Source organism: Paenibacillus helianthi, from assembly GCF_001909055.1.
Classification (GTDB): domain Bacteria; phylum Bacillota; class Bacilli; order Paenibacillales; family Paenibacillaceae; genus Paenibacillus_AQ; species Paenibacillus_AQ helianthi.
Genome location: NZ_LVWI01000103.1, coordinates 115,343 through 160,282, shown reverse-complemented (window position 1 = coordinate 160,282; position 44,940 = coordinate 115,343). Strand labels below are relative to the sequence as shown.

The 44,940-nt window shown below is 43.3% G+C and carries 50 protein-coding genes (1 of these 50 running past the window's edge); 12 read left to right on the top strand and 38 right to left on the bottom strand.

The window, feature by feature from the left end; genetic code table 11:
* Positions 1-314 precede the first annotated feature (314 nt).
* The 9 genes from A3844_RS32565 to A3844_RS30685 all read right to left on the bottom strand — a co-directional run bounded on the left by A3844_RS32565 (position 315) and on the right by A3844_RS30685 (position 6,458).
* The gene (locus tag A3844_RS32565) at positions 315-674 is read right to left on the bottom strand and encodes a polysaccharide deacetylase family protein (RefSeq protein ID WP_143192211.1); all 360 of its coding nucleotides are present in this window, start codon (positions 672-674) and stop codon (positions 315-317) included.
* A complete protein-coding gene (locus A3844_RS34090; RefSeq protein WP_371916077.1) occupies positions 611-748 on the bottom strand; it encodes a ChbG/HpnK family deacetylase in 138 nt (45 codons plus the stop codon). Before A3844_RS34090 ends, A3844_RS32565 begins: the two co-directional genes overlap by 64 nt.
* A gap of 179 nt (positions 749-927) precedes the next feature.
* Positions 928-1,299 (bottom strand): GNAT family N-acetyltransferase, encoded by a 372-nt coding sequence (locus A3844_RS30715; protein ID WP_083607106.1) that lies wholly within the window; start codon positions 1,297-1,299, stop codon positions 928-930.
* Positions 1,300-1,375: 76 nt separating this feature from the next.
* The gene (locus A3844_RS30710; protein WP_074083373.1) at positions 1,376-2,632 is read right to left on the bottom strand and encodes a nucleoside permease; all 1,257 of its coding nucleotides are present in this window, start codon (positions 2,630-2,632) and stop codon (positions 1,376-1,378) included.
* A gap of 133 nt (positions 2,633-2,765) precedes the next feature.
* Positions 2,766-2,861 carry a hypothetical protein gene (locus tag A3844_RS30705; RefSeq protein WP_083607104.1) on the bottom strand — a complete coding sequence of 32 codons (96 nt, stop codon included), beginning with the start codon at positions 2,859-2,861 and terminating at the stop codon, positions 2,766-2,768.
* Between the two features lie 35 nt (positions 2,862-2,896).
* Complete coding sequence (gene deoB, locus A3844_RS30700) at positions 2,897-4,078, bottom strand: phosphopentomutase (RefSeq protein WP_074083372.1); 1,182 nt, start codon at positions 4,076-4,078, stop codon at positions 2,897-2,899.
* A 104-nt stretch (positions 4,079-4,182) separates the two neighbouring features.
* On the bottom strand, positions 4,183-4,644 hold the full coding sequence (locus A3844_RS30695; protein WP_074083371.1) for a nucleoside deaminase: 462 nt from the start codon (positions 4,642-4,644) through the stop codon (positions 4,183-4,185).
* Between the two features lie 46 nt (positions 4,645-4,690).
* Positions 4,691-5,602, bottom strand: coding sequence for an EamA family transporter (locus A3844_RS30690; RefSeq protein WP_074109482.1), 912 nt, complete (start codon positions 5,600-5,602; stop codon positions 4,691-4,693).
* 34 nt (positions 5,603-5,636) lie between these two features.
* Positions 5,637-6,458 carry a purine-nucleoside phosphorylase gene (locus A3844_RS30685; RefSeq protein ID WP_074109481.1) on the bottom strand — a complete coding sequence of 274 codons (822 nt, stop codon included), beginning with the start codon at positions 6,456-6,458 and terminating at the stop codon, positions 5,637-5,639.
* A gap of 358 nt (positions 6,459-6,816) precedes the next feature.
* Here A3844_RS30685 and A3844_RS30680 point away from each other — a divergent pair, with 358 nt between their 5' ends.
* Positions 6,817-8,031: an ROK family protein gene (locus A3844_RS30680; protein WP_074083368.1), complete on the top strand. Its 1,215-nt coding sequence runs from the start codon at positions 6,817-6,819 to the stop codon at positions 8,029-8,031.
* A 128-nt stretch (positions 8,032-8,159) separates the two neighbouring features.
* Here A3844_RS30680 and A3844_RS30675 read toward each other — a convergent pair whose 3' ends face one another.
* Complete coding sequence (locus A3844_RS30675) at positions 8,160-8,615, bottom strand: DinB family protein (RefSeq protein WP_074109480.1); 456 nt, start codon at positions 8,613-8,615, stop codon at positions 8,160-8,162.
* A gap of 293 nt (positions 8,616-8,908) precedes the next feature.
* Here A3844_RS30675 and A3844_RS32975 point away from each other — a divergent pair, with 293 nt between their 5' ends.
* From A3844_RS32975 to A3844_RS30665, 3 genes are all read left to right on the top strand, one after another.
* Positions 8,909-9,064 (top strand): hypothetical protein, encoded by a 156-nt coding sequence (locus A3844_RS32975; protein ID WP_167374784.1) that lies wholly within the window; start codon positions 8,909-8,911, stop codon positions 9,062-9,064.
* A gap of 64 nt (positions 9,065-9,128) precedes the next feature.
* Positions 9,129-10,127 carry a hypothetical protein gene (locus tag A3844_RS30670; protein WP_074109479.1) on the top strand — a complete coding sequence of 333 codons (999 nt, stop codon included), beginning with the start codon at positions 9,129-9,131 and terminating at the stop codon, positions 10,125-10,127.
* Positions 10,112-10,486 (top strand): beta/gamma crystallin-related protein, encoded by a 375-nt coding sequence (locus A3844_RS30665; protein WP_074109478.1) that lies wholly within the window; start codon positions 10,112-10,114, stop codon positions 10,484-10,486. The genes A3844_RS30670 and A3844_RS30665 overlap by 16 nt, the downstream gene beginning before the upstream one ends.
* Positions 10,487-10,582: 96 nt before the next feature.
* On the opposite strand, the gene A3844_RS30660 is transcribed toward A3844_RS30665, so the two are convergent.
* From A3844_RS30660 to A3844_RS30640, 5 genes are all read right to left on the bottom strand, one after another.
* Positions 10,583-11,209 carry an HXXEE domain-containing protein gene (locus tag A3844_RS30660; protein WP_074083365.1) on the bottom strand — a complete coding sequence of 209 codons (627 nt, stop codon included), beginning with the start codon at positions 11,207-11,209 and terminating at the stop codon, positions 10,583-10,585.
* Positions 11,210-11,233: 24 nt separating this feature from the next.
* Positions 11,234-11,815 carry a TetR/AcrR family transcriptional regulator gene (locus tag A3844_RS30655; protein WP_074083364.1) on the bottom strand — a complete coding sequence of 194 codons (582 nt, stop codon included), beginning with the start codon at positions 11,813-11,815 and terminating at the stop codon, positions 11,234-11,236.
* A 217-nt stretch (positions 11,816-12,032) separates the two neighbouring features.
* On the bottom strand, positions 12,033-12,479 hold the full coding sequence (locus tag A3844_RS30650; protein WP_167374783.1) for a MarR family winged helix-turn-helix transcriptional regulator: 447 nt from the start codon (positions 12,477-12,479) through the stop codon (positions 12,033-12,035).
* 220 nt (positions 12,480-12,699) lie between these two features.
* Positions 12,700-13,401 carry an SDR family NAD(P)-dependent oxidoreductase gene (locus tag A3844_RS30645; RefSeq protein WP_074109477.1) on the bottom strand — a complete coding sequence of 234 codons (702 nt, stop codon included), beginning with the start codon at positions 13,399-13,401 and terminating at the stop codon, positions 12,700-12,702.
* A 234-nt stretch (positions 13,402-13,635) separates the two neighbouring features.
* Positions 13,636-13,824 (bottom strand): hypothetical protein, encoded by a 189-nt coding sequence (locus tag A3844_RS30640; RefSeq protein WP_074103871.1) that lies wholly within the window; start codon positions 13,822-13,824, stop codon positions 13,636-13,638.
* Between the two features lie 253 nt (positions 13,825-14,077).
* Between A3844_RS30640 and A3844_RS30635 the strand changes: the two genes are divergently transcribed.
* Positions 14,078-14,425, top strand: a complete 348-nt coding sequence (locus A3844_RS30635; protein ID WP_074109476.1) for a VOC family protein — start codon at positions 14,078-14,080, stop codon at positions 14,423-14,425.
* A 156-nt stretch (positions 14,426-14,581) separates the two neighbouring features.
* Here the strand turns inward: A3844_RS30635 and ppsA are convergent, their stop codons facing one another.
* The 3 genes from ppsA to A3844_RS30620 all read right to left on the bottom strand — a co-directional run bounded on the left by ppsA (position 14,582) and on the right by A3844_RS30620 (position 18,397).
* Entirely contained in the window at positions 14,582-17,191 is a 2,610-nt protein-coding gene (gene ppsA, locus A3844_RS30630; RefSeq protein WP_074109475.1) for a phosphoenolpyruvate synthase, read from the bottom strand.
* Between the two features lie 236 nt (positions 17,192-17,427).
* Positions 17,428-17,892 carry a phage tail protein gene (locus A3844_RS30625; protein WP_074103868.1) on the bottom strand — a complete coding sequence of 155 codons (465 nt, stop codon included), beginning with the start codon at positions 17,890-17,892 and terminating at the stop codon, positions 17,428-17,430.
* 25 nt (positions 17,893-17,917) lie between these two features.
* Complete coding sequence (locus A3844_RS30620; RefSeq protein WP_074109474.1) at positions 17,918-18,397, bottom strand: GyrI-like domain-containing protein; 480 nt, start codon at positions 18,395-18,397, stop codon at positions 17,918-17,920.
* 110 nt (positions 18,398-18,507) lie between these two features.
* Here A3844_RS30620 and A3844_RS30615 point away from each other — a divergent pair, with 110 nt between their 5' ends.
* On the top strand, positions 18,508-19,476 hold the full coding sequence (locus tag A3844_RS30615) for a helix-turn-helix transcriptional regulator (protein ID WP_074109473.1): 969 nt from the start codon (positions 18,508-18,510) through the stop codon (positions 19,474-19,476).
* Positions 19,477-19,487: 11 nt separating this feature from the next.
* On the opposite strand, the gene A3844_RS34085 is transcribed toward A3844_RS30615, so the two are convergent.
* From A3844_RS34085 to A3844_RS30595, 4 genes are all read right to left on the bottom strand, one after another.
* Positions 19,488-19,910: a rhodanese-like domain-containing protein gene (locus A3844_RS34085; RefSeq protein WP_074109472.1), complete on the bottom strand. Its 423-nt coding sequence runs from the start codon at positions 19,908-19,910 to the stop codon at positions 19,488-19,490.
* 26 nt (positions 19,911-19,936) lie between these two features.
* Positions 19,937-20,254, bottom strand: coding sequence for a rhodanese-like domain-containing protein (locus A3844_RS30605; RefSeq protein ID WP_074109471.1), 318 nt, complete (start codon positions 20,252-20,254; stop codon positions 19,937-19,939).
* Between the two features lie 190 nt (positions 20,255-20,444).
* Positions 20,445-21,494, bottom strand: a complete 1,050-nt coding sequence (locus tag A3844_RS30600) for an NAD(P)-dependent alcohol dehydrogenase (protein WP_074109470.1) — start codon at positions 21,492-21,494, stop codon at positions 20,445-20,447.
* The gene (locus A3844_RS30595) at positions 21,491-22,648 is read right to left on the bottom strand and encodes an MFS transporter (RefSeq protein WP_074083353.1); all 1,158 of its coding nucleotides are present in this window, start codon (positions 22,646-22,648) and stop codon (positions 21,491-21,493) included. The genes A3844_RS30600 and A3844_RS30595 overlap by 4 nt, the downstream gene beginning before the upstream one ends.
* Before the next feature lie 218 nt (positions 22,649-22,866).
* Between A3844_RS30595 and A3844_RS30590 the strand changes: the two genes are divergently transcribed.
* The gene (locus tag A3844_RS30590; RefSeq protein ID WP_074109469.1) at positions 22,867-23,415 is read left to right on the top strand and encodes a TetR/AcrR family transcriptional regulator; all 549 of its coding nucleotides are present in this window, start codon (positions 22,867-22,869) and stop codon (positions 23,413-23,415) included.
* A gap of 106 nt (positions 23,416-23,521) precedes the next feature.
* Positions 23,522-24,697, top strand: coding sequence for a serine hydrolase domain-containing protein (locus A3844_RS30585; protein WP_074109468.1), 1,176 nt, complete (start codon positions 23,522-23,524; stop codon positions 24,695-24,697).
* Positions 24,698-24,708: 11 nt separating this feature from the next.
* Here A3844_RS30585 and A3844_RS30580 read toward each other — a convergent pair whose 3' ends face one another.
* Positions 24,709-25,620, bottom strand: a complete 912-nt coding sequence (locus A3844_RS30580; RefSeq protein WP_074109467.1) for a glycerophosphodiester phosphodiesterase family protein — start codon at positions 25,618-25,620, stop codon at positions 24,709-24,711.
* A gap of 178 nt (positions 25,621-25,798) precedes the next feature.
* A complete protein-coding gene (locus A3844_RS30575; RefSeq protein WP_074109498.1) occupies positions 25,799-27,496 on the bottom strand; it encodes an ABC transporter substrate-binding protein in 1,698 nt (565 codons plus the stop codon).
* A 32-nt stretch (positions 27,497-27,528) separates the two neighbouring features.
* Between A3844_RS30575 and A3844_RS30570 the strand changes: the two genes are divergently transcribed.
* Positions 27,529-28,323 (top strand): AraC family transcriptional regulator, encoded by a 795-nt coding sequence (locus A3844_RS30570; protein WP_244169898.1) that lies wholly within the window; start codon positions 27,529-27,531, stop codon positions 28,321-28,323.
* Between the two features lie 47 nt (positions 28,324-28,370).
* Here the strand turns inward: A3844_RS30570 and A3844_RS30565 are convergent, their stop codons facing one another.
* The 5 genes from A3844_RS30565 to A3844_RS30550 form a co-directional block, all read right to left on the bottom strand.
* Positions 28,371-29,882: a glycoside hydrolase family 43 protein gene (locus tag A3844_RS30565; protein ID WP_074103860.1), complete on the bottom strand. Its 1,512-nt coding sequence runs from the start codon at positions 29,880-29,882 to the stop codon at positions 28,371-28,373.
* Positions 29,883-30,118: 236 nt separating this feature from the next.
* The gene (locus A3844_RS33670) at positions 30,119-30,247 is read right to left on the bottom strand and encodes a DUF6254 family protein (protein WP_244169897.1); all 129 of its coding nucleotides are present in this window, start codon (positions 30,245-30,247) and stop codon (positions 30,119-30,121) included.
* A gap of 74 nt (positions 30,248-30,321) precedes the next feature.
* Positions 30,322-31,302 carry an aldo/keto reductase gene (locus A3844_RS30560; RefSeq protein WP_074109466.1) on the bottom strand — a complete coding sequence of 327 codons (981 nt, stop codon included), beginning with the start codon at positions 31,300-31,302 and terminating at the stop codon, positions 30,322-30,324.
* A gap of 19 nt (positions 31,303-31,321) precedes the next feature.
* A complete protein-coding gene (locus tag A3844_RS30555) occupies positions 31,322-31,717 on the bottom strand; it encodes a cupin domain-containing protein (RefSeq protein ID WP_074109465.1) in 396 nt (131 codons plus the stop codon).
* Positions 31,718-31,911: 194 nt separating this feature from the next.
* On the bottom strand, positions 31,912-32,820 hold the full coding sequence (locus A3844_RS30550; protein WP_074103858.1) for an ArsR/SmtB family transcription factor: 909 nt from the start codon (positions 32,818-32,820) through the stop codon (positions 31,912-31,914).
* Positions 32,821-32,991: 171 nt separating this feature from the next.
* Between A3844_RS30550 and A3844_RS30545 the strand changes: the two genes are divergently transcribed.
* A complete protein-coding gene (locus A3844_RS30545) occupies positions 32,992-34,491 on the top strand; it encodes a glycoside hydrolase family 43 protein (RefSeq protein ID WP_074109464.1) in 1,500 nt (499 codons plus the stop codon).
* A 72-nt stretch (positions 34,492-34,563) separates the two neighbouring features.
* Here A3844_RS30545 and A3844_RS30540 read toward each other — a convergent pair whose 3' ends face one another.
* The 5 genes from A3844_RS30540 to A3844_RS30520 all read right to left on the bottom strand — a co-directional run bounded on the left by A3844_RS30540 (position 34,564) and on the right by A3844_RS30520 (position 38,700).
* Positions 34,564-34,872: a hypothetical protein gene (locus tag A3844_RS30540; RefSeq protein ID WP_074101857.1), complete on the bottom strand. Its 309-nt coding sequence runs from the start codon at positions 34,870-34,872 to the stop codon at positions 34,564-34,566.
* Between the two features lie 436 nt (positions 34,873-35,308).
* A complete protein-coding gene (locus A3844_RS30535) occupies positions 35,309-36,052 on the bottom strand; it encodes an amino acid ABC transporter ATP-binding protein (RefSeq protein WP_074109463.1) in 744 nt (247 codons plus the stop codon).
* A 15-nt stretch (positions 36,053-36,067) separates the two neighbouring features.
* The gene (locus A3844_RS30530) at positions 36,068-36,727 is read right to left on the bottom strand and encodes an amino acid ABC transporter permease (protein WP_074084406.1); all 660 of its coding nucleotides are present in this window, start codon (positions 36,725-36,727) and stop codon (positions 36,068-36,070) included.
* Between the two features lie 30 nt (positions 36,728-36,757).
* Positions 36,758-37,528, bottom strand: coding sequence for an amino acid ABC transporter substrate-binding protein (locus A3844_RS30525; protein WP_074109462.1), 771 nt, complete (start codon positions 37,526-37,528; stop codon positions 36,758-36,760).
* Positions 37,529-37,824: 296 nt separating this feature from the next.
* Positions 37,825-38,700, bottom strand: a complete 876-nt coding sequence (locus A3844_RS30520; RefSeq protein WP_074101859.1) for a LysR family transcriptional regulator — start codon at positions 38,698-38,700, stop codon at positions 37,825-37,827.
* Positions 38,701-38,815: 115 nt separating this feature from the next.
* On the opposite strand from A3844_RS30520, the gene A3844_RS30515 reads away from it, so the two are divergent.
* Positions 38,816-40,198, top strand: a complete 1,383-nt coding sequence (locus A3844_RS30515) for an MFS transporter (protein ID WP_074109461.1) — start codon at positions 38,816-38,818, stop codon at positions 40,196-40,198.
* Positions 40,199-40,229: 31 nt separating this feature from the next.
* Here A3844_RS30515 and A3844_RS30510 read toward each other — a convergent pair whose 3' ends face one another.
* The 3 genes from A3844_RS30510 to A3844_RS30500 all read right to left on the bottom strand — a co-directional run bounded on the left by A3844_RS30510 (position 40,230) and on the right by A3844_RS30500 (position 42,648).
* A complete protein-coding gene (locus A3844_RS30510) occupies positions 40,230-40,586 on the bottom strand; it encodes an MmcQ/YjbR family DNA-binding protein (RefSeq protein ID WP_074109496.1) in 357 nt (118 codons plus the stop codon).
* A gap of 126 nt (positions 40,587-40,712) precedes the next feature.
* A complete protein-coding gene (locus A3844_RS30505; RefSeq protein ID WP_074109460.1) occupies positions 40,713-41,711 on the bottom strand; it encodes a histidinol phosphate phosphatase domain-containing protein in 999 nt (332 codons plus the stop codon).
* Between the two features lie 37 nt (positions 41,712-41,748).
* The gene (locus A3844_RS30500; protein WP_074109459.1) at positions 41,749-42,648 is read right to left on the bottom strand and encodes a metallophosphoesterase family protein; all 900 of its coding nucleotides are present in this window, start codon (positions 42,646-42,648) and stop codon (positions 41,749-41,751) included.
* A gap of 317 nt (positions 42,649-42,965) precedes the next feature.
* Between A3844_RS30500 and A3844_RS30495 the strand changes: the two genes are divergently transcribed.
* On the top strand, positions 42,966-43,679 hold the full coding sequence (locus A3844_RS30495) for a YwiC-like family protein (RefSeq protein ID WP_074109458.1): 714 nt from the start codon (positions 42,966-42,968) through the stop codon (positions 43,677-43,679).
* 73 nt (positions 43,680-43,752) lie between these two features.
* On the opposite strand, the gene ilvB is transcribed toward A3844_RS30495, so the two are convergent.
* A protein-coding gene (ilvB, locus tag A3844_RS30490) for a biosynthetic-type acetolactate synthase large subunit (protein WP_074109457.1) crosses the window boundary here: on the bottom strand, positions 43,753-44,940 show its 3' portion. The gene runs 489 nt beyond the window's last position; only the last 1,188 of its 1,677 coding nucleotides appear in the window; the start codon falls outside the window, past its right edge — the gene reads right to left on this strand; the stop codon is at positions 43,753-43,755.

Sequence of the window (44,940 nt, the reverse complement as noted above, 5' to 3'; positions counted from 1 at the left end):
TTATTCACCTATCCTATATGTAATTTTTATTTGCAAGTCTAAGTAGAAAGCCCTTTCATATGTCGGGATTATGATTGATCTCCGGCAATTCATATTCTCCTTTCATATGTCGGGATATAATCCTTTTAATTGCAATATAAATTATTAAATGTAATTAAATAGCTTTCATGAATTACATTATAAACTATAAAATATCTGTTATATATGGCTCGAATTTTGGATAGGGGTTCAATATTTCGGCCAACGGGCTACAGATCCGCTCCATGGTCCATTACTTCACTTCCTATAACAACTAACAACGCCTTCAGCGGCGGTTATTTTAAACCGTTCCGCCGCTGAAGATCGCGAATTTCTTTCCAGGATATCAACTTAATATTTTGCTTCTTAATCAGTTCTTTCACATCAGGATCATTATAAAGTTGATACTCCATTTCACGATTTTCATAATAATTCGTCAGTTCTTTTAGTTCTTCCGATACAATTGCTGGATGCGTAGTGATTTGTGTAATCCCAGGCTTCAGATTATAAATTTGTTTCAATAATTCTTTTTTTGCTCCCTCATAACCTTCATCGCTTGAAAAATGATATGTAAGTCCCGCTATATCGTCAATTAATTGTTGTGACTGGTCAATGTAATATGTATTCCGACATTCATCGCCTTTTCCTTTGTACATTGTAGCGCTGCGTCGTGAGCAGCATCTGCCGGAACCATTATTGATGTTGATGTAATGGAATTATTTTGGAACATTTGCATAATAGCTTGATTCGTGGAACGCGTCACTCCCAAATCATCCGCATTAATTATGACTACCCGATCAGTTGGACTAAACCCTAATCCTTGAATCACTCTTAACTACCTCCTTCCTCTTAATTTGTTACCAAATAGCCGAGCTTAATTCCCATAGGTTGACCGTTCATCCATCTGTATTAGAATTTTGAATAAAAAAACACTGCATTTTCATTTTTGTATTTGGAGTTTGAATAAAGCAAAGTATCCACTGCGCCAATCTCAAAGCCAGCCTTTAAATAAAAACGGCAAGCGAGTAAATTGACATCCTGTGTTTCAAGTGTAAATCCTTTCATCCCTTTTTGTAATGCCCACTCCTTCGCTTTATTCAGCAAAGCCGTTCCTATTCCTTGTCCTCTGCTATTTTCTAACACAATAAGTCTATCTATATTAGCGAATTTAGTTTCTTCTACTGCTCCGAGTCGTATGTGCCCTAAGCATTTTTGTCCAGAATAGAATAAGAACGCACTACTATCATTGGAATCAATATATTCATCCAGATGTGCAGGCAACCCCCATTTTCGTCAGCCAGTGATACAAATCGTACTGTGCGGGAACAGGAGCTGCCTTTCGTTCATCATAAAGTAATTAATGACTGGAAGTTATATCCTTCATAGTATTCCGATCATGTTTATATCTAAAACTAACAGAGAATACAATTGCCAGTACGAGTGTGTATGCCCCAAAAACTAACCATATATTCTGCCAATCCTTTACACCGGCTACTGTGAAGTAATCTACAACTTTTCCACTTAGAATAGCTCCTACATATGCTCCTATTCCATCTACCATGGCTAGAAATAAACCTTGTGCACTTGCACGCATACGAGGATTAACTTCTTTTTCCACGAAAATAGCTCCAGAGACGTTAAAGAAATCAAATGCACATCCGTACACAATCATGGATAACAGGAGGAGTGTGAAGCCAAATCCAGATGGGCCACCATACGCGAAAAATACAAAACGTAATGACCAAGCAATCATACTAATAAGCATAACTTTTTTAATTCCAAAGTTCCGCAAGAAGAATGGAATGGCAAGAATAAAAAACACTTCAGAAATCTGTGATATCGATAATAAAATGGATGGATACTGTACCACTAGACTATCTTTATAATCAGGATTCAACCCGAAATCATGTAAAAATGGGTTGCCGAATGTATTGGTTATTTGCAGTGCAACCCCTAGAAGTGTTGAGAATAAGAAAAAGACGAGCATTCTTTTCTGTTTGAACAACACAAACGCATCCAAGCCCAAAAGACTAATCCATGACTTGTCTCTCTTCTCGTTAGATGTTGGGCAATCAGGCAGCGTAAGTGAGTATAGAGCTAGCAAAAGCGAAATACTTGCAGCTATATATAATTGAATATTGCTTAATTCAAGTCCATTGAGACTCACTAACCACATTGCAGATATGAAACCAATGGTTCCAAACACCCGAACTGAAGGGAAATCTTTCACTGTATCCAGCCCTGCTTTTTCAAGCGCAACATATGATATAACATTTGTCAAAGCACTGGTAGGCATATACACTACCGAATTAAAAAATATTACCCAAAACATTGTCGTTGGATCTGAAACTTGTGCTGCTATAAATAAAGAAATCGCTCCTAGGCTATGAAAAATTAAATATAGTCTGTTTGCTTTGATCCAGCGATCCGCAATAATTCCGGCCAAGCTTGGCATGATAATGGCCGCTAACCCTTTTGCGCTATAGACTATTCCAACCTGAGCACCTGTAAAATGTAACGTGTTTATCATATAGGAACCTAGGGTAACAAGCCAAGATCCCCAAATAAAGAACTGAAAGAAATTCATAATTCTAAGTCTTGTTTTCATTGTCATTTTAATGTCTCCTTTTGAGCTCAACTTGTTGTATGTTTGTTTCTTAACCAATGTACTTTTTACTTTTGTAAGGGGTTACACATTCATTCAAGGAATTCTATAAGGGAAAGAAACAGCCCTACGATGGTCCCTGTTAAAATGAGTCAAGCATGGCTACAAATTCATTTACAGCTTCTTTAGTACCCATGACTGATCCAGCTTTAACAATTTCGGGCACAGGTATCCCCATTATTAGAGCAATTAGCGCAAAGATATAACCTATAGTTACATTAGATCTCGAATAAAACTGCTGCCATGCTTCGGCATTTCGACTCCGAAATTATCAGCTACTGAAGCTCCAATATCTGCAAATGTATTGCGAACAGACAGTTCTCTGCCTTCTAAAAACGCCTTGGAATAAATGAGTAACGGGACATACTCGCGAGTGTGATCTGTCCCATGATGAATCGGATCATTGCCATGATCCGCAGTCAAAATAAGCAAATCTTTCTCTGTGAGATTGTCTAACAGTTCTGGTAGCCGAGCATCAAATTCTTCAAGTGCATTGCCATAGCCTTCCGGGTCACGCCGGTGACCATAAAGAGCATCGAAGTCAACCAAATTCAAGAAAGACAAACCGGTGAAATCCTTCTTTGCTACTTGAATGAACTTGTCCATCCCGTCCATGTTTGATACGGTTCGAATAGTCTCGGTAACGCCCTCTCCATCATATATATCTGAAATTTTCCCTAGGGCTATTACATTAAAGTTAGCATCCTTTAACTCATTCATGACTGTCCTGGAATAAGGCTTTAATGCATAATCATGTCGATTAGCTGTACGTCTATACGTTCCCATTTCCCCAATAAAAGGTCTAGCTATGATACGACCAACCATATACTCAGGGTTTTTAGTTATTTCACGTGCGATCTCACAGATACGGTATAATTCATCCAATGGTACAATATCTTCGTGGGCAGCAATTTGCAAAACGGAGTCCGCTGATGTATAGACAATCAAAGCTCCTGTTTTCATGTGCTCTTCCCCTAGCTCTTCTAATATTTCAGTGCCGCTTGCGGGTTTATTTCCAATGATTTTTCTACCGGACTCCCTCTCAAGATATTCAATCAATGGAGCAGGAAAACCATTTGGAAATACCTGAAACGGCTTGTCAACAACCAGACCCATAATTTCCCAATGTCCTGTCATCGTATCTTTACCGTTAGAAGCTTCCTGCATTTTGGTCCAATAAGCCAATGGATGGTCCGCCTTAGGTACACCTTTTATTTCTTTAATGTTTGATAAACCAAGCGCAGCCAAATTGGGCATATTCAATCCGTTTCTTCTTTCTGCAATATGTCCTAACGTATCAGCACCCCCGTCCCCGAAAGATGCTGCATCTGGTGCTTCTCCGATACCAACAGAATCAAGAACAATGATATGAATACGTTGAAATGGTATATTCATTAATCAATCACTCCTTTAGACTAAAATACACATAAAAGAGGACAGCCCCACTATGCAGCAAAGTTGTCCTATGAACTCATACATTTGTTTTATTAATAAGTAATTTAATGAGAAAATTTGTATCCATCAAATACTTTTAAACCTTCATCGTTGAGCACTTGTTCTACCAGTTCAGGTCTTTGAGGGCTTTTCTCAAACACCTCATTGCAAGCGATCATAATGTTGCTCCCAGCGATTTCAGCTAACTGATCATGTGATACGCTATATACTATTTTGCCCAGGTTAGACCACACCATGGCACCCGAACACATTACACAAGGTTCACAACTTGTATACAAAGTGTATTCGTTCAAATCAAATATATTGTTTTCAGAACAAAATTTCCGGATTAAACCGATTTCTGCATGATGCGTTGGATCACAAAATGTATTAATTTTATTTTCCCCAACCATTACTACCTCATCTTTTTTGACTAAAATTGCACCAAAAGGCTCATTTCCTTCTTTTCGGGCTTGAAGGGCAACCTCAATTGCTTGTTTCATAAAGATTTCATCTTTGTTAGTCATTCTAAATTCCTCCCTAATCCATATTTATTAACTTGCTAAAGACGTTTTAAATGCTTAAAATGTCCTTTTTGTTTTTCTTCAGTAATCCAGGTAAGGATACTCCAATTAGGATCAGGACGATCCCTACATATTGCGGAACACCAATGTGCTCATTCAGGACAAAGACAGACATTAGTAAGGCTGTTGGAAGCTCCATAGCCCCCAATATTGATGCTATTCCAGATCCCACTAACGGAACACCCTTCGAGAACAACAGCGTGGAAAGAAAGGGACCGACAAAAGCTAAAACAAACCCATATTGTATGGCCAGTTGTAATAACAGTTTTCCATTTGTTAAAAACGTTGGAGGTAAAATGATCGAACAAATGATCAGACCTCCAGTAGTCATGAAAGCTGTTTTCATAATCGGGTTTGCTTGAACCGCGACCTTACCGCTAACGAGTATAAAAATGGAGTAAGATAACGCTGCAAGAAGACCAAACAAAAAGCCAAGCCAATGAACGGCAGAAATTCCAGTCGAATATATATTGGTTGCGCTTATTGTTCCGATAAGTAAAGGAATAATGGATAGTAGCTTTCCCTTTTCAGGAATTCTTCTATTGATAATTGCCTCTAGCAACACACCGATCCATGTAAACTGAAAAAGGAGTACGATAGCCAATGAAGCTGAAATATATTGAAGGGACAGATAATAAAACATTCCTGTAAGTCCCGTTGTAGACCCTACAGTCATTAATAAAAGCAGTTCCCTTTTACCTGGTGTTACAAACTTCTTCTGTTTTGTACTCTTCGTGCCTTTCGTAAAAAGCACTCCGCCCCATAATAATATCGAACCTAATAAGAGTTGTATTCCAACAACGTCATTAACGATAAAACCATCTTTGTAGGCTAATTTGACAAAAGTAGATAATAAACCATAACAAATCGCACCTAATATGACATATACATACCCTTTCATAACGCCGCCTTTTTCTTCATCAGATTTTATCTAATTACTGGACCTTCTCAATAATTCCCTTAACTAAAGCAATGAAACTTCCTCTTACCAAAGCGGCTACCTCAATAACTTCGTTATGACTTAGAGGCTGATCTAGAATTCCACAAGCCATGTTGGTTAAACAGGAGATTCCTAGGACCTTCATGTTCGCGTGAACAGCTACGATGGCTTCCGGTACGGTCGACATACCAACGGCATCTGCGCCTAGTGTACGAATCATGCGAATTTCGGCTGGTGTTTCATAAGCCGGACCACTCCACCAGGAATATACGCCTTCACGTAAAGTTGTATTTTGCGCTTTTGCAACTTCCGTAGCAATTTGTCGCAATTCGGCACTATACACTTGGGAAAGATCAGGAAAACGAGTACCTAGATCGTTATTATTCGGTCCAATCAATGGATTCGTACCTACCAAATTGAGGTGATCTGTAATCAACATCAACTCACCCGGTTTAAAATTTTTATTGACGGCACCGCACGCATTAGTGATAAGAAGGTTTTCAACTCCTAGTGCTTTCATTACACGAACAGGGAAAGTTACTTCATCAAGCGTAAAGCCTTCATAATAATGAAAGCGCCCTTTCATGGCAATCACAGTTTTCCCCTTTAGCTCCCCAAGGACTAATTCGTTCGCATGTCCTACTGCTTCTGATTTTGCAAAGTAAGGAATTTCACTATAGGGAATTGTGAAAGGGTTTGCAATTTCATCAGCTAATGAACCCAATCCCGATCCCAAAATCATCCCAATTGTTGGACGATACGAGGTCTTACTTAAGATAAAATCTCTAGCTTCCTGAATATTTTCCGTTTTTTGCATGTTGTATGCCTCCTAAAATTATTGTGCTATAAAACGCTTAACGCACATTTCAAAATTCTAACTACTGAACTGTCTGTAGTTAATTCTAATGGCTTATTCTCTATTTGTAAACAACTATTTATCATTTATATAAAAAGTATATCTTTTTCAAGTGATTATTCTCTATTCTACTCGTTTTTTTACATTCTTTAATTATAAAAGTAATTAATGCAATAACTATTTAATTCAGTTTTATTTAATGGTTGTAATTTTGTAGAATAAAAATCAAATGCAGTGGAACTATGATTAAAAAAGTTGGATAATAAACTATAACTGTTTGGATTGGTTTCCTACAGATCACATATCAAGGAGAAAAAATATGCTGAATAAATTTGAGGGCTTATCCTCACCTAAAGCAAAAAATTTGAAGCTGCTATATAGCTTAGTACGTAGATTGGGTCCTGTTACCATTAATACATTAACTGAACATACTGGGTTTAAACATGTTACTTGTGGTCGTTTACTGGAAGAGCTCGTTGAGGAAGGTCTTATCTATGATAGTGGGATTGGAAAATCAAGTGGTGGACGTAAACCATTAGCCTATATTATTAAGCCAGATTCGTACTATTTAGTTGGTGTAGAACTAACAAGTCTATTTACTACGATCTTACTCCTTGATTTAAAGCTTAATATCATAAGCGTTGAAAAATTAAAAATGACCTCTGAATGCACTGGAGAATTCACATTAAACTATATTGCAGCATGCGTTGATCAATTATTAGCTCAGAATCACATTCCTAAAGTAAATTTGTTAGGTATCGGTATTGGTGTTCTCGATTCGTTCAACCCCGATATAGGTGTTATTTCACACCCTCAGCACTTTCCTGCAGGTGGATGGGATCTGAATATTGTCAATTCCTTAAAAGCCAAAACGGATATACCTGTATTTTTAGAAAACGGGACTAACTTAGCTGCTCTTGCTGAATATCGTATGAACTATTGGAAAGAGACAGACAATTTGGTTTTTGTATCTAGTGATATTGGAATTAGGTGCGGGATGATCTCACAAGGAAGATTAATCAGTAGTAAACGTGAGGTGGAGGATACCTTTGGACATATCATTATTGATATCCACGGTCGGCGTTGCTCATGTGGTTCATACGGATGTCTTCAAGCTTACAGTAGTTTGCCAGCTATTCGTGAGGAAATCATCCGACTTATAAAACGCGGAAAATCTTCCATGCTGTCATATGAAGTTAATGATGTTGAGGACATTGATTTATTTCATATTTTACACGCTTTAGAACAAAACGATGATCTCTGTTTAGCTGTGGTAGAAGATGCTGCCTATTATTTTGGGATTGGCCTTAGTAACTTGATTTTTTTATTACATCCTGAAATTGTAGTTTTCGGAGGCACACTAGTGCCGAAACCGCGTTTTTTTGATGTCGCTGCTAAAACTGCACAGGACCGTATAAGTTCTCATCCAAATACTAAAGTCGAAATAATTAAATCAACAGCAGCCTACAACATTGTGGCTCAGGGGGCTGGTTGTATGGTGTTGGATTATTTCACTGAAGAAGTACCTGTATAAATAAGGATTCAAGTTCCAAATCAGGTGAGAAAACACCTTGCAAATGTTAAGCAGCCAGCCACCGAAGTTCGGCGTCAGTAAATTCCTTAATAATGACTATCTCATTCCGAGTAATGGTGATTTTGGCCCTAAAGTCTCGTGAACGTAATGTAATCAACTTGGACAGGCTCTGCTGATTCGAGCCGAAATGCTCGGTTGATCTGTCCCCTGTGATATTGTCCATGTAGGAGGACCTGCGACAGGATGTCCCGGACGGACGTTCGGAACGGAAGTCCGCTCTGGTTCTCATAGTCGATCATCCCGTCCAAATCGGATTCCTGGAGCCCCTCTATATAGACGCGGTACCGCTCTGCGTTTTCTTCGAACATCGTCCGGATCGCCGTCAGGTCTGCAGCTTCCTCCCACAACGAATATTGCGGGCTGCCCTTGCCCTGCAATCGGGACAGCCAGACTTGTTCCGCGACCGCGATATGCCGAACCAGCATCAGCAGGTCCTTGTTCTTCGTCTCATTCTTCTCGAGCGCGTCCAGGATGCGTCCGTCCGCCCAGTACAGGTGATCCATCATGCACTTGATTGTCTTCATTTCAGTTTCCTCCTCTTCATCTCATCGATTACTTGAACCTACTGTTTCCGGTAACAGCTTCTCCAGTTTTGGAAAGTCTCTAGGCCCACTAAGAAATTTATATCATATTTACAACCTTGCTTTAATAAGTTTAGTTGGAAATTGTTTTACAAAATCTGTGAGGAGGACTAGGGTTTGGAATTTGATGAGGACAAGGCAGTCCCTCATATTTAGGACACATGCTAACCCCTTAAATGTACGCTAAAAGATATTTGTTTAGAAAATCACACCATATTTTTATAGGAGGATTACCTATGAACTTAAATGAAAATTCTTCAAATTCAGCAGAAGGTGCACAGTCACAAACGATGAACGGCCACAGTCCTTTATTCGATCGTTTAAGCACAGAAGGAAAACCTTACTGGGACTATATTACAAAATATTCCCCCTGTTATTTATCAAGATATTAATAAGGATTTTGCTGGTGGGATAGCGGATTTAATTGCGAAATTTAATGCAGATGGGAACTGGAACATGGCTGATCAATGGGAAACAATAGGAGTAGTCCCTCAAGTCCCATATGTATATGCTTCTGTTCAAGAAACGAAGACACATCTCTTTTTAGGCTATTATTTTTATCATGCTCGTGATGATGGTCCTTTTCCCGTCGAACAACACGAAAATGACTTAGAAGGAATGATGATGGCAGTTCGAAAAGATGGAAACCACGGTGTTCTTGTGGCAATGGAAACAATTAGTCATTCAGACTACCTACGGTATCGTTTAAAAGACTCTAATGTGCAGCCAGGATACGGTGGAATTGAAAGTACTTCAGTTCGATACTCTGAAGTAACCCATCCAGAGGTATTTATAAGTTCAAATGGTCTTGGTGATAACCATGGGCATGGTGTGAGAGCTTATACTAGTAACGAAGATGTTGGCGATGATGGGATTGTCTATAAATTTGGAGAGCCTTCTTATACTGGACAGCCTAATCAATTTTCACCAAAATGGAAACACACTTATAATTATGGAATCCTGCCAATAGATGAATTATGGGAGAGGAAATTTCAATATAACAACACGCCTTTTCAATCGTTTGGTGTTTTTCCAAATACGCACACAAGCAACAACAATGCAAATGCCCCTTGGAACTGGTCTGATAAAGACCAAGATGGAACGGTAGGAAAGGGAGTTTTTTTCACTGATCCAGCTTATTTATTTGATATTGACTTTAATGGATTAGGGACATTCTCGCATGAATATGTATACAATCTTTATTGGACACATAAAGTAACACTCAAGTCTGTCACCCCTAAAGTTTATAAGGACCCTAGCAATAATCTACCTGATATATATATTAGTATGGACACATATCCATTAAGTGAAAAGAGATATATAAGTGAAAGAGTGTGGATGAAAGCGGATGCGGCTTTAAATATACCGCACCCCGTCATTTTTGGGGGTGACCAAAAAACCGCAGATATGACTCATCATCGTCAGACGCGGATGATGATATGGGATCTGTTGTAATTCCCTTAGATACAGGGAATATTGCAGGAAAAGCCGATTTATCAGAAGCTATAATTGATTATGAAGTGATATCAAACCCGAGTTTTCCATTAGCGCAACAGGGGGTCTATATTTACAAAGATTCTAACTTTTCAGGGACCTCTATGCAATTGACAGGTAATGTTATGAACTTTAAAGATATTGGTATGAATGATGCAGTGAGTTCTATTAAGATTGTTGGACCTTATGATGTTGTAGGTTACTCAGATGCGGACTTTAAAGGACGTTCCTCAACATTAGTAACAAATGATAATCTAAGTACTACCGATCTTAAAAATGATGCGATGTCTTCAATTCGAATTACTCGAAGAACTATCTAGAATATCCTCAACTCGATGGCTGAAGCGGCAAGTTTTTTTAAAAAACGACCATCCTAACAAATGGATGGTCGTTTCCTTTATCCAAATCAAGAAATTTCACCGTCTCTTATATGTTCCCAATTGATGTTGTGAAAATATCTGAACAGAGTTTTTATTTTTTAGCCAAGTGTTTCCTTTCACAATGAAAATATAGACGGCGATGACAAAATAAATTGTACTCAAAATCCAGTCCATTAAGGACACTACATCATGCTTATATACGAAGTTAATATACCAGATCCCAATTGGTAAATGTACAAATATTGCCGTAAACATTCCTGGATTGTAAATCTTTTTTGCTTTTATATTTAGGACAATACCATGAAAAATGATCTGGAAAAAACCCATTAAAACAGGAGCCATCCCCAGCCATACTACTGAGGGGAAAAATACAGGGAGCAAGTAAAACAGATAGGCGATGCCCACATTAATTATCATTGCTGACTGTTGGTTTAACGGGTATCTCTCAGGTGATTCACTTTTGAACAGAACCGTGTTGAATACGCCTGGAAAGTAACCCGGCCAACGATATTCCTCAAACTGATGAAGAAGGATAGCCACGAAGCTTAACCATAAAATACTATTAATCCGCGGAACCGTTCCCCAATTCATCGAAACAAAAATGCATACGAGAATTCCAATGAAGAGCCCTAAATCCTGCCAATATTTTCTTAATAAATTCATTTGATTCACCTCAATCCTAGTTTTTCACTGCAAGTATCTATCAAAAAGCAAGTCAATTTGTTTCTCTATAGGTGCAATCTTCACGGAAGCCCCTGTTTCCAGAATAGGACTCATAAGCGCCGGAAGAAAAAGCGCTCCAAAAATCTGCATCGTCATTGTCATCAGGTGCTCTGGCTGTTGTTCATTAGTTAACTCTTTCAACGTACTCTGGATCTTAGGAAATCCCAATAAGTTTAAAAATGACCCATATTCATGTTGCGATGAGAAAACAGTCTTACCCATTAGGATGATTCTAGAGAGCAATTCGGGATACTGACGGATGACTTGCAAATAATCTAGTAAGAATTGCTTCAATCTAGCTCGTGGTGATAGAGAAAAATCAGAAAGTACAGCAAAGGTATGCTGAAAGCTGTTCAATATCAGCTTAACGGACTCGTTCATTAAGTTATCTTTGGAACCAAAGTAATAGTTAACTAGGGCGACATTCGTACCCGAGGCTTCTGCGATTTTTTTTATGGTGATACTTTCAAAGCCTTCTTGTTTGGTTAGCTCCAGTGTGGCGCGCATAATCTTCTCTTTTGTTTCCAATTTTTTATCTGTTTCCATGTGTAACCTCCAAGTATGTGAGTTTGAATTGAACGATCCGATTAATTTAAATGTCATTTAAAATGTTATTTAAACTTAGTATAGCAATTATTTTTCTTTTTGCAAGCTTGATTCTGACAAGGATAAATGGTTCTGTATCTGCGCAAAACAAAAAATCCGCACACAGCGCGGATTTCAATGAGTATATATTCGCTAGTAAGAAGGTGTTTTGTTCTGATTAAACGTTTCCCTTCATTTTTTCAACATTTCTATTTAGCTGTACTAATATTTTCCTTAGCACGGTAAGCTCTGTATCACTAATATCAGTTAATAGTTCCTCCGCAAAATGCTCTTTCTCCTTTTGTGAAGTTTCGATTAATCCTCTTCCGCGATCCGTTAATTTAACCAGAATGATACGGTTGTCCCCATCTTTTTTTCTTCTTGATACGATCCCGTTATCTTCAAGCTGTTTGAGATGTCTAGCGACAGCTGCCTTGTCAAGGGTCACTTTTTTCTGTAAGGCACTCTGACTGATTTCGGTTTCTTGATATATTAATGCGAGTATTTCAAAGCGAGATTGGCTGATACTGATGTAAGCATCGAATGTAGTGTTTATGGCATTGTTTACACCGTACATTTGGTATAACAGCGTGGCTTTCTGTGACCAATCTTTGCTCAAAACCATCCCATCTTTCTTAATCGGATTTTATTACTACAGGCTTGCAAATGTAATAGACAATATACAACGTAATTTCTTTACAAGCAAGTCTGCCTAGAGCCATAACGATCCCTCTTCGTGCATATGGAAGTGATATCATCCAAAACTAAAAGCCCTCTCCGGTGGAGAAAGGGCTATCCTAGAAGTTGAAGTCGTTCAGAATGTATAAGTGAATCTTATTATTCAATCAGTATACTGCTAGCGTGCCGTCATAATTAATGACCTGTCCATTGTGATTTTTATCATCCAAAACAAAGGTAAGGATAAATTCCGCAGCTTGAGCAGTTGTTTTCACGAAATCTCCTGTCATATTACCATTTAAATCTGTTGAAACCGCCCCAGGCATCACTGATAAGATCTCTACAGGTATATTCTCCTTCTCAAAGCTCATTCCCCAAGACTTTGTCATGACATTTAAAGGAGCCTTAGATGTTTGATAGGCAAATGCATTGAAGTAAGGTAACGGCTCAATAGGTATACTGATATTTTGAATAGTGCCTCTATTGGCAATCAATAAGGGGAGCAAGCCTTTTGAAAGTGCAAAAGGACCGATAAAATTAACTTGATGAGTTACCTGCAGTTCTTCAACCGCAAATTCCCATCCAAGTTTATGCATATCGCCTGGAATACCGGCATTGTTCACCAAAAGCGTCAACTCAGGGAAATTCTGCTTAATACTTGTCACTGCAATATCAATACTCTGTGGGTCAGCAACGTCCAACAATACCAAATGTGCATCACCAAATGCTTGGAGGGCAGTTACTGCTGTTTCGCCCCGCTCCTGATCGCGTGCCCCAACTAAAACACGATACCCCGCTTCTAACAATTGCTTTGCAATCTCGAATCCAATCCCTTTATTCGCACCAGTTACTAATGCTGTCTTTGTCATCTGTTATTCTCCTTTTTCTACGGGCAATCTTATGTTCATTACTCCGTAAACTGTATTCCATACTTCCAGTTATCTGAAACATATCTGTTGATAGATCAACGGTTGATCTATCAACAGTTTATGATAAATTTTCTTTTATGGCAAGCTATTTTTTAAAATCATTTAAGTTGAACCTAAGAAAAAAGTTATGTATTTTAAAGCCGATCCCACAAAGGATCGGCTTCATTTTAATCCTTAATTTTGTCTGTTCTCCACAGATTTCATACGGTTTTGATCGTCAGGCAGCCGGTCTTTACTGTTTTCCTGACCTGCTTCTACTTCACCGTGGCCGGAGACAGCCCGGGCAAAATTTGTGAACTGTCTTTTTTCCTCGTCCTGCTCGTGCTTAAGCCTAAGAAGCTCCTGCGGATCCTGAGTTGTCATAATGTTTAACCTCCTAAGAAATCGAATCAATGTGTTGATTCGCACTACAGAAGTTTTCCATTATAACGCGGAGCTTATGCAAGAAATTCAAAATCCAGCCTCTTAGCCCTATCCTCCTGTGTGTTATCCTTTAGACTCCATTTCATCAGAAAATAAAATATATTTTTAGGGCATTAAAAAAGGAGGAAGAATATCGATCTCGAATATCAAATCGGACAACTAAAAATTTGATGACAGACAGGAGCTGGATACAATGATAAAAGGTTTCGGAGGAATATTTTGGAGAACCAAGAATCTTGAAGTTGTGAAAAAATGGTACAGTGAAGTGTTGAAGATTGAAATAGACAATTGGAATGGGACTGTGATTAAACCTGAATCAGGAAATGAGACGATCTTTTCTTTCTTTACTGAGAATGACAGTTATTTTCCAACCGAACAACAAGTGATGTTGAATTTCCAAGTACATGATCTAAATGAGACTATGCAACATCTTGAACAGATTGGTGTAACTCTTGCCAAGAATATAGAGATTAGTGAATTCGGAAAGTTTGTTTGGATTGAAGATCCTGAAGGCCGGCTGATCGAGCTTTGGGAGAAATAATTACTTCTTATCTCAATGTTCATAGTGAAAGTGCTAATCTCCATGCGGCCATACAGGGAAGTAACCTTTTTTAATACTGATGAGGTGTATGGCCGCTTTCTGCAATTCTAAGCGAATACTCCATGGTGTGGAGAAAACCTGAAGATGAACTACTGCCTACAGTATTTCGATATACCCTTCTGTTCCATTCACCCGAATTCTCTGTCCGTCTTTGATCAGTTTGGTAACATTCTCCACCCCGACAACTGCCGGCAAGCCATATTCACGCGCGACAACGGCTCCATGAGTCATGAGTCCGCCAACTTCGGTGACTAGACCTTTTATAGATACAAATAGTGGTGTCCAGCCAGGGTCAGTAAAGGAGGTAACTAATATATCTCCATCATCCAGATTGGCATTTTCCATGTCTAAAATGACACGCGCTCTTCCTTCTATCACTCCAGTAGATACGGGTAAACCTACAATTGCATTAGCAGGTATATTTTCCCGTTTATACTCACCGGAGATTGCTTCACCATCCGACGTAATGACACGTGGGGGAGTTAGTTTCTCATAAAATGAGTACTCTTCTTTTCGTTGGCTGATGATCTTGTAATCCAGCTTATTTGTACGCACGACTTCATGAAGTTCTTCAAAAGTGAGATAGTACATATCTTCTTTGTCATGGATAACCCCAGCTTGAACGAGTTGTTCAGCTTCTTTGAGTAAAGCCTGCTTATAAATGAAGTAGCGGCTTACCATGCCGTATTTTGGATACTCCCGGTAGCCGATGAAATTCCGGATGATGTCGATCATTCGTTTTGCCTCTTTGGCTTTTTGTTCACCGTCCGGTAATTGCTTCAATCGATCTATTAACTCTTGTTCTTTGTTCAATGCTTCCTGGCGCCCTTGCTCAAATTTCAGATGGCCGGCGTTAGGCTCAAAGTTCCTGATGTGATTCAGGATCAACGGGATAAGGGCAGTGGGTTTCTCGCTCCAACGCGTTCTGGTAATATCGATTTCTCCGACACAGCGCATTCCATATTTATCGAGATAAGCATGAATAGCGTCTTGGGTTTCCTGTCCGCCCTCAAGCTTTACCAGTTCATCCAGAAAATCATCTTCTTTTGCATGCTGCAAATAATCAATCACTTCTGGATAAGGACGAATCACATCCGCAACATCCATTAGTGCCAGCCCCATTTCCGAAGTAATATTGCTCTGTACAGATTGGGAAAGTGTATCTGCTGCGTTTTTTTCGCCTAACCACTCGTTCATGTTTTTATTGATCCATGATGTAGCATTTATAGCAGCCATAAACACAGCCGTACTTTGCGGGTCAAATAAGATCTTCTTTAATTGCTGGATATCTTCCAAAATAAAATCAATTAAATTGGAGCCTGATTTCGTATGGATATTTTGTTTAAGCTCTTCTATCGATGTTTGATTTCGTTTAATCAAATCAGGAACGATTGCCGGATCGATTTCAGTTTGTGGCTGAAGACCAGCAGACGGCATCCCTTTATTGTTTATACTGGGGCTCAATTCCTTATTATCTGCGGGGAGCAATTTAATGAAATCCCGTTCTATTATGGTCATGAGTGCACCTTTAATCAGCGGATCGGATCCAAGGTTATTTAATAAAGTGGCCCTGCCGGCAGGCGAAGACAGATGCTGTGTGATATCCACAAATAATCTTCCGCCAGCTTTATACCTGGGCCCAAAAGAGGTTAACTGGAATAAAGACATTCCCAGTGGTTTTAAGGGATCCGTCATCATTTGTTGATGACCTACAGATACATAAACGTGATTGTTTTGATCGTTCGTTTCAGGAATCGGGTATAAAGTAGTAATTGGCCGGCTCTGAACAATATAAAATGTATCCTCGGCCAAACACCATTCGATGTCCTGGGGGCAGCCAAAGTAACCTTCAATCTGCCTTCCGATGCGTGCCAGCTGTAAAATTTGTTGTTCAGTAAGTGTTTGATCTTTTTGCCGATTAGGTTCAATCTGCCGGGTTTCTGTTCCGCCTTCTTTTAAACCATAGATAGCCAACTTCTTGGTTGCGATTCTCTTCTCAACGATTTTCTCTTCCTGTACTTTATAACCATCGGCAGATACCAAGCCCGAGACCAGTGCTTCTCCAAGCCCAAAGACCGCATCGATGGATAGCAGCTTCCGGTTAGAAGTAATCGGATCAGCGGTAAATAATACCCCTGAGGCCTCCGGGTATACCATTCTTTGCACGATAACGGATAAATAAACTTGACTGTGGTCAAATCCATTTTGCATCCGGTAGATTACCGCCCGCTCCGTAAATAGGGAAGCCCAACATCTGCTGATATGCTGCAGGATTGCATCAACGCCGATGATATTTAAATAGGTGTCTTGTTGTCCAGCAAAAGACGCATGCGGTAAATCCTCAGCAGTCGCACTGGAACGTACCGCATAAGCCTGCTCCTCTCCAAACCGGGAAAGATAGTACGTAACTGCATTCACGACATCCGAAGGAATTTCTGCTTCTTCGATGATTTGTCGAAGCTTCCGGCTGACATTACTAATTTGAGCCCGGTCTTCAACATTTAGCATGGTTAGTCTACCCAACAAAGAATGATACATTTCGTTTTGTTCGATGGCTCTTTGATATCCCACTGTTGTAACACAGAATCCTTCGGGTACCTGTATTCCAGGCAGTTTCGATAACTTTCCTAAATGAAGCCCTTTTCCCCCAACAAGTAGAAGCTGGGTATCATCCACTTCCTGAAAGCCGATAACTAATGAACTCATTCAAGATCTCCCCTAACCATTAAATTGAGAAAAAAATTTGACAAGAGTTTGACTGCGTGGTATATTAATAATATAAGATGCCTTTACTATGCTAATAAATATTAATTTTGATGCAAACCGATTATATCATCGCGTCTGTTTAGATGCAATATTAAAGAACCTGATGAAGTCATCAGGTTCTTTTTTTGGTATGTGGCCTAAGGAATCCTGCCAAGGCTTGCCTGTATTCGTTACTTCTAATATTCGCCTTTAATTACAAAAAACGAACCACGGATTGTTCCCGCCAGTTTAGACTTCTGTCTGGCAAACTTAAACTTCCCTTCTAACTCCTGTGGTATCTCCATCCCCTCAGATAGCTTAAAGCCTACAGCCCGCTTCTTGGAGTCATCCACCGTATACATCACGTTGAGCGCAAGACCATCCTCATAAAAGACGTAGGTAAACCGGATATTTTCCACTTGAAAACGTGATGTTTCTAAAGGCTTGGCCGCAAAAACAATATCTCGTTCTTCCTTCAAAATCCGGTTCACATAATCAAGAGCATCCTGGCTCTCACTGGCTGGCACAACCTCAAATTCATGTTTATATTTGTTCATGAAGTAACGGGCTTCATTAGCGCGTAAGCCTGCAAGTGTATCAACTACAGGTGAAGACTCCAAGCCAATCGTAGACACATTTGTAAAATCAACGGTGTAGGACATTTCCAGCACTCCTCTTATGTTCAGATTATTTCCTTACCACAGGGATCCACATTTCACCAATAACTAAGCCGCCCCGCTGCCCCATCTCCACCGTTGTATTAGGTCCCCCGACATAGGCGAAATCCTTGGCTTCCGGCAAGGCTTGACCAAAGGCAAGGCCGGCAAGCTTATTATTTAATTCATCAGCCGTCTCCGCTTCTCCTCTAACAACCAGGTATTTCCCTTTAGGAAATTGGATAACCCTAGCTTCTTCTGGTGCAGCTGCCTCGGTCATAACACCGGCATAATGCATCATTTTGTTATTCACCGCTTCGTTCACGGCAAAAATATAGTCATTGGTGGCTATGCCTTTTAGATAATCAAGCCTTCCGTCTTGGCTGACGGCCTGCCAAAAGTCAGACTTTTCTTTGTTAATGCCAGCATAATCTGTGTAATCACTCTTGAGCTCAGTTCCTAAGCCTATCACGGTAAAGCTGTCTTTTTCTTCAAGGGAATAATCTTCCATAGTCAAAACCATCCTTTTTTGTGGATTCATCAAATGAGTTGTCTTCTTCACTTGATAAATATATGATAGCCTTAAATCATGTCAAAAAATGATACTGTTTAGGAGTCCCCATGAAAAAAGTTGAACGGATCAATATCATCATGAGGTATATCAACAACCGCGCCCATTTTACTATTTCTGAAATCATGCAGGAATTTAACATCTCCCGTTCGACGGCTATTAGAGATATCAGAGAAATTGAGGCCATGGGAATGCCGCTTGTCGCAGAAGTTGGAAGGGATGGGGGGTATTCTGTCATGCGCAACTCTGTTCTTCCTGTTGTCCGCTTTACCGATGATGAGGTCAAAGCGCTTTTTATTGCCTTTATGGCCACAAGAAACGGGCAACTCCCTTATCTAAAAAGTCGTCAGTCTTTATCCGAAAAACTACTGGGCCTCATATCAGAAAACCAGCAAGATGATCTTTTTCTTTTGAATCAAACCTTATTTTTTGAAGGGACCAACCCTAATAATCCTGACTTGCTTGATCTTTCCGATCTCCCCCATCCCATGCTGGAAAAACTAATCCAAATCCTCCTTTTGGATAGTTATTTATTGATTACCATCGAGGAAGAGAAAGTCATTACGCCCTACCCCATTTATCTCATGCACCTTTATCGTGAAAAAAACCTTTGGCTGATTGAAGGTTTTGACTTAAAAGAAGAAAAGAAACGGATTTTCCATGTCGACTATCTCACCAATATTATCCCCTATCCGGAGAAAAATAGATTAAGCAAGAAAAAGATTTTTGAAAAACTTAGTAAACAGGAAGAAGAAATCAACCTTGTCCTTGAACTTGGTCCAAAAGCGATTGCCCAGTTCAAAAAATACCATCCATTTAAAATTTCAATTTCATATACGAATCCTTACCAGACCACAGCCATTCTAAAGACTTTTATCCATGTGAAAAAGCCTGGAGAATTGACCGAAATGACAAATTGGATACTTTTCCTGGGTAGTGACGTTAAGGTTAGAGAAGTACCGGAAGAAGTGTTAGCAGATCTGCAAGGGAGATTATCTTTCTATTCCGCCCGCATTTAATCACGGCTATGTTAATGATTGAATCTGTGTCCACAATGACTTCCTCTGTTTGCGCGTATTTTTTGAAAACACGCTCTTGTAGGCCAAACATCGCCTTGTATTGTATATAGATTACGGAATCCATGCTTACGGAGGATTCTTGCTGCTTTATTGCTGTGATACCCTGTTTTGGACAGAATGATTACACCATCATCCGGGGATAGATCGTGGTGCCATACAAAAGGAAGGCGCCCTAAAGATATATTTATTGAGCCGGAAATATGTTCTTCCAAATAATCCGAAGCATCTCTGACATCAAGCATTTTCAAATTTAACCGTTCTTTTACTTGCACCCAATCTCGAGCCTTAATATAGGAAAGTGAACGCACGGGCCATATCTGGCGTAAGAACCATAAGACCACTGCTCCTGTCAAAAAGTATATAAGTGTTATCATATTGTCCTGTCCTTTCAGTAGCGGCTTTAGTCACGCACCAATTCATCTGTCCAGGCATTAAGCCCACCCGTCATGTTCACAACATTATACCCCTTCTCATTCAGCAACTCGCAAGCCAGGCCGCTCCGGTTCCCGCTTCGACAGATGACAATCGTTTCTTGTGCCTGATCAAGCTCATGTCGCCGTTCTAACAGCAATCCAAGTGGAATATGTTTAGCACCGGCGATGTGTCCCTCCCTCCATTCTCCAGGTTCGCGGACATCCAGCATATTTAGGGACTCCCCATTCTTGAGCTGCGCTGCTACCTTCTGGGGGGTGATTTCTTTTGAAATCTTGAATGCCATGTTAATCTCTCCTTTTAATATTTACGAATTACATATACCCCTACGGGTATTATAACATTTAAAATTCTGAACACAATAACTTCTCTGTAAGAATTAGTTATAAAAAAAGAATCTGCTACGGAAATAGCAGATTCTTTCTTTATAATCTTATATTAAAATAATAGCCGCAGCGCTAAGTCCACTTTCGTAATTATTCATTTTCCATCGTGCTGATGTCGATTACAAACCGGTAGCGGACATCGGAAGCCAGGACGCGTTCCCAAGCCTCATCGATTTGATTGGCGGAAATTATCTCAATTTCAGGAGCAATGTGGTGTTCCGCGCAAAAATCAAGCATTTCCTGTGTTTCGCGGATACCGCCAATCATGGAACCGGCAAACGACCGGCGCTGACCGATAAGTGAGAATACGTTAACTGGCAATGGCTCCGCTGGAGCACCAACATTGACAAGAGTACCATCCAGCGCCAATAACGAAAGATAGGAACTAATATCAATCTTTGCACTCACAGTATTCACAATAAGGTCGAACGAGCCAGCCAAATCAGCAAATGTTCCCGGATCGCTCGTGGCGTAATAATGTTGCGCGCCAAGCTTCAGACCGTCGTCCTTCTTCTTTAACGATTGGGATAAAACAGTAACTTCTGCCCCCATGGCATGAGCGATCTTTACAGCCATGTGTCCAAGCCCTCCAAGTCCAACTACAGCTACCTTTTTGCCTGGCCCTGCTCCCCAATGACGCAGTGGTGAGTACGTCGTGATACCCGCACACAACAACGGAGCTGCAGCATCCAGCTCAATACCGTCGGGAATTCGAACCACGAAATCTTCCGTTACGACAATATGAGTGGAATAACCCCCCTGTGTAAATTGCCCGTACCTGTCTATAGCCCCGTAAGTACCTGTCATTCCGCTCAGGCAATACTGCTCCTCCCCTTTATGGCAGTTATCACATTCTCTGCAGGAATCAACCATACAGCCAACCCCGACACGGTCACCAATCGCATATTTTTTAACTTCTGAACCTATCTGTGTGACAATCCCGGCGATCTCGTGCCCAGGAACAAGAGGATACTCAACCGGCCCCCACTCGCCACGAGCTGTATGGATATCAGAATGGCAGATACCTGCGAACTTAATCTCTATCAGGACATCATGCGGCTCTAGATCCCTGCGCTCTATCGTGGTCAGTTTGAATGGTCCTTCTGGACTGAATGTAGCACGTGCATTAACCTTATTCATAAATACCCTCCTGCAAAGTAGTTTCTAAGTGAAATGGCTACAACACTCAATATCAAGGACAGGATTCCCACCCATACGACATATTGTGTACCCATACTAGATATAAACAATCCACCTACAGCTGCACCAGCTGTTGTTCCTAGATTGGCAGATGTTAAGAACAATCCATTCGCAAAGTCAGGGGCTTCCGGAGCTGCAGAACTAATCCAATATTGATTGAAGTTCCCCCCGATTCCTGCCAATACCCCCCATATTGCAGTGAGAACAGCCATTGGTACACTGAACTGACCGACCAGGAACAAAATAATATAAACGGTTCCTAAAGCAAAGGGGAAAGTTATGACTGATTTGTTCGCATTTTTTGCAAGTAATCTCCCTGCTGCAACGTTCCCGATAATATTGGCCCCGCCGAATAGAATTAACATTATGCTGATTGAATTTGCAGACATATTTGTAACCGTCTTAAGATATTCAGCAAGATAGCTATACACACCAAATACGGCTGAGTTCAATAAAATAACAGCTATAATAGAAAACCAAACTATTGATTTCTTTAATACTCTGATTTGAGATCCGTAAGTAAGTCTTTCTTGAACAGGTAAAGATGGTACCAATAGTAGTGTTGCGATAAATACAATAGCATTAATAAGTGCAAAGAACGCCAGTGCCATTTCAATTGAAGCGGAGTTAGCGATGAAACTCACGATGGGTACACCAGCTACCATACCTGCAGATACACCAATAAAAACTTTAGAAACAGCTTTTGGGGCATCTTTGATGTCAACAGAGCCTGCAGCTACTGTAAATGCCAATGAACAATATATCGGATGAAAAAAAGCTGGAATTACTCTGGCAACCCATGCAATGGTGAAGTTAGTTGTAAATATGGATACGATGTTCCCAAGCAGAAAAACGCCAAGCACAAGCAGCATGACCAGCTTCCGATTGATCCCTGAAAATAATAACGGCATTGTTGGACCAGAAACAGCAACGGCCAGGGCAAAAAAACTCACCAGCCACCCTGCCTTGGATACACTCACACCAAAGTGGGCAGCAAGAGAAGGCAATATCCCTATAACCCCCATCTCGGTATTTATGATACCGAATACACCTAAGGTTAATATGAAAACCAGCATTTTATTCGGTTTAGCCAAAAAAACACTCCTAGCTTAAGTTATTTCGTTGTGTCAGTCATGATCTCCTCCCCCTTTCATTTTTCCGCATAACCAAAACAGTTTGTTTAATCAACTCATGTCCATTATTATATAAGTAAAAAGTCTATGTTCAATGATCAAAAAGACGTTATTTGTTGATTTATAAACAAATCTATCAAAACTATTCATGATCTAAGAAAGATTGGTGATCATTTACGATGGGAAAAGTGGATCGCAGAATTCTCAAAACCCAAGAATCTTTAAAAAATGCTGTTATTGAACTCATGATGGAAAAGAATTTTGATGATATTACCATTCAGGAGCTGGCAGACCGGGCAAATGTCAACCGCGGCACTATTTATCTTCATTATCAGGACAAATTTGATTTGCTGGATCAGCTCATAGAAATACACATTAATGAATTAGGGGAGATGGACGCCTGGGCATGTGAGTTGAATTGGGTGGATGCTCTTGTACCTTATTTTGAATATTTCGAGAAAAACTATTTGTTCTTTTCAACGATGCTTGCAAGTAAAGGAACACCATCCTCTTTTAGTACGCGGCTTCTTGCTTCTTTTATGAAAGGATTCCAAGGTGAGATTGACAGGGAAAGCGATAGGAACGCTGGATTAAGTGATGAAGTAATGCTGCAATATGCAGGGACAGCGTATGTTGGAGTCATCGAATGGTGGATTAGGAATGGGATGCCGTATCCGCCGCATGAGATGGCGAAGCAAGTCGGGGCCCTTTTAGAGAGAAGCCTATAATCCATGTACTATACAATCTGCCCAAAAGCGTTTAATATTCACTTTAGCCAGTGATAAAGTTAGTTTTGATTAAGGGAACTTATCAGGAGAGGGAGTCTTAAGAAATATGCTGGAGTCAAACATAACCAACCTATTGAAAAAAACGCTGAGGGCAAGTATCGATAACAAGGAAATCGCCGGCGCGAACTTTATGGTAATCAAGGACGGCAACGAAGTCTTTTATCATGAAGATGGCTTGGCCGACCTCGAAACGGGACGCCGTATTTCAAGAAATTCGATTTTCCGTCTATACTCGATGACAAAGCCGGTTACTGCCACAGCCGTTATGATGCTCCTGGAACGTGGCGAAATCGATTTGTTCGATCCTGTAAGCCGGTATATTCCGGGTTTCAAAAATCAACGGGTTGAGAAAAACGGCGAACGGGTACCCGTCAGCCGGGATGTCACCATTCACGACTTGCTGAATATGACATCAGGACTGGTATACGGCGGAACCGACACAGCCGGACAGCAGACAGATATATTGTTCCAGGAACTGGACAGCCGCTTACATAGTGACAATCCAATGAGCACAATGGAATTCGCAAACCGCCTGGGTCAAGGCCCCCTGTCGTTCGAGCCGGGAGCTTACTGGCAATACGGAACGTCGGCAGACGTCCTTGGCGCCATTGTAGAATCAGTTAGCGGCATGCGGTACGGGCAATTTTTGAAAAAAGAGATATTGGAGCCGCTGGAAATGAACGATACCGGTTTCTGGCTGTCTGAAGAAAAAAGAAACCGTCTTGCGAAAGTCTATCAGGATGACGGTGAAGGCGGCTTGAAGGTGTACACGGACAGCCATCTGGGCATCAACCACCATATGGACTGTGAACCGGTATTTGAGTCGGGCGGTGCCGGACTTGTCTCTACGATTGACGATGCCGCAAAATTTACAACGATGCTTATGAAACAAGGGAGCTATAATGGCGTTCAATTGCTTAAGCCTAGAACCGTTCAATATATGACCTCGGCTAGTTTAACGGATGGTCAGCAAAAAGGCTTCGATACTTGGCATTCATTGCAGGGGCACAGCTACGGCAACCAGATGCGCATCATGACCGACACCGGAAAAGCCGGATTTATCGGCGGCAAAGGCGAATACGGCTGGGATGGGTGGCTGGGGGCATATTTCAGCAACAGTCCTCAAGATGGTCTGACCGTACTGTTTATGGTCCAGAAAAAAGATGCCGGTACGATGGCGATTACGCGTAAGCTGCACAATATCGTCTTCAGCAGCTTGTAAGGGCCATCGCTTTACCACTGGGCATTCATACGGTTCGTTTCAATGACTTCAAGAAAACGGTCAGGGAAATTGGTATACACCCCGTCCACACCCCATAGATAGGCTTTATTCATGTTGAGCTGGTAATTCACCGTATACGGCATCACTTTGAGTCCGGCCCTCTTCAACTGCGCCACATAAGCCGAAGTGATTCCCTGAAAGTTGGGGCTAATTCCAACAGCGTAGGATTTCACATCCTTCAGAAAAGCTGCTGAGACTCTCACCTGGGAATAATCATTCCAAACGAGTTGATAGAGCGGAATTTCCGGATTTATTGTATGAAATTTACGTAAACTGGCTCTACTGAATGAATGAATGGACACCACATTCTTCAACTCATATTTCATAATATATTCGTTTAATAAGGATTCAATATTAGTCTCATTAGTTGAGTCCTTGATTTCAAGGATATAGCTGATATTTTTCCCGAAAGTGTCGAATACCTCATCAAGTGTGGGAATGGGTGTCGCTGCATATTTCTCTCTGGCAAACATCGGATAAGCCTCATTGAACCATGAACCTGCGTCCAGGCGTCTAATCTGTGCTAAAGTCATGTTTCTTACATACCCTTTGCCATTTGTTGTGCGATTGACGGTCTCATCATGAATCACGACAGGAATATGATCTTTGGTTAAGTGAATGTCGAGTTCAATATAATCCGACTTCATTTCAAGCGCCAGCTCAAAGGAAGGCATTGTGTTCTCAGGAGCATATCCGGAAGCGCCGCGATGGGCAATTATAGATACTTTATCCGGAGGATCCATAATTCCTTTAACTTTAACCCGAATGGACGGGGAGCACGCGTATAGTGCCACAAACAAGGAAATAAACAATAAAACATGTATTCCGATAAAATAAGCTTTATGCCTAAAAATTTTCATCATTCCGTTGTCCTCATTTTCCTATAACCTTTAATAACGTAAATATTATCTTAACAGTTCAAATGCTTGAAATCCACTTATTAACTTATTCAAAGCTTCAGAACACTCTGGAGGTTTGAAGATATACAGACATAAAGACCCTCACCTCAAACAGGTAAGGGTCTTGCATTGCTTACTTGTGTTATTTAATATCCTTGCCGGTAAAAAGTGAAACTCTTGCTTTAACCAGCTCGGTATATTCCTTCTCCATTTTCTCTGCTCCAACTTTGTTCAATTCGTCGAGGAATGCATCATATATTTTGTCAAAGTCTGCTGGGCTAGAGAGAATGGCCTCCGGAATACGCTTGTGGACAATATCTTGGGTCTTCTGGTAAATGACCTGATAATCTCCATCCGTCGGAACCTGCATGTTATACAGTGCCCCCCATTCTTTGACAGGGAACTCATCCTCGGCCGGGAACAGATCCTTCCACGTTGTCGCTTTATATGCCGCTAATGCTTCCTTCTCAGCATCCGAGTAACTCGCGATGATTTGTTCCGGGAAGTTCGTAGTATAGTAATTGCCTGTTGAGTCCTTTACACCGTCTCCATAACGGACTCCGAAAATTGTATATAGATCGATGCCTGTATGTTTCCCGAAATTGGCCGAATCATTCACCTTCTGATTGCGGATCTCATCCGGGATCACACGCACTCCATTCTCAATATTGTACTGTTTGCCTTCCACCCCCCAATTTCGCAGTACCTGACCTTCATCAGAGGATAACCAGTCTATGAATTTAATGGCACGAACCGGGTCTTTGCAGGCTGTAGTAATGCTGATACCATAACCGTCAACTCCGATGGCCTGGAGGGTGTCTTTGTACTGCTCGCCCATAGTCACCGGAAAATGACCATACGAATATCCATCTTTACCTGCTGATTTCAGAGCATTTTCAGCGTCTCCATACTCCCATTCTACAGAAGTGAGACCGAGTACTCGCCCGCTGGAGATTTTTGATTTATACTGATCATCCTTTTCTACAAAAGAATCCTTATCCAGTAGTCCTCCGTTATACATATGATTCAGCCAGCGGAAGTAGTCTTTTTCTTCCGGACGTTTGTAGTGCAGCATGGTTTGATAGGTTTCCGGAACCACATAGTATTCACCGTCACCTGCACCACCCGTAGTCGCCGCAGCTTGATTGGTTACGGTAATCATACTCTTCCAGCCATCCGCATTGAGCAATAACGGAATCGTCGGCTGCCCATCGGTTGTCGGATGTTTAGCCACATATTCTTTGAGGACGCTTTCAAATTGCTGAACGGTTTTAATCTCCGGATATCCTAATTCTTTGAGTACACGAAGCTGAACTTCAAAACCGCCCGTAACGTCAAAATACTGCTGGTCAACACCTGTGTTGGTGGGTATCGAATAGATGGCCTGGTTTTCGTTGCTGTATTTCATACGGTTCATATCTTTGCTCATGACCTTTTTAAGATGTGGAGCGTATTTGTCGATAAGATCCGTCAAATCGATAATCGCTCCTGCATCCACCAGTTTGCCAAGCTCACCTTTGGCGTAGATGATATCTGGAAAATCCCCGCTGGCAGCCATTAAAGAGATCCTGTCCCCTCCGCCATTGCCCACATCAAATTCGGCATTAAGGGTTACTCCGGTTTTTGCGGTGATTTCTTTCCCCACATCATCTTGCATTTTATTCCAGTTCGGATTCGCATCCGCTCCAAAAAATGAAAATGTTATCGGACTGGTATCACTACCGGTGCTGTCATTTGCGGTATTCGCAGAATTGTTTTTAGAGCTGCTGCAGCCTGCTGATAGAAGGAGTGCACTTGCTAAAAGTGCTATTCCGCAGGTCTTGGGCAATTTTTGAATCATGGTCATCATTTCCCCCTTTTGGTGTGTTAAGAGTGACTGTTTTCGTCTTGGTCATCGTATTAAATGGTCATGCTACACATATCGTCAACAATGAAGAATCATTTATCAAGAAAGGGAATGTATTTGTCCTGAACGGCGGGACCCATCATGCCTATATGGCCCCGCACGAATTCAAGATTTGCAACATCATGTACAAGCCGGATATGTTGAAGTCTGCCGGACCGGATTTACGGTCCTTGGATGGTTATCAGGCGCTTTTCATTTTGGAACCGTTCTACCGCAGCATTAATCCGTACAAAAGCAAACTGAACATGTCGATAGCCAGCCTTGAACATGTCACAGCTCTAGTTTCGGTTATGATTATAGAATATGAAACGAAGCAACAAGGGTATCAGACCATGCTCGCTTCCAGGTTCATGGAGCTTGTTGTATATCTGTCCAGGCAATATGACCACCAGGAGAACGGCGTAGCCAACAGTCTGATGCATCTGGCCAGTGCAATTTCTTACATCGAGGACCACTACCTGGAACAAGTGACTCTGGAGGAGATTGCGTCCAAATCTGACATATCTGTCAGACATTTAAACCGGATTTTCCAGTCGTATTACCGGACGACACCGATTGCTTATCTTCACCGGCTGCGTTTGGAACGTGCCTGCACACTGCTTAAGCAGACAAACCGTTCCATAACGGATATTTCTTACGAGTGTGGTTTTAATGACAGCAATTACCTCACACGCCAATTCAAAAAAAGCTTCGGCATGACCCCGAAAGCATTTCGTAAAATGCAAGAACCACAAGTGCGGCCTGTATTCTCTGAAAACTAAGGCCTGTTCAGACAGAAAGAGCTGATCTGTACATCGAACCATGTATCCTATTGGAATGGCTCATAATCGAACCAGTCAAATGATGCAGGAGCGGGGTTCTGCGCTTCAGAGATTGCATACATGGCAGCCATTACTCCCACAAACCCGCCGGCGACTTCAGTTGAGAGAAGATGCGTTTCTCCCCATCCCATTTCTATTTCTCCCGTTTGTGAAGATCGGAATGAAGCCACAAATTTCTCAGGCAGCGCTTGAAACTGGAGCTCAATCGCTCCTTCGGGACAATCACGTAGCTCTACCATCTGCATGGAGCCGACTGTCCGCCGGAAGATCAGCTTCCTGCGGCCCTGAATGAATTTTATAGCCAGATCGTAATGATGCTCTTCATCCATATACATTGTTAATCCCGCTTCTTCCCCGTCATGCTGTGGTTCGAACTCCAGCTTAGCCACAGCCCTGCAGGAAAAGTGACACAGACGACGTCCTACAAAAGCAGGAGTCCCAACCTCATCTAAGGATGCCGCTTGTCCATAGAGGACAAGATAACCTTTGCGTTCCGTCAATGACCAGCTCCCCCCAGCAGGGTTGCGCAAAAAAGTCCACATCATATCCAGCTTTTCATCATCGAAGTCATCTCTGGGCGGCTTATCCGGCCACAACACTTGAGGAAGCTTCGGAGCATCCATGACTGGTTCAATATGCGTATTATTACCTACCACGGGCCATCCATCAGATGTCCAATTGACAGGTGCCAGGAACACCTCTCTTCCCAGATGATGTCCCATAGGGTAAGACACCGTTCTTATCCCCAAGCACACAGCCCACCAAGTTCCGTCATGAGCTTCAATTAAATCCGCATGCCCCGTTGCATGTATGCCGTTTCCCATGCTTCGATTCGTAAGAATTGGATTATGGGGGCAGGGTTCAAAGGGTCCAAAGGGTTGATTACTTCTTGCAATCGTTTCCATGTGTCCGTATTCGGTTCCCCCTTCGGCGATCATCAGATAATATAGTCCGTTGATTTTATATAAATGCGGACCTTCGGGATGAGCCCCCCCTGTACCTTTCCAAATCAAGCGGCTTTCTGACCGTCTGCCTCCGGTCTCCAGATCCATCTCGCATTGATAGATGCCGTCGCCTTCAACACCAGTCGTTGGAGACTGTAAATATACACGGCCGTCGTCATCAAACAATAGAGAGGGATCGATGCCCTTCTGGGCAACCTGTATGGGCTCCGACCAGGGTCCTTCGGGATTGTGTGCCTTGACAAAGAAACTACCGCCTCCGCTAACATTGGTGGTCACCATATAAAACCAGCCGTCGTGGTACCGGAGGGTTGGTGCGTAGATTCCGCCTGAACTCCATGCGCCTGTTAGTGGAAGCTGTTGCTCTGTAGTGAGGCAATGACCGATCTGCCGCCAATGAACCAGATCCTTACTATGAAAGATAGGGACGCCTGGAAAATATTCAAACGAACTTGTGGCTAAGTAATAATCTTCGCCCACACGGCAAATACTGGGGTCAGGATGAAAGCCCGGTATTACGGGATTGGTGTACTGCATACATCCGCACTCCTGTCTATTTTTTATACAGATTCAAGCTCTCTGTTCACTCCACATTGTAGTATACTTTCATTTAGCCAAACCTTCATTTTCAAGTCATAGGAATAGCATGATCTAGTCATTGCACTTGATAAAAACACAAAAAAAGAAATCGCCCTGGAGCGATTTCTTTTCAGTCCCGAAATGACTTAATGAAAAAAGACCGCCAGCGCACTCTCCTGGCAGTCTTTCTTCCCTTACAAAGTAGTATGCTTCTCTTCATATTCGCTGGACAAAACCTTAAGCGATTTGATTTTACCATGGGGATGCTGTTCTTGCTTTCGTGACTTCCAGGCAGCTTCTTTCCTTCTCATCTGGTGAGCCATACAAGAATCCTCCTCGGGAAACTGAGATGTATACTACATCCTTATGATGTCGTTCCCAGGCTGCGTTCATTCATTTACTGCGCTCCAACTATTGGATGCGGAATATAAAGTTCTTCAAGGAATGAAACTTCTTCCGTGGATAATTTCACCGACAGAGCACCTGCTGCATCTTCGAGTTGCGATAGCTTCGTCGCGCCGATAATAGGAGCAGCTACAGATTCTTTCTGCAGCAGCCAGGCTAGAGCAATATGAATGCGGGGTACACCGTGTTTTTCTGCAAGTGACGCCACACGTTCAATGATCAGACGGTCTGCAGCTGCACTCGAATCGTATTTGGCTTTTTGAATGAGATCGGTTTCGGATCTATGGGTGCTTTCCGACCAATCGCGGATCAGTCTTCCTGATGCCAGTGGACTATAAGGTGTCACAGCAATTTTGTAGTCCTTGCAGAGCGGCATCATCTCCCTTTCCTCTTCCCGGTAAATGAGATTAAGGTGATTTTGCATGGATACCAAACGAGTCCAGCCATTATTCTCCGCTACATGTAACGCCTTTTGAAATTGCCATGCGAACATGGCAGAAGCGCCGATATATCTGGCCTTCCCGGACTTCACTACATCGTGCATGGCTTCCATAGTTTCTTCGATTGGCGTATGGTAATCCCAGCGGTGAATGATGTAGAGATCTACATAATCAGTCCCTAGCCGCTTCAAGCTTTTGTCGATTTCGCTCATAATAGCCTTACGGGACAGCCCCGAACCATTTGGACCTTGATGCATGCGTCCCCAAACCTTTGTGGCGAGAACAATTTCATCCCGGTTCGCATAATCCTTCAGAGCCCGTCCAATAATCTCCTCACTGGTTCCATTCGCATAGACATTCGCTGTATCAAAAAAGTTAATCCCGAGCTCAAGAGCTCTTTTTATGATAGGACGGCTGTTATCCTCATCAAGCACCCATTGATGCCATCCTGGCAGTACATTTCCAAAGCTCATACACCCCAGACAAATCCGCGATACGTCCATTCCTGTATGGCCAAATTTGATATATTCCACAGGTCTAACCTCCTTTTTCCTACAATTCATCAAACCATGCATCATCGACGGCTTCGAACCAATCCGTGGTTCCTGGGGTCATAGCCAGGTGCACAAACCAGCTGTCCTTTGTCGCACCATGCCAATGCTTCACGTTAGGCGGAATATTGACCACATCACCGGTTGTGAGTGAACGGGCGGGTTTGCCTTCTTCCTGATACCAGCCATTGCCGCCTGTAACTAACAGAACCTGTCCAATCTGATGAGCATGCCAGTTATTGCGGGCCCCTGGAGCAAAGGTTACATTGCCGATCACGGTATTCAGAGGCGCTGGATCTGTAAACACCATTTGCAGATAAGCGTCACCTGTAAAATATGCTTGTACCTTCTCTCCTAACGGGAAAATGGTACTATTGCTGAGTTGTTCATTTTTCATTATTATGTCCTTCTTTCTGTTCATAGATGAAATCATGTTCAGCCTCATTTTTATTATGAATGGATACTTTAATGTGTACACGTCTATTATAAAGATATTAAAGACCTTGCCTATTGTTAATACCCTGCGATTTGTTCATTAATGAACGGAATGGTAGAAATTGATCATTATAAAATAATATACACACCTGTCTATCACTCGCTAAGGTATGCACGAATTACAATATCTTGATCATGATTGCCGAAACCGGCCCCATAGAGCGTCAATCCGCCTACATTTACAGAATCCTCTTCAACCGCGAAACGAAGGGTCCAGAATTGTTCCTTTAGCTTGATATCATCAACAGTTACGTCCGACATCCACTCTCCATCTATAAACGTACCTGAAGCGTCAATGCGGATCGTCTTCAATAGTCCGTATTGATTCACATTTCGATGCCACCATTTCGGTGTATATATTCCCCTAGCAGCTCTTCCGAAGTCTGCCGGGCTTGTCCATATTCCAAGTGCGACACCGTTAAACGTGAACCGGATGTCCGAAGGCCAATAATCTCGCAGGCCCGGCGCTTCCGAAGCCATTTCCACTGAAATCTCGATAGCCTCTGGCGTTTGATCAGGAAGCAGATAGTTAGGTGTTTTATACTCTACGTAGCCCCTTCCGAACCACAAAATGGCAGCATGAACCCGCTCGGGGTCGAGAAAATAGCGCGGATCGTCCCAAACACCGATTTCTTTCTCGTGCGTGCCAAGTCCGCAAGTAGGATGAACTTCAAATGCGGTATAATGACCGACTGAAATGGTTTGTTCTCTGCTCTTCGTAGCCCGGCTGGCGAAAGGCAGTTCGATCTCAATGTTTTTTTGTGTGAGGAAGCATATTTTGTGCGTCCCTCCGTTTATACGGACCCTGCGGCTCCCGATTAATCCGGCTTGCTCGAGTTTCCTTATGTGCATGGTAACGATGGAGGGGCTAAGTTCAAGCATAGCCGCAATATCTTTTACATTCATTTCGTTATCGGCAATCAAGCCCATAATCCGCCACCGCACTTCGCTTGCCAGCGCTTCATATAGCGCCATGAATTTCGGTTCCCCGTTCGCTTTTAACATGAACAATCTCCTGACGTTACATATTGAAATCATATATATATTAATTTAATAAATTTACTACCAACCTTCAACCCTCCTCCATTGAAAGTTTATATCGAATGGTGTTTAATTTTCTTAGCAGCAAGGCAAGCTGAATTCTTACATATATGAATTTATAATGAGGAGGATATAATGAAATACAATAATCCGGTCATCAAAGGGTTTTACCCTGACCCCAGCGTATGCAAAGTGGAAAATACCTATTATCTGGTATGCAGTTCCTTTCAATATTTCCCCGGTGTTCCGATTTTTAAGAGCCAAGACCTGATAAATTGGACCCCCATCGGACATTGCTTAACCCGGAAAAGCCAGGTTCAGCTGGATAGTGTAAGCAGCTCCGGGGGGGTCTTTGCGCCAACCCTGCGTTACCATCAAGGCCGATTCTACATGACGACCACAAATGATACTACACGTCAGAACTTTTATGTCTGGACCGATGATATTTATGGCGAATGGTCTGAACCTATCAATGTTGATCAAGGGGGAATCGATCCGGATTTATATTTTGAAGACGGAAAAACGTATTTCATGAGCAATGGTACAGATGATGATGGAGCTGCCGGTATTGTCCAGTGTGAAATTGATATTGAATCCGGCCGTAAGCTGTCTCCAAGCCGTTCAGTCTGGCAAGGTACAGGGGGACGTTATCTGGAAAGCCCTCATCTATACAAAATAAATGGACGGTATTATCTGATGGCAGCTGAAGGCGGAACCGAATATGGCCATATGGTCACTTATGCGCGGGGAGATTCACCTTCCGGCCCGTTTGAGGCCTATAGGAACAACCCTGTTTTGACCAATAGGAATTTAGGCGGTTACGAGCTTCAAGGCGTTGGCCACGGTGATCTGATCCAAAACCACGAAGGGAATTGGTGGCTGTTGCATCTGGGATTCCGTCAGACGGGTCTGTATCTTACTTATCACCACTTGGGACGTGAAGTATTCCTGACCCCGGTTACTTTTGGCGAGGATGGATGGTTTACGGCAGGTCATAAGGGTACCACTCTATTAAGTTTCGAAACCGATCGTATCGCGGATACCATCCTTCAACAGGAGAAGCAACTCTTCACATTCGAGAACACCGATTGGACTCTGGACTGGTGTTATCTCCGTCATCCGGTTGCAGAGCATTATATGTTGGAATCCGATAAAGCGAAGCTTAAAGGTACCGGTGTTACACTGGATGTTCCGGCATCACCTACATTTATAGGCATTCGTCAAAAAGACTTCAACGCGGTTATTTCATGCGATATCAGCCTAACCGATGGCGAAGCCGGCATAACGGTCTATATGGACGAAAACCACCATTATGATCTGGCACTGCGCGAACATCAAGATGGATACGAGGTCATTGAACGACTGAATATCGGTGATATTAAATCCATTGAAAGAGCTATAAATATGGACCAAAATAATCAGGCTACATTGGTTATCAAGTCTACTCCTACTCATTATCACTTCTACGCTCAAGTCAATGGGACAGAAACCCAACTTGGAGCTGCGCAAACCAGATACCTTTCCTCAGAAGTAGCAGGAGGATTTACAGGTGTACTTATCGGCTTGTATGCAGTTGGAGAAAAACCTGATTCCCACGCTGTTTTCACACGATTTAGCTGTGAGTATTTTAAATAAAAAAAAGACAAAAAGGCATCCGCCATGAGAGCGGATGCTTTGCTTACACAAGGAATTACTCGCTTTTCCAGTTCACCCTTCCACCACATCTGCTCGCAGATCCGTAGCCACTTCAATCATTTTGGGAACAATAGCTTCGTTTGAAATGGCTACATACAAATCCCCCATATAAAGCCGGAAAGGAATCTCCATATCCCCAAGTTTCCACATAAAAAAATCACCATCGATGGACATGATACTATCTGCTCCTTGAATGGTAAGAACCTGCGAGTACGAAAAGTCAGGTGAGGATGCAAAGTATTGTTTGCACTCTTCCAAAGAGATGCTTTGCTCCGCATTGTTATCTTGCATGGATCGGGTTATACGAAAACGCTGATTCATTAATCTGCCTCCTCTTCTACAAAGCCATATTTTCTCACTTTCTAAGCCCACTGTCAAAACCATGCTTGTCCACGCTTGTCAGAAAGTCAATCGAAGCACCTCCTTCATCTCATCAATCCAGAATGTCGCAAATCGCTTTCAGTTCAATAGTTACCGAAATGCATACGGTGCATAACGCCGAAGTCGATCAATCCAATGTTCAACATAGGCTGGCTTCCTCCTACACCATTCATTACGCACCGTTCCAGGCTGTCCCGCCCCGCAAATTTCCGGGGAGAAGGCTGGACTTGGAAAAGGTTCCTGCAGCAGCTTGGAGTAACGCTGTCATCGCGGATCGTCTGGGGATAAGCGAGGATTATAAGCTGAAATCTCGGTCTCCGATAGACAAAAAAAGCACATAGCATCAGCTATGCACTTTCTTAAATTCCACTTACGTTTAATCCCGATATAAAAATGTCCGGGTCCGCTCCAGCTGCGGGTTACCGAAGATCTCCTCCGGTGTGCCCGATTCGGCGATTTCCCCGTTGTCCATAAAGATTACACGGTCTGCCACATCTCGGGCAAAGTTCATCTCATGTGTGACGATGATCATCGTCATGTTCTCCTCCGCAAGCTGGCGGATGACACGCAGCACCTCGCCGGTCAGTTCGGGATCAAGCGCCGACGTCGGCTCGTCAAACAGCAGAATGTCCGGGTTGAGCATAAGTGCTCTGGCGATAGCCACCCGCTGCTTCTGCCCGCCTGACAGCATGGAGGGGTATACCTCTGCTTTATCAGCAAGACCTACCTTGGAGAGCAGTTCCCGGCTTTTAGCGGTTATATCCTGAGTGTTCTCCCGTTTCAGCGTTCTCGGCGCAAGTTCCAGGTTTCCCCGTACAGTGAGGTGAGGGAAAAGATTAAAGTGCTGAAACACCATGCCCATAGCTGCGGTAATCCCCCTAATGTCCGCACCACTAGCGTATTTACCGTTCTCCACGAGCGGCTTGCCTTGAATAAAAATGCTCCCGCCGGTAACCTCTTCCAGATACACAAGACTGCGGAGCATGGTGCTTTTTCCGGAGCCGGAAGGCCCGATCACCGCCACTACTTCTCCGGGTTTAACGTCAAAGGTAATCTTTTTCAGCACATCGAGGCTGCCGAAAGATTTCTGCAATTGTTTTACTTCAATCATACTACTCATAGCCAAACAGCCCTTCTACTCATATTTGAAACGTTTCTCCAGACCCTTGAAGAACAGCGTAAGCACCAGTGTCATCAGCAAATAAATTACGCCCGCTACTACAAATGGGGTCACTGTAAAATCGCGGTTCACCGCCGTTTTTGCAAAATTCAACAGTTCCGGTACGGCTACTGCATATAGCAAGGCAGTATCCTTGATCAGGGTAATCGACTCGTTGGCTACCGCCGGCAGTGCCACCCGGAACATTTGGGCGAGAATCACCTTGCGCAGGGTCTGCCATTTGCTGAGTCCGAGCACCTTGGCTGCCTCATGTTGCCCCTTGTCAATCGACAGCATCCCGCCACGGAAAATCTCGGCAAAATACGCACCATAATTGAGGATAAACCCAAGGCTGGCTGCGACGAAACGGTCCATGACCAGATACTGCCCAATCACGGGAATCTGCGGCAGGCCGAAGCAGAAGAACAGCAGCTGCAGCAACAGTGGTGTTCCGCGCATGACGTAGATATAAGTGTGTGCGATCCAGGCCAGCGGCTTAAGGGCACTTTTGGCCATTAGAGTAACAATCATTCCGAGTGGAATGGACAGCAGGATCACAATCAGGAACAGCAAGACGGTCGTCCGCGCTCCCTCCAGCATCGGCCCGGAAATCTTAATAATATAGTCAATATTCATGTCTTTCACCCGACTCCTAAAGGAAACAATCTATTTAAGTACTTTATTTTCTCCAAACCACTTCGTTGAGATTTTAGCAGCCGTTCCGTCACTGTTCAATTCATCTAGAGCCTTCTGCAGCTCAGTCAGCAGTGCTTCATTGCCTTTCTTAATGCCGATGCCGTATTGCTCAGGAGCAAGGGATTCATCCAGCAGCTTGTAAGTGTCCGGTTCCTTGGACATATAATATCTTGCCACCACTTCATCAATGACCACGCCATCCAGGCGTCCCGACTTCAGGTCCGTCAGGGCAAGCACATTATCCGTGAACTCGGAAACACCAGAAAGCTTGGCCTTGATAGGGCTGGCCTCCAGGGCATCCGCAGCCGACGAAAGGCTCTGCAGTCCGACTTCTTTTCCGGCCAGATCATCCAGCTTCGACAGCGTTGAATCCGCCAGTACGACTACAACCTGGCTGTTCTCCAGATAAGGCTTGGTAAATAAGACCTTCTCCTTACGCTCGTCTGTTATGGTGTACCCGTTCCAAATCATATCAATGCGTCCACTGTTCAGCTCCGATTCCTTGGCTGACCAGTCTATTGGCTGGAAGGTAACCTCTTTGCCCATTTTCTCAGCTGCCGCTTTCGCATAATCAATATCAAAACCGACAATTTCATTGTTATCATCTCTGAAGCCCATCGGTGCAAACTTATCATCTATACCGATCACCAGCTTGCCATCCTTACTGCCTGAACTGGAGCAGCCCGCTATTACAGTAATAGCCATTACAACTAATAATACCAATATTCCTCTTCTCTTCATCTCACAAATCCCCCTAGTAGATAACACATTGGATCATGTGCTTTAGTTCGTTAACACGTTATCAGTTTATCATGATAACATATCATATGAGCTGAGTCGATAGAGAAGAGAAACACTTCTGTGTCAATATAAATCCGCAACCCACTGCTCCGGATATCCGGATGCTGCTAGTGATGAATATGGTTTCCCACAATTTAGGAAGGCTCATATTGACATAGAGAGAAGCAGAGAAGCCCCCCGGCTATGCCTGGAGGGCTTCTCTGCTATTCTTTAGTTATTAATGAACCTGCTGGAATTCAACACATCGACCGGAAATATTCCACAACCACCTCACGGAATTCCAGAGCAGCCTGCGAAATGTAGCGGCTTTTGTGCCATAATAAAGCGATTTCTCTTACCATTTCGTGATCCTCCACTTGAATATAGTGGATGTCTTCCCGTGAGTTCCGTGCACTGTTTGGCATGAAGGCAATACCGATTTCCGCTTCCACAAGAGCACTTAACCTTGCAGGTTCATCTCCCTCATATACATATTGGGGTACAAATCCAGCAGATTCGCAAACCGCGTCAACTCTATCGCGAGTCCCGTAGCCTCTCTTTACACCGACAAACCACTCATCCCTTAGTTCTATCAAAGATACCTTTTTTCGATTTGCTAGGTGATGCCCCTTAGGTACAGCGACAACGATCGGGTCCATGTATACAATTTGACATTCAATATCATCCCCTTGTACCGGAGGTGAAGACAAGCATACATCTACCGCTCCACTAAGAAGAAGTGCGACCATTTCCTGCGTGGCAAGCATTTGAACATGAAAGTGAACAGAAGGCCTCTTTTTCCGAAACTCCCGAAGGATATTGGGCAGCATGCTTGCGGCGGTCACCGCCAGTTCCAGGGTCCTATGTTCCAGGTTGGCCAGATCCTTAATCTCCTGCTTGCCCTGTTCCAATTCAAACAAAGCCCGTTCTGCACGGCAGAGAAATCTGCTTCCGAACTCATTCAACCGCAGTCTTCTTCCGGTCCGGTCAAATAAGGGAGCCCCCAAATCGTCCTCCAGACGGGCAATCGTTTTGCTCAGAGAGGATTGAGTAACGTGCAGACTTCGTGCAGCTTCAGTAACATGCTCCAATCGAGCTACGGTTATAAAATATTGCAATTGAAGAAGTTCCATCTCTCAGCCTCCATTCATTCCCTTGGGTCAATGAAATCATAACATGAAATGCGTTGGAGTAAATACATCATGTCAAGTAAGATAGGTTTAAAACAATACGGGGAGGAACTCACAAATGAATTCACGTAGCTGGTGGTTAATGATTTCCGTGGGATTGGGTATTCTCTTGAATCCACTTAACTCTTCGATGGTTTCGGTTGCGATTCCACGGCTGCAACAGGTGTTTCAGCTCGATTTCACACAGGTTTCTTGGGTTATTTTTTCTTTTTACATAGCGAGTGCTGTTGCACAACCTGTCATGGGAAAAGCCAGTGATTTATTCGGCCGCAGAAAAATATTCCTTACCGGGTTATGTGTTGCCTTCGCTGCCTCATTCTTAGCTCCACTGTCGCCTAGCTTTGGGTGGCTTATCGTGTTCCGTATCGTGCAATCCATTGGAACAAGTATGATGGTTGCCGTTGGAATGGCCATTGTGCGAGTTCATATCACAGAGAAGCAAGCGACGGCATTATCTGTTTTATCCATATTCCTATCTGGAGCAGCAGCTATTGGACCCTTTATTGGCGGGGTAATCATTCATTGGTGGGATTGGCATGCTATCTTTTTCGTCAATATTCCGTTTGTGGCGGTGAGCTTTCTAATGGCCTGGAGGACAATCCCTAAGGACGATCCGCGAGCAGCCATCGCAAGCAACATGTCTTTTCGGAATTGGGCACAGATGATTGATGTAACAGGTATCCTGCTTTTCACAACAGGTCTGGTTGCACTACTCGTTGGATTACTGTCGGCAAAATCATCCGGGCATATCTCATGGCTAACGGTTACTGTCGGACTGATTGGCCTCATATTCATTTGGGCTTTCGTCCGGCACGAGCTGCAAACGACCTCACCTTTTATTCCCTTACGTACATTTGCACACTATCCTGCAATGACTTGGGTCAATATTGAATTCATGCTTGTCAATGTATTGTATTATTCGGTATTTTTCGGGCTTCCTTCCTATTTGCAAATGGTACGTCATGTCAGTGAATTCCAAACAGGGATTCTGATGTTAACCTTAGGATTGTGCTCACTAGTGGTTTCTCCGCTGGCAGGACGTTGGATCGATCAATCGGGGGCAGGTCCGGCACTCTTGGTGTCCGCCATATTAATGACGTTGGGGTCCGTTTGGATCGTGTCATTGAATCAACATTCACCAGTGATCAGTGTGTGTGTGGCTTTAGCTGTTTTCGGAATAAGTAATGGGCTGAATAATGTCGGTATGCAAGCAGCCCTGTTCAAAAGCTCACCGAAAGAAATAATCGGAGTAGCGTCCGGTTTGTTCAATACATCCAGATACCTTGGAACGATTCTCTCCTCATTGTTGATAGGGATTGTAATGGGCGGAAAGTTCAGCTTCGGGGGATTCCGGGTGCTTGGGCTGATCCTCACGGGCGTTGCCTTGTCCTTGGTTGTCATGAGCCTGCGTCGCCGGAGGTCAGGGCAAATGCAAGAGTAGGATACACTTATACGATATTAAGCCCTTAACATTAATTCTCCAGTATGGAGTTTTGGAGGCTTTTGGAGAGGGTTTTAACCACTAAAAGATAAGAGTGGTCGATCATAGCAAATAGATCAGGCTCGGGCACGGAACCATCGAGGGCTATTGAATTCCAGTGTTTTTTGTTCATATGGTAACCTGGACGAACGTTTTCATACTGCTCTCTTAGATTATCCGCAATTACAGGATCACATTTCAGGTTGATAATGGTGTGCTTCTCAATATTCTCAAAAATCAGAGCGAACATTTTGTCTTTAATTTTAATCACCAAGGGTTCAGGTCCGAAGGGGTACTCCTGGGTTGCCCCTTTTTTCTGCAAACAGTATTCTATTATATTCGTTTTCATTGTGCTCTTCATCTGAACAACTCTCCTCTACCGAACTTGTGTATTCTATTATAACCGATCCAAAAAACATACCCAACTATAACAAAACGAGCCTTTCTTCAAGAAGAAAGACTCGCCATGTATTCGTTATTCCAGCCCGTGCCGGCTCCTCTGCCGGTTGTGGAAGGTTACAATGTCCCGTATCCCCGCCTGCTTCAGAAGTTCGAGCTGCTGATCCGTATAGCCGCCAAGATCTTCAGGAAAATGAGCATCGGTGGAGGTCGTGAAAAGCACGCCTTTGGCCGCCAATACCGCCAGGAAAGCCGGGCTCGGGCACATTTCCTGAATTGGATAACGGTACACCATACCTGCGTTAATCTCTGTGGCTGTATCATGTGCAATCAGCAGATCCGCAATTCGCTCATACGATGACAGCAACCGTTGCTCGTCGGGGCGATAGTTGAAGGCTTTGAGGTTATCCAGGTGGGCAACCATATCGAACAAGCGTGAAGTGATCGCATTACCGACGATTTCGAAGAACCGGGCGTACAGTGCTTCCAGATCGAATTGTTCAAAATACGTTTGTGTCGCTGGATTGTCAAAGCCCCAGCCATCTACAAAGTGCACTGAGCCGATAACATAGTCATACGGCTGTTCCGCCAATATACTGCTTAGCTCCAGTTCGCAGCCCGGAAAATAGTCCGCTTCGATACCGAGCCGCAGCTCAATACCCTCGTGCTGCCATTTCTCCTTGTGGAGCTGAATGCATCGTACAAAATCGTCCGAATCTGCCATGCATACTTGGTCCAGCCATTCCCGCTGTAAACGGCCTATCCAGGTATCATCCAGGACCATATGCTTTTCATAATAGGCTTTATATTTCGTGAACCGGTACAGATGATCAACGATGCCGACAGTATGAAGGCCTCTCTTCTTGGCTTGCTCCAGATACAGGTCCAGCCACTCTGTAGTGAAAGCTCCGCCCGCGATGCGCCGTTCCAATAGACGAAAGCTCTCCTGCATCCAAGACAGCGTATGTATCTGCTCACTGCTGCCTTTCATAGCCGCCAGACTCTCGAGCGTACGTTGCAGCCACCTTGGGGAATAGGGTCCTTCTTCCAGATGGAGATGAAAATCTACCTTCATTTCGTATACCCTCCTGTTGTCTCTATCCATGCTTAGGCTACATTACACTGCCATCCTCCAGCCTGATCCAAGTCTCGAAACGCCGCTCCCCTTCCAGGAGTTGTATGACCCGTGCGCCGCGTTGCAGTGCCCCGTAAGTGTTGTGCCCGGTCACCCGGCCATAGGCCAGCGTTATCCCGTGCAGTACGCCTATGTAATCATTGTCATGATCGTGCCCGGCGAAGGCTGCCATCACATCCCCCGCTTCCAGCATCGCTGCGAACCAGCCGCTATTCACTTTGGAGCAGCAGACCATTTCACCTTTTCTCCCGGCTACACGCCCCGACTGCCACACCTCATTGTATTCGGGAATAGGAATATGCATAAAAGCCAGAGCAGGCAGTATTCCGCCGTTTCTCTCACGAATCTTAGCAGATTCCCGGGAATACCATTCGACTTGATTGGGATGAATCCAGGCATACCCTCCGATCGCAGCAGGCGCATATTCACCCGAATCCACGAAATACAGTACCGCCGACTCCCTGTCTCCAGCATGGCTATAGAGAGGTAGCGCATAATTTCCAGTACCGTGTATCTCTTCCGGTCCCGCTTCAGCTACACATAACTCATATTCCGTCAAAATCGCCTGGAGCTCTGCCCGTGTAACCCCCTTCTCCGTATCGTGGTTGCCATAGATCACGGCAAACGGCGTCCCGGCCTGTACCGCTACCTCAATAACCCGCCGGAAGGTGGCCTTAGGGTCCACTGTATCAACGCTGTAAATCAGGTCACCACTGAACACAACCAGATCCGGCTGCTCGGTTTCCAGAATGCGCTGCATAAGCGCCAGTGTCCGGGCATCGCGCTCCGGCTCGATTCCATCCTGGAGATGGATATCGGTAAACTGTACCATTTTAAAAGTTCCATCCGTATGAAAGGTAAGATGTCGGTTATTCATAGTAAGCCTCCTGAAATCCGGGTGATCACTCCTGTGATCCCAAGTTGTTCTTTTGTGCTTTTTCGTTGTTTCGTGTGGCTTTTATTTTAAAATAGCACTATTTGACAAGCAGATGCAAGTATTATTTTTTGCATGACGGTAGTTATAGTGTGAAAGACCTTCTGCGGCGATACTGGATATCCTGTTTGAAGTGCTTATCGTGATGAGTTAGCGAAATCAGCAGTGTGTGCTTGGGATCACTAAATAGTGCCCTGAAGGGTCGTATATTTATAGAGTCGGGGAAATACAGCATCTAATGATATAGGAGGTATGTAATATTGAAAAAGTATATTCCTAATCAACACGGGGCATGGGCTATGCTGATTCTCCCTTTTTTGTTAGGGATGGCAGCCTCACGGGCGCTATTCCTCCATATACCTTTGTTCATTTGCTGGCTGCTGATTTATTTATTCATCTTCCAACTGCTGCAAGGAGTTCGAACGAGACGGTTTGACAGGATTCTCAAGCCGCTCCAAGTGTATGGCCTGTTGCTCCTCCCTTTTATCATTTATCTGGTTGTTGTCGAGCCTCGTCTTCTCTGGTTTGCACTACTGGCACTCCCTCTTTTCGCTGTAAATCTGTACTATGCCAGAACCAAAAACGAACGGGCGCTGCTCAACGATATCTCAGGTATTCTGCTGTTCTGCCTGATGCTGTTTCCCGTATTTTATATTGGCGGCGGGACAAACTGGGAAACGGCTGCCGAATTATTTATTCTAGCATTCCTATATTTTGCAGGTACTGCCTTGTATGTAAAAACAATTATTCGTGAGAAAAATAATCCGCAGTATTATTACGCATCGGTCATATATCACTGTCTATTCCTGCTTACGGGAATATTGATATTCCCTTCCTTAGTCTTCCCCCTGTTGATTCTGCTGGCACGCGCAGCGGGCCTTCCAAGAACCAAGATTACAGCCAAACGGACCGGAATGCTGGAAATTGTCTTTTCAGTCATGCTGTACATATCAGTGATTGTCTTATATTTCTAACCATAGATATCTCCAGGGAAGCAAAGAAGCGGACTCCGATTGCCGGAACCCGCTTCTTTATATTGTGATGCCGCTACTCTTCGATCATGTCGTGATTCCCGGCCCCCGGGGGAACGATGGGATATACATTAGATTCTTCGGTAATATCAAATTCCATGATTACTACACCCTTGGTGTGAAAGGCTTCTTCAATCATGCACTCTGCTTCTTCCAAGCTCTGTGCCCGAAATCCGTGAGCGCCAAAAGATTTGGCTAATGCCACAAAGTCCGGTGAACTGATGTGCACTGCAGAGTACCTTCGCCCAAGAAACAGCTGCTGCCACTGTCTTACCATCCCCAGATATCCATTCTTGAGAATGGCAACCTTCAGGTTAATCTCCAGATCAACAGCTGTCATAATCTCCTGCATATTCATCTGAAAGCTTCCATCCCCTGTGATACAGATGACATCGCGGCTGGGGTAAGCCACTGCTGCACCGATGGCTGCCGGCAATCCATAGCCCATAGTTCCAAGTCCACCGGAGGTTAGAAAAGAGCGCGGTTCGGTAAAGTTGTAATTTCTGGCTGTCCAGATTTGATGCTGGCCTACATCGGTTGAAATGATGGCATTGCCGTCTGTAGCTGCATCAATACATTTTATTACATCCTGCGGAGTCAGTTTCGCTTCTGGTTGTGGGGAAGATTTAGAAGAGCGCTTTATCCACTGTTGAATTTGTTTCTCCCAGGGGGAGTGGTCACTCCTATGTATTTCTTCCATCAATCCGGCAAGCATCTCCGAGATGAGTCCTGTTATGGATAGGTCCACATTAATATTCTTATTCAGTTCAGAGGAATCAATATCAACTTGTATTTTAAAAGAGCCGGGGGAGAATGACTTGCGGTTGCCTGTAACGCGGTCACTGAAGCGGACCCCAAGACATAATACCAAATCAGCTGCCTGCAATGCTCGATTAGCCGCTACAGTTCCGTGCATGCCCACCATACCTAAATGCTGGGGATGGTCGGAAGGCAAGGCGCCCAATCCCATTAATGTGCTCGCAACCGGAAGGCGGAACCGCTCCACAAACTGTTTCAACCATGCGGGCGTATCACCCGGCATACAGCCACCGCCAACAAGGACTAAAGGACGTTCAGCATGATTGAATCGCTCTGCCGCAAGCTCAAGGCTGTGGGCAGGGATTTGTAAATAAGGCTGATAGCCGCGGATATGTAAGGGTGGCGGAGATATTTCACTGTACAGCTTGTCCGCCACTATGGCTGT

What these genes read in the sequence shown, in the direction of transcription:
- A3844_RS32565 (WP_143192211.1), bottom strand. Translation starts at nt 674, where the DNA reads ATGTACAAAGGAAAAGGCGATGAATGTCGGAATACATATTACATTGAC.
- A3844_RS34090 (WP_371916077.1), bottom strand. Translation starts at nt 748, where the DNA reads ATGTTCCAAAATAATTCCATTACATCAACATCAATAATGGTTCCGGCA.
- A3844_RS30710 (WP_074083373.1), bottom strand. Translation starts at nt 2,632, where the DNA reads ATGACAATGAAAACAAGACTTAGAATTATGAATTTCTTTCAGTTCTTT.
- A3844_RS30705 (WP_083607104.1), bottom strand. Translation starts at nt 2,861, where the DNA reads ATGGGGATACCTGTGCCCGAAATTGTTAAAGCTGGATCAGTCATGGGT.
- deoB (WP_074083372.1), bottom strand. Translation starts at nt 4,078, where the DNA reads ATGAATATACCATTTCAACGTATTCATATCATTGTTCTTGATTCTGTT.
- A3844_RS30695 (WP_074083371.1), bottom strand. Translation starts at nt 4,644, where the DNA reads ATGACTAACAAAGATGAAATCTTTATGAAACAAGCAATTGAGGTTGCC.
- A3844_RS30690 (WP_074109482.1), bottom strand. Translation starts at nt 5,602, where the DNA reads ATGAAAGGGTATGTATATGTCATATTAGGTGCGATTTGTTATGGTTTA.
- A3844_RS30685 (WP_074109481.1), bottom strand. Translation starts at nt 6,458, where the DNA reads ATGCAAAAAACGGAAAATATTCAGGAAGCTAGAGATTTTATCTTAAGT.
- A3844_RS30680 (WP_074083368.1), top strand. Translation starts at nt 6,817, where the DNA reads ATGCTGAATAAATTTGAGGGCTTATCCTCACCTAAAGCAAAAAATTTG.
- A3844_RS30675 (WP_074109480.1), bottom strand. Translation starts at nt 8,615, where the DNA reads ATGAAGACAATCAAGTGCATGATGGATCACCTGTACTGGGCGGACGGA.
- A3844_RS32975 (WP_167374784.1), top strand. Translation starts at nt 8,909, where the DNA reads ATGAACTTAAATGAAAATTCTTCAAATTCAGCAGAAGGTGCACAGTCA.
- A3844_RS30670 (WP_074109479.1), top strand. Translation starts at nt 9,129, where the DNA reads ATGGCTGATCAATGGGAAACAATAGGAGTAGTCCCTCAAGTCCCATAT.
- A3844_RS30665 (WP_074109478.1), top strand. Translation starts at nt 10,112, where the DNA reads ATGGGATCTGTTGTAATTCCCTTAGATACAGGGAATATTGCAGGAAAA.
- A3844_RS30660 (WP_074083365.1), bottom strand. Translation starts at nt 11,209, where the DNA reads ATGAATTTATTAAGAAAATATTGGCAGGATTTAGGGCTCTTCATTGGA.
- A3844_RS30655 (WP_074083364.1), bottom strand. Translation starts at nt 11,815, where the DNA reads ATGGAAACAGATAAAAAATTGGAAACAAAAGAGAAGATTATGCGCGCC.
- A3844_RS30650 (WP_167374783.1), bottom strand. Translation starts at nt 12,479, where the DNA reads ATGGTTTTGAGCAAAGATTGGTCACAGAAAGCCACGCTGTTATACCAA.
- A3844_RS30645 (WP_074109477.1), bottom strand. Translation starts at nt 13,401, where the DNA reads ATGACAAAGACAGCATTAGTAACTGGTGCGAATAAAGGGATTGGATTC.
- A3844_RS30640 (WP_074103871.1), bottom strand. Translation starts at nt 13,824, where the DNA reads ATGACAACTCAGGATCCGCAGGAGCTTCTTAGGCTTAAGCACGAGCAG.
- A3844_RS30635 (WP_074109476.1), top strand. Translation starts at nt 14,078, where the DNA reads ATGATAAAAGGTTTCGGAGGAATATTTTGGAGAACCAAGAATCTTGAA.
- ppsA (WP_074109475.1), bottom strand. Translation starts at nt 17,191, where the DNA reads ATGAGTTCATTAGTTATCGGCTTTCAGGAAGTGGATGATACCCAGCTT.
- A3844_RS30625 (WP_074103868.1), bottom strand. Translation starts at nt 17,892, where the DNA reads ATGTCCTACACCGTTGATTTTACAAATGTGTCTACGATTGGCTTGGAG.
- A3844_RS30620 (WP_074109474.1), bottom strand. Translation starts at nt 18,397, where the DNA reads ATGGAAGATTATTCCCTTGAAGAAAAAGACAGCTTTACCGTGATAGGC.
- A3844_RS30615 (WP_074109473.1), top strand. Translation starts at nt 18,508, where the DNA reads ATGAAAAAAGTTGAACGGATCAATATCATCATGAGGTATATCAACAAC.
- A3844_RS34085 (WP_074109472.1), bottom strand. Translation starts at nt 19,910, where the DNA reads ATGATAACACTTATATACTTTTTGACAGGAGCAGTGGTCTTATGGTTC.
- A3844_RS30605 (WP_074109471.1), bottom strand. Translation starts at nt 20,254, where the DNA reads ATGGCATTCAAGATTTCAAAAGAAATCACCCCCCAGAAGGTAGCAGCG.
- A3844_RS30600 (WP_074109470.1), bottom strand. Translation starts at nt 21,494, where the DNA reads ATGAATAAGGTTAATGCACGTGCTACATTCAGTCCAGAAGGACCATTC.
- A3844_RS30590 (WP_074109469.1), top strand. Translation starts at nt 22,867, where the DNA reads ATGGGAAAAGTGGATCGCAGAATTCTCAAAACCCAAGAATCTTTAAAA.
- A3844_RS30585 (WP_074109468.1), top strand. Translation starts at nt 23,522, where the DNA reads ATGCTGGAGTCAAACATAACCAACCTATTGAAAAAAACGCTGAGGGCA.
- A3844_RS30580 (WP_074109467.1), bottom strand. Translation starts at nt 25,620, where the DNA reads ATGATGAAAATTTTTAGGCATAAAGCTTATTTTATCGGAATACATGTT.
- A3844_RS30575 (WP_074109498.1), bottom strand. Translation starts at nt 27,496, where the DNA reads ATGATTCAAAAATTGCCCAAGACCTGCGGAATAGCACTTTTAGCAAGT.
- A3844_RS30565 (WP_074103860.1), bottom strand. Translation starts at nt 29,882, where the DNA reads ATGCAGTACACCAATCCCGTAATACCGGGCTTTCATCCTGACCCCAGT.
- A3844_RS33670 (WP_244169897.1), bottom strand. Translation starts at nt 30,247, where the DNA reads ATGGCTCACCAGATGAGAAGGAAAGAAGCTGCCTGGAAGTCACGAAAG.
- A3844_RS30555 (WP_074109465.1), bottom strand. Translation starts at nt 31,717, where the DNA reads ATGAAAAATGAACAACTCAGCAATAGTACCATTTTCCCGTTAGGAGAG.
- A3844_RS30550 (WP_074103858.1), bottom strand. Translation starts at nt 32,820, where the DNA reads ATGTTAAAAGCGAACGGGGAACCGAAATTCATGGCGCTATATGAAGCG.
- A3844_RS30545 (WP_074109464.1), top strand. Translation starts at nt 32,992, where the DNA reads ATGAAATACAATAATCCGGTCATCAAAGGGTTTTACCCTGACCCCAGC.
- A3844_RS30540 (WP_074101857.1), bottom strand. Translation starts at nt 34,872, where the DNA reads ATGAATCAGCGTTTTCGTATAACCCGATCCATGCAAGATAACAATGCG.
- A3844_RS30535 (WP_074109463.1), bottom strand. Translation starts at nt 36,052, where the DNA reads ATGAGTAGTATGATTGAAGTAAAACAATTGCAGAAATCTTTCGGCAGC.
- A3844_RS30530 (WP_074084406.1), bottom strand. Translation starts at nt 36,727, where the DNA reads ATGAATATTGACTATATTATTAAGATTTCCGGGCCGATGCTGGAGGGA.
- A3844_RS30525 (WP_074109462.1), bottom strand. Translation starts at nt 37,528, where the DNA reads ATGAAGAGAAGAGGAATATTGGTATTATTAGTTGTAATGGCTATTACT.
- A3844_RS30520 (WP_074101859.1), bottom strand. Translation starts at nt 38,700, where the DNA reads ATGGAACTTCTTCAATTGCAATATTTTATAACCGTAGCTCGATTGGAG.
- A3844_RS30515 (WP_074109461.1), top strand. Translation starts at nt 38,816, where the DNA reads ATGAATTCACGTAGCTGGTGGTTAATGATTTCCGTGGGATTGGGTATT.
- A3844_RS30510 (WP_074109496.1), bottom strand. Translation starts at nt 40,586, where the DNA reads ATGAAAACGAATATAATAGAATACTGTTTGCAGAAAAAAGGGGCAACC.
- A3844_RS30505 (WP_074109460.1), bottom strand. Translation starts at nt 41,711, where the DNA reads ATGAAGGTAGATTTTCATCTCCATCTGGAAGAAGGACCCTATTCCCCA.
- A3844_RS30500 (WP_074109459.1), bottom strand. Translation starts at nt 42,648, where the DNA reads ATGAATAACCGACATCTTACCTTTCATACGGATGGAACTTTTAAAATG.